The organism is Prevotella merdae (assembly GCF_900290275.1).
GTDB lineage: Bacteria > Bacteroidota > Bacteroidia > Bacteroidales > Bacteroidaceae > Prevotella > Prevotella merdae.
The window spans coordinates 1364332-1422002 of sequence record NZ_LT985323.1; the positions used below are offsets into that span (position 1 = coordinate 1364332).

44 protein-coding genes and 1 pseudogene (2 of these 45 only partly in view) are annotated in these 57671 nt (G+C 44.0%); 12 read left to right on the top strand and 33 right to left on the bottom strand.

Features of this window, described 5'->3' with window-relative positions; genetic code table 11:
- The 8 genes and pseudogenes from C9991_RS05460 to rbr form a co-directional block, all read right to left on the bottom strand.
- Positions 1 to 2431 carry the 5' portion of a Z1 domain-containing protein gene (locus tag C9991_RS05460; protein WP_106811551.1) on the bottom strand. It extends 443 nt beyond the left edge of the window, so only the first 2431 of its 2874 coding nucleotides appear in the window; its start codon is at positions 2429 to 2431; its stop codon lies beyond the left edge, outside the window.
- 2 nt (positions 2432 to 2433) lie between these two features.
- Positions 2434 to 3936 carry an ATP-binding protein gene (locus C9991_RS05465; RefSeq protein ID WP_106811552.1) on the bottom strand — a complete coding sequence of 501 codons (1503 nt, stop codon included), beginning with the start codon at positions 3934 to 3936 and terminating at the stop codon, positions 2434 to 2436.
- Positions 3923 to 5008 (bottom strand): DNA cytosine methyltransferase, encoded by a 1086-nt coding sequence (locus C9991_RS05470; RefSeq protein ID WP_106811553.1) that lies wholly within the window; start codon positions 5006 to 5008, stop codon positions 3923 to 3925. Before C9991_RS05470 ends, C9991_RS05465 begins: the two co-directional genes overlap by 14 nt.
- A 394-nt stretch (positions 5009 to 5402) precedes the next feature.
- Complete coding sequence (locus tag C9991_RS05475) at positions 5403 to 5675, bottom strand: hypothetical protein (RefSeq protein WP_106811554.1); 273 nt, start codon at positions 5673 to 5675, stop codon at positions 5403 to 5405.
- Between the two features lie 203 nt (positions 5676 to 5878).
- A pseudogene (locus tag C9991_RS17355) lies at positions 5879 to 5974 on the bottom strand (DUF6140 family protein); the annotation flags it as partial.
- A 148-nt stretch (positions 5975 to 6122) separates the two neighbouring features.
- On the bottom strand, positions 6123 to 6611 hold the full coding sequence (locus tag C9991_RS05480; RefSeq protein ID WP_106811555.1) for a 3'-5' exonuclease: 489 nt from the start codon (positions 6609 to 6611) through the stop codon (positions 6123 to 6125).
- Positions 6612 to 6697: 86 nt separating this feature from the next.
- Positions 6698 to 6862, bottom strand: coding sequence for a rubredoxin (locus C9991_RS05485; protein WP_106811556.1), 165 nt, complete (start codon positions 6860 to 6862; stop codon positions 6698 to 6700).
- Between the two features lie 29 nt (positions 6863 to 6891).
- Entirely contained in the window at positions 6892 to 7431 is a 540-nt protein-coding gene (gene rbr / locus C9991_RS05490; RefSeq protein ID WP_106811557.1) for a rubrerythrin, read from the bottom strand.
- 183 nt (positions 7432 to 7614) lie between these two features.
- On the opposite strand from rbr, the gene C9991_RS05495 reads away from it, so the two are divergent.
- From C9991_RS05495 to ltrA, 4 genes are all read left to right on the top strand, one after another.
- Positions 7615 to 8505 carry an AraC family transcriptional regulator gene (locus C9991_RS05495; RefSeq protein WP_106811558.1) on the top strand — a complete coding sequence of 297 codons (891 nt, stop codon included), beginning with the start codon at positions 7615 to 7617 and terminating at the stop codon, positions 8503 to 8505.
- Between the two features lie 217 nt (positions 8506 to 8722).
- Positions 8723 to 9433, top strand: coding sequence for a UMP kinase (gene pyrH / locus C9991_RS05500; protein ID WP_106811559.1), 711 nt, complete (start codon positions 8723 to 8725; stop codon positions 9431 to 9433).
- A 74-nt stretch (positions 9434 to 9507) separates the two neighbouring features.
- Positions 9508 to 10509: an HNH endonuclease signature motif containing protein gene (locus C9991_RS05505; RefSeq protein ID WP_106811761.1), complete on the top strand. Its 1002-nt coding sequence runs from the start codon at positions 9508 to 9510 to the stop codon at positions 10507 to 10509.
- Positions 10510 to 10993: 484 nt separating this feature from the next.
- Complete coding sequence (gene ltrA / locus C9991_RS05510; RefSeq protein WP_106810824.1) at positions 10994 to 12400, top strand: group II intron reverse transcriptase/maturase; 1407 nt, start codon at positions 10994 to 10996, stop codon at positions 12398 to 12400.
- A gap of 105 nt (positions 12401 to 12505) precedes the next feature.
- Here the strand turns inward: ltrA and C9991_RS05515 are convergent, their stop codons facing one another.
- From C9991_RS05515 to C9991_RS05555, 9 genes are all read right to left on the bottom strand, one after another.
- Positions 12506 to 12931, bottom strand: coding sequence for an FMN-binding protein (locus C9991_RS05515; RefSeq protein WP_106811560.1), 426 nt, complete (start codon positions 12929 to 12931; stop codon positions 12506 to 12508).
- A gap of 22 nt (positions 12932 to 12953) precedes the next feature.
- Positions 12954 to 15782: a M16 family metallopeptidase gene (locus tag C9991_RS05520; protein WP_106811561.1), complete on the bottom strand. Its 2829-nt coding sequence runs from the start codon at positions 15780 to 15782 to the stop codon at positions 12954 to 12956.
- A gap of 58 nt (positions 15783 to 15840) precedes the next feature.
- Positions 15841 to 17208 carry a hypothetical protein gene (locus C9991_RS05525; protein ID WP_157949370.1) on the bottom strand — a complete coding sequence of 456 codons (1368 nt, stop codon included), beginning with the start codon at positions 17206 to 17208 and terminating at the stop codon, positions 15841 to 15843.
- A gap of 22 nt (positions 17209 to 17230) precedes the next feature.
- Positions 17231 to 18706 (bottom strand): DUF6850 family outer membrane beta-barrel protein, encoded by a 1476-nt coding sequence (locus C9991_RS05530; protein WP_157949371.1) that lies wholly within the window; start codon positions 18704 to 18706, stop codon positions 17231 to 17233.
- On the bottom strand, positions 18678 to 19904 hold the full coding sequence (locus C9991_RS05535; RefSeq protein WP_106811564.1) for a DUF4876 domain-containing protein: 1227 nt from the start codon (positions 19902 to 19904) through the stop codon (positions 18678 to 18680). Before C9991_RS05535 ends, C9991_RS05530 begins: the two co-directional genes overlap by 29 nt.
- A gap of 49 nt (positions 19905 to 19953) precedes the next feature.
- The gene (locus C9991_RS05540; RefSeq protein WP_232823242.1) at positions 19954 to 22875 is read right to left on the bottom strand and encodes a TonB-dependent receptor; all 2922 of its coding nucleotides are present in this window, start codon (positions 22873 to 22875) and stop codon (positions 19954 to 19956) included.
- Between the two features lie 311 nt (positions 22876 to 23186).
- Positions 23187 to 23558 (bottom strand): DUF4834 family protein, encoded by a 372-nt coding sequence (locus C9991_RS05545; RefSeq protein ID WP_106811566.1) that lies wholly within the window; start codon positions 23556 to 23558, stop codon positions 23187 to 23189.
- Between the two features lie 80 nt (positions 23559 to 23638).
- Positions 23639 to 24364, bottom strand: a complete 726-nt coding sequence (gene pssA / locus C9991_RS05550; RefSeq protein ID WP_106811567.1) for a CDP-diacylglycerol--serine O-phosphatidyltransferase — start codon at positions 24362 to 24364, stop codon at positions 23639 to 23641.
- A 56-nt stretch (positions 24365 to 24420) separates the two neighbouring features.
- Complete coding sequence (locus tag C9991_RS05555) at positions 24421 to 25113, bottom strand: phosphatidylserine decarboxylase family protein (RefSeq protein WP_106811568.1); 693 nt, start codon at positions 25111 to 25113, stop codon at positions 24421 to 24423.
- Between the two features lie 269 nt (positions 25114 to 25382).
- On the opposite strand from C9991_RS05555, the gene dnaE reads away from it, so the two are divergent.
- The 3 genes from dnaE to C9991_RS05570 all read left to right on the top strand — a co-directional run bounded on the left by dnaE (position 25383) and on the right by C9991_RS05570 (position 31796).
- Positions 25383 to 29123: a DNA polymerase III subunit alpha gene (gene dnaE, locus C9991_RS05560; RefSeq protein WP_106811569.1), complete on the top strand. Its 3741-nt coding sequence runs from the start codon at positions 25383 to 25385 to the stop codon at positions 29121 to 29123.
- Between the two features lie 129 nt (positions 29124 to 29252).
- On the top strand, positions 29253 to 29567 hold the full coding sequence (gene trxA, locus C9991_RS05565) for a thioredoxin (protein ID WP_106811570.1): 315 nt from the start codon (positions 29253 to 29255) through the stop codon (positions 29565 to 29567).
- Between the two features lie 957 nt (positions 29568 to 30524).
- Positions 30525 to 31796 carry a dicarboxylate/amino acid:cation symporter gene (locus tag C9991_RS05570; RefSeq protein WP_106811571.1) on the top strand — a complete coding sequence of 424 codons (1272 nt, stop codon included), beginning with the start codon at positions 30525 to 30527 and terminating at the stop codon, positions 31794 to 31796.
- A gap of 56 nt (positions 31797 to 31852) precedes the next feature.
- Here the strand turns inward: C9991_RS05570 and hutI are convergent, their stop codons facing one another.
- The 9 genes from hutI to C9991_RS05615 form a co-directional block, all read right to left on the bottom strand.
- Positions 31853 to 33088 carry an imidazolonepropionase gene (gene hutI, locus C9991_RS05575; protein ID WP_106811572.1) on the bottom strand — a complete coding sequence of 412 codons (1236 nt, stop codon included), beginning with the start codon at positions 33086 to 33088 and terminating at the stop codon, positions 31853 to 31855.
- Positions 33089 to 33092: 4 nt separating this feature from the next.
- Positions 33093 to 34571, bottom strand: coding sequence for a histidine ammonia-lyase (gene hutH, locus C9991_RS05580; protein WP_106811573.1), 1479 nt, complete (start codon positions 34569 to 34571; stop codon positions 33093 to 33095).
- A gap of 39 nt (positions 34572 to 34610) precedes the next feature.
- Positions 34611 to 36620 (bottom strand): urocanate hydratase, encoded by a 2010-nt coding sequence (gene hutU / locus C9991_RS05585; RefSeq protein WP_106811574.1) that lies wholly within the window; start codon positions 36618 to 36620, stop codon positions 34611 to 34613.
- Between the two features lie 28 nt (positions 36621 to 36648).
- Positions 36649 to 38355, bottom strand: a complete 1707-nt coding sequence (ftcD, locus tag C9991_RS05590) for a glutamate formimidoyltransferase (protein WP_106811575.1) — start codon at positions 38353 to 38355, stop codon at positions 36649 to 36651.
- A gap of 71 nt (positions 38356 to 38426) precedes the next feature.
- The gene (locus tag C9991_RS05595; RefSeq protein ID WP_106811576.1) at positions 38427 to 40631 is read right to left on the bottom strand and encodes a sodium-translocating pyrophosphatase; all 2205 of its coding nucleotides are present in this window, start codon (positions 40629 to 40631) and stop codon (positions 38427 to 38429) included.
- 280 nt (positions 40632 to 40911) lie between these two features.
- On the bottom strand, positions 40912 to 41826 hold the full coding sequence (locus tag C9991_RS05600; protein WP_106811577.1) for a glutaminase: 915 nt from the start codon (positions 41824 to 41826) through the stop codon (positions 40912 to 40914).
- Positions 41827 to 41900: 74 nt separating this feature from the next.
- Positions 41901 to 42893, bottom strand: a complete 993-nt coding sequence (locus C9991_RS05605) for a virulence RhuM family protein (protein WP_106811578.1) — start codon at positions 42891 to 42893, stop codon at positions 41901 to 41903.
- A complete protein-coding gene (locus tag C9991_RS05610) occupies positions 42886 to 44019 on the bottom strand; it encodes a PDDEXK nuclease domain-containing protein (RefSeq protein ID WP_106811579.1) in 1134 nt (377 codons plus the stop codon). The genes C9991_RS05605 and C9991_RS05610 overlap by 8 nt, the downstream gene beginning before the upstream one ends.
- 4 nt (positions 44020 to 44023) lie before the next feature.
- Positions 44024 to 44479: a type I restriction endonuclease gene (locus C9991_RS05615; RefSeq protein ID WP_106811580.1), complete on the bottom strand. Its 456-nt coding sequence runs from the start codon at positions 44477 to 44479 to the stop codon at positions 44024 to 44026.
- Between the two features lie 384 nt (positions 44480 to 44863).
- Between C9991_RS05615 and C9991_RS05620 the strand changes: the two genes are divergently transcribed.
- The 5 genes from C9991_RS05620 to mobV all read left to right on the top strand — a co-directional run bounded on the left by C9991_RS05620 (position 44864) and on the right by mobV (position 50782).
- A complete protein-coding gene (locus C9991_RS05620) occupies positions 44864 to 46402 on the top strand; it encodes a site-specific integrase (RefSeq protein WP_106811581.1) in 1539 nt (512 codons plus the stop codon).
- 249 nt (positions 46403 to 46651) lie between these two features.
- Positions 46652 to 46945, top strand: coding sequence for a helix-turn-helix transcriptional regulator (locus C9991_RS05625; RefSeq protein ID WP_106811582.1), 294 nt, complete (start codon positions 46652 to 46654; stop codon positions 46943 to 46945).
- Positions 46942 to 48252 (top strand): DUF3987 domain-containing protein, encoded by a 1311-nt coding sequence (locus C9991_RS05630; RefSeq protein WP_106811583.1) that lies wholly within the window; start codon positions 46942 to 46944, stop codon positions 48250 to 48252. Before C9991_RS05625 ends, C9991_RS05630 begins: the two co-directional genes overlap by 4 nt.
- Positions 48253 to 48284: 32 nt before the next feature.
- The gene (locus C9991_RS05635) at positions 48285 to 49169 is read left to right on the top strand and encodes a BT4734/BF3469 family protein (protein ID WP_106811584.1); all 885 of its coding nucleotides are present in this window, start codon (positions 48285 to 48287) and stop codon (positions 49167 to 49169) included.
- A 161-nt stretch (positions 49170 to 49330) separates the two neighbouring features.
- Positions 49331 to 50782: a MobV family relaxase gene (gene mobV, locus C9991_RS05640; RefSeq protein ID WP_106811585.1), complete on the top strand. Its 1452-nt coding sequence runs from the start codon at positions 49331 to 49333 to the stop codon at positions 50780 to 50782.
- A gap of 99 nt (positions 50783 to 50881) precedes the next feature.
- On the opposite strand, the gene C9991_RS05645 is transcribed toward mobV, so the two are convergent.
- The 7 genes from C9991_RS05645 to C9991_RS05680 form a co-directional block, all read right to left on the bottom strand.
- Positions 50882 to 51355 carry a hypothetical protein gene (locus C9991_RS05645; protein WP_106811586.1) on the bottom strand — a complete coding sequence of 158 codons (474 nt, stop codon included), beginning with the start codon at positions 51353 to 51355 and terminating at the stop codon, positions 50882 to 50884.
- A gap of 1 nt (position 51356) precedes the next feature.
- Positions 51357 to 51620, bottom strand: coding sequence for a hypothetical protein (locus tag C9991_RS05650; protein WP_106811587.1), 264 nt, complete (start codon positions 51618 to 51620; stop codon positions 51357 to 51359).
- A gap of 30 nt (positions 51621 to 51650) precedes the next feature.
- Entirely contained in the window at positions 51651 to 52790 is a 1140-nt protein-coding gene (locus tag C9991_RS05655; protein WP_106811588.1) for an AbiH family protein, read from the bottom strand.
- A gap of 457 nt (positions 52791 to 53247) precedes the next feature.
- Complete coding sequence (locus tag C9991_RS05665) at positions 53248 to 54222, bottom strand: hypothetical protein (protein WP_106811590.1); 975 nt, start codon at positions 54220 to 54222, stop codon at positions 53248 to 53250.
- Positions 54223 to 54236: 14 nt separating this feature from the next.
- The gene (locus tag C9991_RS05670; RefSeq protein ID WP_106811591.1) at positions 54237 to 55157 is read right to left on the bottom strand and encodes a hypothetical protein; all 921 of its coding nucleotides are present in this window, start codon (positions 55155 to 55157) and stop codon (positions 54237 to 54239) included.
- A gap of 11 nt (positions 55158 to 55168) precedes the next feature.
- Complete coding sequence (locus tag C9991_RS05675; protein WP_106811592.1) at positions 55169 to 56350, bottom strand: restriction endonuclease subunit S; 1182 nt, start codon at positions 56348 to 56350, stop codon at positions 55169 to 55171.
- A 5-nt stretch (positions 56351 to 56355) separates the two neighbouring features.
- Positions 56356 to 57671 carry the 3' portion of an ATP-binding protein gene (locus C9991_RS05680; protein WP_106811593.1) on the bottom strand. It continues 76 nt past the right edge of the window, so only the last 1316 of its 1392 coding nucleotides appear in the window; its start codon lies beyond the right edge, outside the window — the gene reads right to left on this strand; it ends in the stop codon at positions 56356 to 56358.

Here is a 57671-nt window from a genome sequence, read left to right on the forward strand (position 1 = left end):
TCATGCACCTTATAGCTTTTAACCCATCGAAAGAAACATGCTCTTGGCTTTCACCACCTTCTATCACTATATCCCATAGTTCTATTCCTGTATTGTTTGGATCGGATAAGAACTCCAAAATGTTAGGAATGTGGAAATTACCGTTTGCCATTGAACATTTTATGTTTTTAAGAAATGAAATTACTAAATCCTTTGGTACATTCTCGAAGAATCTTGAAGTTCCATCGGATGCATCACACACGTCTTTATTTGACTTTTTAACCAAATCCGTGTATCTGAGAGTGTATCCTCCAGCAAACAATCTGGCTATCAAATCACCTGTTTGTTTAAGGTTATTTCTGTTATGCTCGATGTTAAAACTCACATAAGGTGTATCATAGATATTTCCATAGAATGAATAGCGAACATCTAAGCCAAGAGCATTACGCATCTTATTGGATGCTGTTATCTGTAACTCCACGGAATTGTCTCGAACCTTAATACCAAAATCTTTTGGTGTAAGGCGTTGGTCGTACATATCTTTAATATTGTCTTTCAATTCTTGAGAAGATCTCGCTACTTCTGCATACCATTCTGCACTATTCTTGCTTGTCCAAATTTGGAATATATCATCATAACCAGCACGATAGCCAAACCAACGTCCCATCTGCATTAACACATCAAAAGTTGAAGTGTTACGATAAAAGTAACTTACAAGAAGTCCTTCCAAAGTAAGCCCACGGGACAGGGCAAGTCCACCCACTGCAATGACACGTAAAAATTTATTGTTACGATAGTCAAGAGCACTGCTCTGTTTAGAGCCATTGACTACCATAATTTTAATTTTATCTATAGCATTTAGTATGGCCTGTTTCTGTATGATGCGCTCAAAAGTTATGTCATGAACATGTACAAAATGCTTATTCCAAATAGTTTCAAACCTTTTGTATAAAGGCAAGGACTTATTGCTCTCCGAATCGTCACTAAAGTTGAATCGGATGTCATCTACTATTTTTTCGTGCAATGTTTCAATATGTTCAGCAATATACTTTTGTACTTTTATAAAACGGCTCATATTAACTAACATACTGCGTGGAGAGGAATGGTTTCCTCGTAAATCACGTATTGTATTAGCTAAATAGAAACAATAGACAGCTTCATCCAATGATTTTGGTAGTTGCCCATTCCATTCTTTTTTATGACGGTAATAAAATGTACCTGAATTTAATGTCTCGGCATCATTCTCTACCATATCATGATATTCTTCTGATGTGTAATCAGGTTCTTCTATATCGGTTATGTAGCGAAGATTCCTGTAATAAGGACCATCCTCATAGAATATTTTTTGAGCACCCACATAATTAGATGGTGGCTCTAAAGCATAAATAAAATGTTCAGGAAACAGATCTGCATTTCTCATGCTGTCAACGGAGTCTGGATCTATGAAAACATTTGCGAATGGCGTTGCTGTAAACCCTACATAAGTTGTATCTTTGAATAAGCAACATACTTGGCGTATGAGCTTATTTGTTTTTGTGGGATCCGTTTCGTCTTTCTTGGTGTTTACGGATGCATTGTCTGCTTCATCGTCAATAAGTAACATTGGTATATCAATGTAACCCTTTACTGTATCAACATTTTGATCATATAACCATTTATAAAGTTTGTTTAATACAGATACATTCTTCTTAACGACAAAAACTATAAGTGAGTTTTGTGAATTTAAAGACATGGCAATTTTATCATGGTTGCCAACAAAATCACTTACACATGATGTAAAAGACGTAGCTCTAAGTTGCTTGTTGTCTTTTCCAACACCAATTTTGTTGCTAACCACTTGTTTGCCAACTTTTTTATACGTTATGCCGACAATACTTTCGTCTATACGTTCTTGCGTTTGCTGTCGAAGGCTTTCTGTTATACCAGCAAGGAGTATTACAACTTTATATCCAGCATCAGCAGCTTTGCAAATAAGACCTGAGTATGTGGCTGTTTTACCGGATTGGACATCACCAATTACAAGTCCTTTTCTAAATCTCTTACCCCCAAACAGCTCTTTTGGATTTCCAAGACAATTCATGATGTTAGGCAAAGTTTCTTCATCCAAAAGATTTATACTCTTAATGTTAAAAGAGGGATTTGCCAAGAGAAGACTTTTGTATCTATTCCAAAAGTAAGGATCTTCTATTTTGTCATTGCTGTACCATTCGTTAGCATTGTCGTAATCGTCAAATATAACATGCCCTTTAGCGTGAGTTATCTGGAACTGGTATTCAATATCAGTAAAAAGACGTTTTTTGGCTTTGTCATCACATGAGACTGGAAACAAAGATACAGCTCTATCTATATAAGAACTAATGTTCTCATATTTTACCTCTTTACCAGCGCTTTTGTCAGCGTTGATAAATCCATATGTAATTTGCTTTAATGATAAGTATAAATCGTCCGTCATATTTAACTCTTAAAGTTTTCAATAAGTTTAACTCTTATTTTCGGATACTTACAAAAAGGCTCAGATTTCATCAAGCCATTTATAATATCCTCATACGATTGATTACCTGTAGATTTTAATGTCGCGATCATAGTTACTGCAATCTGAAAGACATCATCGAATCTACTATCTGTTTCTTCACCAGAAATTACTTCATTAGATTTGTCTATATACATTTGTTGTATTGGAATATTCCTTTCTATTTCAGTTAGTAATATTTCCAAATAACTATAATCGGAATCAGACATCTTTTCTCTGACAAATTTGTAAAGTTTACTTTCCCGATTTATCTGATAGAAAAAAGTATTATTACGTCCTTCTTTTCTATCCCAAATATAATCGGTATCATCATCAATCTTTACAGTTCGTCCTCTATAAGTTTGCTGATTCACCGAAATGTTCAACGCTTCAACAACAGTTCTCTTTAACTGATGAAGAATTCTCTTTGGTATGCTGGCATTCTGTTTCTTTATGTCAATACCCCATATGTCATCAAGAGAATTTGGAATGTCTACACGAATACGAGCATTCTTTGTTAGTTCAGCACGTGGTTTCATACCAAACCAAGTTCCCCATATAATCAAACGATTATTGCGGTAAATATAAAAACCTTGTTTAGTTCTAAGGTTTTCTATTCCACCAATAAGTTTCTTATCGCTTTCACTCATGTCTGTAGCAAACGGCAAGACAAAAGGCTTGATATAAATAAGACGCTCCTTGCCTTCACTATCATTTATGGCAATGGTACGCTCCTTTTTATAGGTTGTCTTGGGATGATGCTCTAAAAAAGGATCAAGTGGTTTAACAGACTGTTTGTTGATGTATATCTTTAATTTTGAAGTTGTGGTTTGGGACAAGAATCTATGATAGATCAATGCCAATGTCTTTTCAAGAGATTTTCGCAAATCAATAAGTGTTTCATATACTTGTCCATCACTTGATTTGGATATAACATCGAAATCCTGCCAAAGCACAAGTGTTCCTTTCTTATTTTCTATCAATGAGTTTATATACGGAAGTTTACTTATTTCATTTTCTGTAAGTTCTTGTACAATCCAGTCCTGTTTCTTCTGAATATAAATATAATCCCATGTATAAGCGTTGAGATTTGAATTCGTGTCAAAACTAACGACAGTTAGATTTCGGCATTGGGAAAGAGAAGCTGCTTTCATTCCCAAACCAAAGCGACCTAAATCATCCTGTTTACGTTCTATTTCTGAAGCCATGCAACCATAACGCATAGCTTCAAATAGTTCATTATCTGTCATACCGTCACCATTGTCCATAATGCCAACAGCTATTGAGTCGAGAGGATTAGTAGGAAATAATATTTTAATGATTGAAGCATGAGCACTGATACTATTATCAATAACATCAGCAACCGCAGACTCAAAGGTGTAACCAATAGAACGCAAAGAGCCCATTAGAGTTGATGCCTTCGGTACATTGATTTTATCTTTGCTCATATTTCTTGTAATTTTTAGAAATTTTTACAATTTGAGAAAAAACTGCTTTTGCAAGCAATGGCGGAACTGCATTTCCTATTTGTTGTTGTATGTGAGATATCGGGCCTTCAAAGATAAAGTTGTCTGGGAAACTTTGTAAACGGGCTGCTTCTCTTACGGAAAGTCCTCTATCCTGATATGGGTGAATCAACATACTTTTACGATAGTTTGATATTACAACAGAAGGTTTGTTTGCAACAAGTCTTTTGTAAATTCCACTATGACAACGCCTCTTGTCCGCATAATTTTTCATCAAATAATCAGGAATGTTGCGCCAATTTCCACCTTGTGGAATATGCCGATACCTTTCTATAACAAGTTCATTGTTGCGTGACACATAGTTCTGTGTAGCAACATCTGATTTCTTGCGCATTTGTTGTGCATAATCACTGGACTGCTCAAAAGGTATCATGTAAGGTGCTTCTGCAAGCATTTGTCCATTAGCAAGTATTGGTAAATCTGCTATAGCTTCTTCAACAGTGACTTCATAATCAAATGGTTTTGGAAATTCGAATTCTATTCCATTCTTATTCCCAACCATAAAAAAACGGTTCCTTTTTTGTGGTACTCCATAGTCAGAAGCCCACAGGACTTCAGATTTCACTTTGTATCCTAATTCTTGGAAACAATTTTCAATCATGGTCTTTGTTTGGCCTTCATTGATGTTGGTAAGCCCCCACACGTTTTCTAAGACGAACCATGTAGGTTTAATTTCTTTAACTAATCTTACAAATTCTAAGAATAAAAAATTATTCTTATTCTCCATATTCCTTGTCCGTGTATTGGAAAGGGAAAAGCCTTGGCATGGAGGCCCTCCCATAATTACAAACACAGGATGATTTTTGGAGATAAGATCAGATGATTTTATATCCTTAATATCACCTTGGTGTACTTCTGCCCCCTTGTGATTTCGCAAGAAGGTTTTAGCTGCACTTGGATTAATTTCTACAGCATGACTGATTTTTATTCCAACCATTTCTGCACCAAGACTTAGACCTCCTGCACCAGAAAAAATATCTATTCCGTACAGCATTGTTTTTTGTTACTCTTTATTCATTTATTATAATTCAGAATTTGTTTTAACAACATTCTATTATGTTCATTACAAGTGACAGATTATCTTTTAAAAGAATTGTCAATTATTGACTACAAAAGTAAGAAATCTTATTCAGACGAAAAAATAAATAATTGGAAATCTTTACTTCTAGCATCACATTCCTGTAATTTGAGGCGATTTGTAGCGTTACCACAAATCGCCTCAAATTGTCATTATCTGGATAAACCTTGTGACTTCTTTTTTGGTTAAGCTCCTAACCCCAACTTCTGTGTTCCGTCCCAATTCGTAAGTTGGTCAGCACAACCATTGGAGCCACCGAGTGAAACGTATGTATCTCTCCGATAGTTGCCACAACCATTCCAATACATGCTCACGAGAAATCTTTCAACTGCAAATTTTGCTCCTTGTGGAGAGCGAAGCGCAATGTTGGATTTTGTGGCAGTAGCCATAATACCATAATAGATTGCTTTGCTTCTTTCTCATAGAAATCTATACTGTCAGTAAGAGCGAAACTTCTTAGGCTATCTTTGCCATTAGTGACAAGACTATCGAGCACTGATTGTCGTCTGTTTTCTCTTGCTTGCTCTTCACGCTTCGCCTCTTCCGAAAGACGAGTTTCTTCTTCCTTTCGAGCATTGACCATCTTTGCAGCATCGTTATACTCAGGTTCGTTCCATATTTCGTTCCACTTGTAGGAGAGTTTTTAGGATAAAAAAAACTTGACCATGACTCTTGTTAAAATCATAAAACAAGAAATCATGGTCAAGCTCTAATAGAGACTTCATGGGTCTCTTTCAAGTAAACGTGAGCTACTTAATAGTGCGTCACGTTTCTTACTGAAAACAATCAACTAAGTTTAATAAACTCGAAATCATACTTGCTGCAGTTGCTCTTTTTGTAGTCAAACTTGTACATGCGCATATACTGCTCTTGTATTTCTTTCGCTCCATTATAGAAATGGTCTGATGTGTACTAAATAGCCTTTGGGGTGTCTAAATTTGAGGACAAAGATAGTGAATCGGTATGAAACAATCAAGTCCATAATGGTTCATAAGGAAAAATACTTGGTTCTTGCGGCCAGATAACAATGTTATAGTATTCGCAATGCAATTGCCGCGCATGCCTCTGCATCCGCCAAAGCATGATGATGATTGGTTAAATCGTATCCGCAACGTGCGGCAATAATATCAAGGTTGTGATGTCCTTTGGGCCATACTCGGCGTGATGCTATGCAAGTGCAGTAGAACTCGTAATCGGGATAATCCATTTGATAGACACGGAATACGGCTTTTAGGCAACTCTCGTCAAAGGATTTGTTGTGGGCTACGAGCGGAAGGCCAGCTATCTTGGGTTCTATCTGCTTCCATACTTCAGGGAATATTGGAGCTTTGTAGGTATCAGAAGCACAAAGGCCATGAACCTTACTACACCAATAGTTGTAATACTCAGGCTCAGGCTTTATTAGCGAGTAGAACTTGTCCACTATCTTGCCATCACGAACTATAACTATGCCAACAGAGCATACCGAACTGCGCTCGTTGTTGGCTGTCTCGAAATCTATTGCTGCAAAGTCCTGCATGTAAGATGTATTTATTTATATTGTACGAAAAAAACAACCCATAACACTTTGGGAGTATTATGGGTTGTGGATATGTTTTTATTAACTTAATCCTCTACAGGAGAGAACTCGTCCTTTCCTACTGAGCAAAGAGGACACTCGAAATCATCGGGAAGTTCCTCAAATGGTGTACCTGCTGGTATTCCAGCCTCTGGCACTCCTACAGCTGGGTCGTATACCCAACCGCATACGTCGCATACATACTTCTTCATAGCTTGTTGTTTTTTAGGGGTTTGTATAATTAGAAATTATCTACATGTAGCTCAAAGTAAGACTTTGGATGTGAGCAGGTAGGGCAGATTTCAGGAGCCTCGGTTCCTACTACAATATGTCCGCAGTTGCGGCATTCCCATACCTTAACCTCGCTCTTCTTGAACACTTCCTGAGCCTCAATGTTGTGCAGTAGAGCACGATAACGCTCTTCATGACGCTTCTCGATAGCAGCAACAAGGCGGAACTTCTGTGCCAATTCATTGAAGCCTTCCTCTTCGGCAGTCTTGGCAAAGTTTTCATACATATCTGTCCATTCATAGTTCTCGCCTTCAGCAGCAGCTGCAAGATTCTCGGCAGTATTGCCAATGCCACTAAGCTCCTTAAACCACATCTTGGCGTGTTCCTTCTCGTTGTCGGCAGTTTGCTGGAAGATAGAAGCTATCTGCTCAAATCCGTCCTTCTTTGCACGTGATGCGAAATATGTATACTTATTGCGAGCCTGTGATTCGCCTGCGAAAGCAGCAGCGAGATTCTTCTCTGTCTGTGTGCCTGAATATTTGTTTGCCATAGTCGTATTTTTTTAATGTTATTGTTTTCTTTATCTGATGCAAATTTACTGATAATCATTAGATTAGCAAAATAAATATCGGCAAATAGATAGTAAATTTCGGTACTACGACATATTTGTACGCTTATTTTGCTGAAATTTACCATTTGTTTTGTAATTTTATACCCAAATAACAGATATAATATGACAGCAGAAGAACTTAACAATAAATATTCCACCGTGTGCAACATGTCACGCGGCAATGGATTTAGGGTAGAACGTATGCCCGACTTCTTTGAGACAAGTGAGGTAGACGATTGTATGGCGCATGTACATTCGTTCTATGAGATACTATGGTTTCAGGAAGGAACGGGCGTTCATACTGTCGACTTTAATGATTATGAAGTGAAGCCAGGCACTATATTCTTTCTTGCGCCTGGTCAGGTGCATCATTTTGACAGGAAAGAAGGCTATAAGGGTGTGGCAATTAAGATGTGTACCGATATGATGAAGGACAATGTGTCAGGAGGCAATGCCGACAGTCTTTTTCTGAAATATAACTCATTCCATACTTACGATTCTACACCTTATTATATTATAGATGATACAACCGCGCGTATGTTAATGCCATTGGTGGATGATATGGAGGAAGAGTCAAGGCATTACGGCGAAGTGGGTAATGTGGACATACTGAAATCTTTGCTCTGCATATTCCTTGTAAAGATACAGAGATATGGCTTGCATGAGGCAGGCAAAAATCTTGACATGCTAAAACCGTCGCATCGACTGTTTATACAATTTCGCCACATGGTGGAGGAAGAGTATAATAGTCTGCATACCGTTCAAGAATATGCCGACCGCCTAAATGTGGCAGTACGCACACTAAACAAGAGTGTGAATGAATGTTCGGGTAAGTCGCCACTTGCATTCATCAATGAGCGCATCATTCTTGAGGCAAAACGAATGGCTAAATACACTAACATGATGATAAAGGAGATAGCTGCCAGTTTGGGATACGACGACCCCTCGTATTTTGTAAAGCTATTCAAGCGTCAGACAGGTTATCTTCCTTCTGAGTTCCGCGACTTGCAGTAATTTCAACAAAAGGCTACTTTTTGTAAACGAATAGGCGGGTGGATTACGTAAGTGTTAGAATATTGATACGGCAGCCAAATAATCTCTCAACATATTTCTTACTATAAGAAATTTGCTGTACCTTTGTCTTTACATTGGATATATGTGCTTTAAATGCCAAACAATGTGTTGACCTACAGTAAAACAATAATATAACTATAATAAAAACATAACAACAATGAGCAAGTTTAATAGAATTCTTCTCAAGCTCAGCGGTGAGAGCCTTATGGGCAAGCAGAGCTTTGGTATTGATCCAGTTCGCTTGGGCGAGTATGCACAGCAGATAAAGGAAGTGCACGATATGGGTGTGCAGATAGGCATCGTTATAGGTGGCGGCAATATCTTCCGTGGACTTAGCGGAGCATCTAAGGGTTTCGACCGTGTTAAGGGCGACCAAATGGGTATGTGTGCAACAGTGATCAACTCGCTTGCTCTTAGCTCTGCCCTCGGTGCCATTGGCGTTAAGACCAAGGTGCTTACTGCTATTCGTATGGAGCCTATTGGCGAGTTCTATTCTAAGTGGAAGGCTATTGAGGCTATGGAGGCAGGATATGTCTGCATATTCTCGGCAGGTACTGGTTCGCCTTACTTCACAACCGATACTGGTTCGTCATTGCGCGGTATAGAGATCGAGGCTGACGTTATGCTTAAGGGTACACGTGTTGACGGTATCTATACAGCCGACCCAGAGAAGGACCCAACAGCAACCAAGTTTACCGACATAACATACGACGAGATTTATACTCGTGGCCTTAAGGTTATGGACCTCACAGCAACAACAATGTGCAAGGAGAACAACTTGCCTATCTACGTGTTCAACATGGACATTGTGGGCAACCTTAAGAAGGTTATGGATGGTGAGCCTATCGGTACATTGGTGCACAACTAATTATAAATAAAAAAAACATGGCAGTACGGCTTTGTGCCGTGCTGTTTATGTATAATGATATATTGTTCTTGATAATGAAACATTCTTTACGCAGTATTTCTTTAACATTGGCTTTCTTTGCCTTCAGCTCTGCATTTGCACAGGGACCAAATGGTAGCGGTACTTATTATAAGGCTGCTGACGGCAAGAAGGGAAAAGCGCTTAAGACAGCGTTGTTTAATATCATAAAGAGTCCTCATGTGGTTTCGTACAACAGTCTGCAAAACCAATATAAGAAGACGGACCGCCGCGAAGACGGCAAGGTATGGGATATGTATTCGTGTACAACCAACTATAACTTTAGCCAGTGTACAGGTAGTTATAAGAAAGAGGGCGACATGTTCAACCGTGAGCACTCGTTCCCTAAGAGTTGGTTTGGCGGTAAGGTGTCGCCAATGTATTCGGATATTGTACACGTTGTACCATGTGATGGATATGTAAACAATCGTCGTGGACACGAGCCTTTTGGTGAGACTGATGGTGATAAATACAAGTCGAATAAGGGTTTTAGTAAACTTGGTGCCTCGAAGACTCCTGGCTATAATGGTACAGTATTCGAGCCTAATGATGTTTACAAGGGCGACTTTGCACGTATCTACCTATATATGGCAACGTGCTATGAGGATAAGGTTTCCAATTGGAGTTGTCCGATGCTTGCAGGCAATAAGTATCCGGCATATAAGGAATGGGCAATAACAATGCTGCTGAAATGGGCTGCCAACGACCCCGTTAGCGAGAAGGAGATAAACCGCAACAATGCTGTTTATGGTATACAGAAGAACCGCAACCCCTTTGTCGACTATCCGGGACTGGAGCAGTATATCTGGGGCGACAAGCAGGACGTGCCTTTCAGCTACGACAATTACGACAAGCCCACCGGCATATACGACATTCCTACTGTTGAGGCTCCGCGTATTGTGCGTGTCTATACTATAAGTGGCACCATGGTTCGTACTGCCGACAGCGAGGCTAATGCTCTCGACGGCCTTGCCAAGGGTATGTATATTGTCAATGGCAAGAAGTATGTAGTGAACTAATAAAACTTTAGTAATAAAAGAAAAGCGTGCAACTCCAATGAGTTGCACGCTTTTCTTTGTAGTACGCTCGGCATGAGCATTGTCTAACGGGTGAAAGTCCCGAGCAAGCCCTAATAGCGGGAATTGCATAGTCAAAGGCAAGGGTGTTCATCGCGAGATGAAATCTGAAGGAAGCCCAAGACAAACATCTGACCTAACGGACAGAAACTTCATATAAGGCATGTGACCGTGGGTGAGGTTGCTATTCAAACCAAAGCCCAATAGCTATTCGGAACGGTCGGTGTAAATGAAGTAGGTATAAGATGGAAAGACAACGCCCTTATCCGAGGAGGTCTCACGGACGCTTCAAATAGTTGTTTTTACGAAAGAAGTGGAGTAAAGCTTGCCGTGAGAAGTCAGCAGACGTCATAGTAGTGCAACAATCGATAACGTTGCACGAAGGGCTGAACCTAACAATTAAACGATAGTAATTGAAACATACCTTATGAAGGAAAGAATGCAGAAAACATTATCCCAAGTTAATGGCTGCCCCCAAAGAAATAGGTCGGAAACCGAATGGTATGGGGGAGTGCAGACCTTCATGTGGATGTGTGAAGACAACATCGTGGAAGTACCATTCGACAAGGAACACCTTTTCGAGCAAATTCTTAGTCCCACAAATCTCAATCGAGCATACAAAGCAGTTATGAGAAACAAGGGCTGTGGTGGTATCGACAAGATGTCGTGCGAGCAATTGTTCCCATGGCTCCTGACCAATAAGGATGAACTCACCCGTTCCTTGATGGACGGTTCTTACCGTCCGAACCCAGTAAAAAGGGTAGAAATACCCAAGGACAATGGCAAGATGCGCCTGTTGGGAATACCTACAGTAGTAGACCGTCTGGTGCAACAAGCCATCAACCAAGTATTGACTCCCATCTATGAGAACCAATTCTCCAAGACGAGCTACGGCTTCCGTCCGAGAAGAGGATGCCATGACGCACTACGAGGAGCGCGAAGGATAGTCAACGAAGGCTACATATATGTAGTCGACCTTGACCTTGAACGCTTCTTCGACACGGTGAGCCATAGCAAACTCATAGAAATCCTCAGCCGTACGATAAAAGACGGCAGAGTGGTCAGTCTTATACACAAATATCTCCGAAGTGGTGTAATGAACAAAGGTTTGTTTGAAGCGAGCGAGGAAGGAACTCCCCAAGGCGGTCCGCTAAGTCCATTGTTGAGTAACATAATGCTCAACGAATTGGACAAGGAACTTGAACGCAGAGAACTCCCCTTTGTGCGCTATGCCGATGACTCGATGATATTCTGCAAGTCCAAAAGGGCTGCAATGCGAGTGAAGGAGTCTATAACCCGATTTATAGAGAATACTCTATATCTCAAAGTCAACAAGGAAAAGACCGTAGTGTCGTATGTGCGCGGAGTGAAATACCTCGGCTACTCCTTTTATGTGATGAAAGGCGAATGCCAACTCACGGTGCACCCAAAGTCCAAAGCCAAGATGAAGTCAAGGTTGAAAGAACTGACAAACCGCAGCAATGGATGGGGATATGCCAAGAGAAAGCAGAAGCTGAAAGAATACATACGAGGTTGGGTCGGCTATTATCACTTTGCCAATATGAAGCGTCTCTTGCTTGTAACAGACGAATGGTTAAGACGTAGAATACGCATGTGTATATGGAAAGCTTGGAAGAAAGTCAAGACAAAAGTGGCAAACCTCATTAGATGCGGTATCAATAAATACCAAGCATACGAATGGGGTAACACTCGCAAGGGCTATTGGCGAATAGCTGACAGCCCTGTTCTAAAAAGGGCGATAGATAACAATAAACTACGCTCCGCAGGGTATGCTACTTTAATGGAGGCGTATCTCGAATGGTATCCAAAATAGGAACCGCCGTATGCGGAACCGCACGTACGGTGGTGTGAGAGGTCGGAAAACGAAAGTAGGAAGAAAACTGCTTCGTTTTCCTCCTACTCGATCTTGTTCTTCATTTTACTTGTTCTTCTCGTAATATCCAATGGCAGCCTTTATGTTCTTCTGCACTGCTTTTGTGCTGAATGTGGCGCCTGTGCAACCATCTACCTCGGTGCGCTCGGCAAGTTTCTTAGCCTTTGATATCTTGAGGTTGTTGTATAGTGGCAGCAGAAACTGCTTGACACGGGCGAAGTAAGGCACAGTTTCTTCGTTCTTAAGAGCTACCACTTTTAGTATCTTTCCGTTCTTGATGTGCACCTCTACAGGTGTGCCCTTGCGATAGCCGCGAGCCTTGCATATAGTGTTGGTGCGAACAATGTAGGTGCCGTCGGCATGTCGTGTCATCACGTTGTCGGCATGTACGGCGATGGTTGCGAGGAGCAGCAATAGTGTTGCCGCCCCTCTTGATATGTACTTATGTATTGAAAAGATATTCTTTGTCATTCTTTTACTTTGTTTTTTAGGATTATTTCATAGTTACCTGTATACGGTTGCCCGGTGCTGTAAGCAGCTTGCAGAAATTGCGTATGTCATTAGTGGTAAGGCTGTCCACCTTCTTAAGATAGTCTTTGTCGAAGTCGATGCCTTCTCGTAGCTCGTGATAGCGCACATATTCCCACCATCCGTTTGTTAGTATGGCGCGGTTATAGTTCTTGCGCTCATACTCCTTAATCGTCTCTAATTGTTCCTCGGTAGGACCCTCTGCAGCCATCAGTTGCAGCTGTTGGTCGATAATAGGCAGCAGCTCGTCGTACTTGTTAGGGTCGCAACGGAAGCTTATCGTCATCGAACATCCGTCTGTAGGATACTTCCAGAACTGTCCATCCACGCTCACACCATATGTTCCGCCCTTCTCCTCGCGCACCTTTTCTGTGTACACACTACGCATTATCTGCGCCAGAACGTCGAGCTTAAGGTCGGTGTCGGCAGTGTAGGCTATCGGTGCAGAGTATACTATGTTGGTCTGTGCCGATGGTGTAGCCTTCTGTTTGCTGAACACCTTGGTCATCTGTCCGGGCTGAATGTCGAGAATGTGGGGTCCAGGCTTGCAGTCGAGGTTGGTGCTCTTCTTGCCTGGCAAGCTTGCCACGTACTGGCATAGCAGATCTTCGAAGTCGTCCTCACGAATGTCGCCCGTAACTATTAGATTCATACCAGCAAGATTGCTGAAGCGCTCGTGGTAGATTTGGTATATGCGGTCAAAGTCTACCTCGTTCAAGCGGTCGGCAGTCAGAGGTTGAGTGCGCTTGCGTTGTCCATATATTGCTACACGCAACGAGTCGTTGTAGGTAACGTTAGGGCTTGCATTACGGTTGCGCAACATCGACTGCTGCTTGGCAATCATATTCTGGAATATAGCCTTGTCCTTTCGCGGATTGGTGAGGTAGAGGTACATTATCTGCAACCATGTCTTAAAGTCGGATGCTACGCACACACCCTTTACACCCTCTTCTTCGGCGTCGATGTACGGCACCACACGCAACGCCTTGCCACGGCGCTTCTTTTCGAGAGTAAGGAAGTCGAAGTCGGCAGCACCGCTCTCCTTGACCACACTGCCAAGAAATTGCAGGGTAGGAGCGTCAGAATCGGGATAGAGCGAGCGTCCGCCCAAACGGAACATGTTTATGGTAAGGCGGTTAGGCTCGATGTCCGACTGTCGTGCGCTCACCTTGATGCCGTTTGACAGTACATATTCGGTGTAACCATTGGCAGCAACATGCTTCGACAGAATCTTACCCTTCTTTGGCAGCTTCTTCATGAATGTAGGGTCAACCTGCTTTGCAGAGTTGTCGTTGGTGTATTGCTGCTGCTGAGCGTGCTCTATCCATGCCTTAAACTCGTTGGCAGATGGCATGGTGTATGGCTTGTCGTCGTACTGTGTAGGACCGAAGACGATGCACACCTGATTCTGGTTGTCCACCATCTCTCTCATCGTTTGGTTGATGTCGTCGAGTGTAACGGTAGCGGAGAATTCAGCCTCAAGTGCCGCCTCGTATTCTATGTTCATGCAAGGCTCGTCACTGCAGAAGTTGGACACCATATTCTTGGCATATTCAGCGTTGCGTGTCTTGTTCTTGTTGTCCAAGCGGTGCTCTATGCTTACGGTGTGCTGAACCTTGGCATGTTCCAGCTCAGCCTCGGTAAATCCGTAGCGTCTTGCCTTCTCCACTATCTCTATGGCAGCGTCGATGCCAGCCTGCGGATTGTTGGGCATCAGTCCTATGTTAAGGGCAAAAGCATCCTTCTCGGTTGTAACGTAGTAGCTTCCTGCTCGACAACTTGCCGACATAACCCTTGGCTGTGCCTCGTGTGATAGCTGTGCCAAGCGCTGGCGCAGTATGAACATGGCAAGCTTCGACTTGTAGCTGCCAAGAAAAGCCTCTCGTGTTGCTCTCGTTTCTCTTGGTTCGGCGTCGTGCTTCATATAGAGCGAGAGGTTAAGTGTGGGCTGCTCCTTATCGGCTTGGGTGTATACTATCATCTCCTTGTTGTCGGGCACGCTGTAGTAGGTGCGCTGTGGCGCATTAGCTGGTACTGTGTCGGCACCGAAGAGATTCTTGATTTTAGCTTCAATGTCGTCAACATTGATGTCGCCCACAACTATGATGCCCTGTAGGTCGGGACGATACCACTTGTGGTAATAGTCGCGTAGAGTGTCGTAATGGAATGTATCTACCACTTGAATATTTCCCATAGGCAGACAGTCGGCATACTTTGAACCAGCGTATATCACGGGCATTGCATTCTCCATCATGCGCTGCGCCGCCATACGCGAGCGTCGTGTGCGCCACTCCTCGCGTATTACGCCACGCTCTTGGTCTATCTCGTTGTCTTTAAGCAATAGCGAGCCTGCCCAGTCGTGCAGTATAATGAGGCAGGTGTCTGTTACACCATCCTTGCTCACAGGAGCGTTGGATATATTGTATACCGTTTGGTCGATGGAGGTGTAGGCATTGAGGTCGGCACCAAACTTGATGCCGTTGCGCTCGCACCAGTTGCGTACTGAGCGCTCGCCGCCATTGCCGTCAGGAAAATTGCGTGTACCGTTGAACGCCATGTGCTCAAGGAAGTGAGCCAGTCCGCGCTGCTCGGGTTGCTCGAGTATGGAGCCTACACGCTGTGCAATGTAGAAGTCGGCTTGCCCAGGAGTTTGGTCGTTGTGGCGTATATAGTAGGTAAGCCCGTTGGCGAGCTTACCTTTGCGTATGCAACTGTCGAGAGGCAACGTCTGTGCCGATACAGCCATGCAGCTGCCAAGGCACATCAGAAGAGAGAAGATTCGTCTTTGTTTCATATATATATATTAAATGTTATGGTTGGGAAATTGATATTTATTTCTCAACAGTATTATATTACTCGGCTATCTCAATGCCACTGACAGTGTACTTCTTGTTGTTCTTTACAATAACAATCTGTCCGTTTCTCAAGAATACGCCATTGGATGTATTGCCGCTGTTGACATTAGTGTTGCTTATGCCTGTTTCTGTGGAAGGGTCGAGAGGCAGCGCCTTAAGACCGGCATCAATAATGTTGCCCTCGCCAAGAGCGATGGTGGTGTTGCCGCGAAGGTTGCCAATAAACTCGGTAGTGCCAGTTGATGTAACCTCGCCATTGTTGGTGCACGATTCTACAGACACCAGTCCCTCGGCACGTGCCGAGTTGGCTGCGATGCCGGCAACGTACAGGTCTTGTCCGCTAACCGAGCCCTGGTTGCGACAATTCTTTATAACAGTGGCAGCCTCGTCGCCCCTCATCACGTTGCCAACGATGCCGCCAACATTCTTCACACCGCTTGTCGAGCCTCTGTTGGTACAGCCTTCGATGTCTACAGCATAGCTGGCGCAGCTTACGATGCCTGCTGTGTACTGCTTCGACTTGGATGTTCCCTTTGTGTCGTCTACATTACCGTTGTTGGTGCAATACTTTATGGCACCCGAGTAGGAACCCGCAATACCTGCCGAGCCTAAGCCGTTGGTTGTAGATATCTTGCCGCTGTTGGCGCTACTCTCTATAAGATAGTTGTAGGTGGTGATGGTCTTGCCCGACTGCGATCCACCGCAGATGCCCGACGCATAGGTCATAGCCTTAACGTTGCCGTAGTTATGACAGTCTTTTATTGTGCCATAGCCGTTGACCATAAATCCGCATATACCGCCGGCGGCAAAGTTGGTGGCTGTGATGTTGGCATTGTTGGTGCAGTCTTGTATAGTACCCATATTGAGTGAGGCTATAGTGCCAACATAGTTGTAGCTTGTGATGTGGTTGTTCTCGTCGAAGACGATGTTTCTAACGACACCGTTCTTGTCGATACAACCAAACAGGGCGTTGTACTTGCCTGCTGCATTGTTGCTGCTCTCGGTGTGGTAGATGCCGCTGATGGTATGGCCGTAGCCGTCGAAAGTGCCGTCGAAGCCGTAGGCTATCTTGGTAATTTGGGCGTTGCCGTCCTTGCCTATGGCAGGCAGCTGAACGGGGTTGTCTGCCGAACCGCCGAAGTCTATGTCGTTAGTCATCTTGAAGTACTCGCCGGTTCCTTTGTGGTTGGCGTTGCAATTCTTAGCCATTGCTTCGAAATCGGCTGCTGTGCTGATGATGTAAGGGTCGCCTTGTGTACCCGAACCTTTAAGTCCCCAGCTGTTAGATACTGTAGAGCCATCGCTCTGTGCCATAACTGTCATCGTTGCTACGCAAGCGAAGATGAGTGTAAAGATTTTCTTCATATTCTTATTTTTATAGTTGTTTTTAGAATGTTGCCGCTGCCGTTATGGATAGCGTGTTGCGTGTCTGTCCTTTGTTGTCGCCGTTGGTGGCTTGGCGGAAGTTGTACCTCAGAGATAAGGACGGACGTATGGACGTGCCTCTTACGGGCATCTCGTAGGTAATGGCAGCGTGGGCTGCCGCTTGTCTGTAGCTGCCCATTGTGGCTGTGCCTCCTGCCTCTGCCGACCATAACGATCCGCCTCGTGTGGCAAGGCTGCGCCTGGCGCTGACAAACGGGGCTATGATGTGGTGCGAGGCGGTGTATATATCTGGGTATACGTAGGCAGTTTGGCGGCGTGTCCAGTAGTAGGTGCCTCCCGTGATGTGCCACAGGTATATATTGCCCGATGGCTTCCAGTAGGCGTTGAGCGCCGCCGAGCCGTATGTCTGAGCCTTGTCTGCCATCTTTGTAGGCTCGAAGTATTCGTAGTATATGGCAGATGTGCCGTTGGTGGCTGTTGTACGTCGATAGTTCTCGCGTTCGGATGTAAGACGCTCTGTGGTCATGCTTAGGTCAATCCATACCAGACGCTCAGCCCTTTGTATAATGTCGTAGCGCAGATGCAATGCGAGGTTGTCGCCATGGTGCTGCTCGTGCGATGCGCTGTATTGCGACTTACGTCCATAGTAGCCGTTGAGGTGGGTATATGCTATGTCGGCAAAGATGCGGTTGCATTTTGCTTGGGCGCTAACGCCAATGTGTTCGGACAGCAGCGGCAACTTGTTCTTGCTGTCTGTGAATCCCTCTGTGCCGAAGGTCTCGCGTTCGCCATGATTGTTGGCATAGTCAATAAGCGTGTAGTATATCTGGTCGGTGGTGCCGTAGGTCTTAAACATCATCGACTCTGTGCGGCGGCTGTACACCATCCCTATGCCAATGCCACTGTTGTGTGGCAGTGACATGAAGGCATTCAGACTTGTGTGCATATCCATAAGCGTGTTGCTGTGGCGTAGGTCTCGTTGCTTGGCGTATGTTCCGGCTGTGTAGTCGATATGTGCACCAATCGCCAGATTGCGCCATATATTCCAACCTACAGCTCCATCAATGCCGAATGTCTCCATACTCTTATCACCGGCATTGCTGTATGTGTCTTCTACGAGGTCGAACGGCATAAGCTTAAGTGTTGGCATAAGCATACTTCCGGCTGCGCCCGACATATAACGCCTGTTGTATGTGGCGCTGCCATAAGCCACGACCTTGGCAGACAGTCTATAGTACGAGCGCACATCGGCACTGTAGGCATCCTCTCTCTTGCCCTCCGACATGGTATGCAACTTGCCTCCGTCGTGCCGATAGGCGAGGGTGGCTTGCGATATGGTGCTGTCGCCGAAGGTAGTAAGTGCAGCGGCATTGCCGGATGCAAGCCATACGTTGCGCTGCTCGGTAAGCTTGAAGTCGCGTTGTGCCATAGCCGGTAGGCATAGCATACTAACGAAGAGAACAATAATTGGCCTCATAAAAATCGTTCGTTGAATTGTTAGTGTCTTGATATATGGCATGCCCGTCAACGGTCTTTTCCACCTTTCTTATTAAAGAGTGGCCGTAGCCTCCGGTTAGGGTGGCATAGCCGGTATCAAGATCGGACGTTATGCGTTTCTTGCAGTTGGCAAGAGCAGTGGCGTTGTACACCTCCACTGCATCTATAACCCAACTGCGCGGCATCTTAAGACAGGCATACACGATGTTGCCCTCCTTGCCCGTTGGGTATATAATGTTGTCTGGGTTCTCGCCGAATTGCTTTGGAGTGACGCCTTCGGTGCGGAACATTATCACTGCTGGAGAAGTCTGACTCATAGCCCAAGCATTGCCCTTGCCATACTTCACCGCCTTGAGATAGTGTTCTGTGGAGATAACGTCGGCTGGCGATGGATAATACAGGGTGTTGTTGTACTTGCCACCATCGCTGCTTGTAGCCTCAACGTCGTACATACAGTAGTAGGCTGCGTTGGCATAGTTTATGGAGTTGCTGTAGGTAGTTGTGTTGTCAATGGCGCCATGCACGTTTACCACAAGCTCGGTGTAGGGTGCGATAGTGCAACCTTGCTGGAAATACCAGATGCCGTTGAGTGCTGGAATCCAGTTGCTGTCGGCATAGTCGAGCTTGCCTCCATTGAGGAATGAGTGGGTGTTGGCCTCGGCATTGTATGGCTCGACTATACCGAAGCCAACGTTGTCGAGCGATACAGTCTCGGACGAGTTGTTGTACAATATGATGCACTTGTCTATGGCAAACTTGCCGGAGCCGTCGTCCTTCTGACAACCTCCGTTATACAGTTCTTTTATAAGGATAGGGTTGGCCTTCTGCAAAGTGGTGACGCTTACAAGTAGCTCAATAGAGGTGTTGGTGCTGCCTATGGTTACATCGGACACCGCACCGTTGCACACATGGCGGAAGTATTCGTCGTCGCTTACCTTCGACGCGCTTATGCTATATATGCCTGCCGGCAGCGTGAAGCGAGCTATGCCATCGGCATCGGTCGATGCCTCGAAGGTACTGCCAATGCCATTGGTAATCTTCACCGCAACATCGTCAACGCTTTGGCTAAGCCGCACCTCTACGTTGTAGGTGTCTATATGCTCGTCGTAGCTGCATGATGCCAAGAGGGTTAGCACCATAAGCAGAAGTACGAATGGATATTTTATTGTATTGTTCATATTATCATTATATTAAACAGATAAATTCTGAATCATTATCTACAGCAGCCTACAGCTTCACTCTTACCGACGCTCCGTAGTAGAACCTTGGAATGTATCCGCTGTCGAACAGCGACGTCTTTAGTCCGGTTTGCGAATTGCGTACGGATGCCATATTGTTGAGGAAGTTGTTGGCATAGAACGACAGACTAACCCAGCGGCCAATCTCCTTGGTTACAGAGAAGTTGGCAGAGTAGTATGCCGACACATCCTGCGGGTTGAAGTAGTAGGCTGTATTGCTTCTTACTATCAAGTTGCTCAGTTGGCGGTACAGGTTTGGGTCGCTGTCTTTGGCTGCCATCAGAGCCTCGGCAAACGGTATACGTTCCGACGGATTGTCCCATGTAGAGTAGTACTCGGGATACACAGCCACATAATGGTCGGTCTGCCCCGTGTATTTTGTACCGGTAATGTCGCCAGCCTCATTAAGGGCAATGGTTGTGCGGTTGCTCGACAGGTTGCGTCGGTAGTTTAGCAAGGTAGCCTCAAGTCGCATAGTCATTATTAGTCGCAGTCGTGGTATGCGAGCAGTAAGGGTGGTGTTGAGGCTGCATCCCTTGTCCAGTATGCCATTGCTTACTGAAGGTGTGCTTGCTGTGGATGCTGATGTAACGTTGCTGCCAACGTAATAGCCTATCAGTGGTTGTACATTCGAGCCTTCGGCTTGGTCGCCGATGCCGTTGGGACTGCCTGCTATAAGCGTGTTGTCTATGCCGCGGTAGTGGTAGTATTTGCCGTCAAGGCGCAGCGACAGTCCAAAAGTGTGTCTGTTGCTTATGATAGGCATCTCTGCTACCCATTCCAATCCGTATCGTGTCACAGGCGATCCGTTTACATACTGTCGGTTTGCGGTGTACGTATGACGGGTGGAATAGGGCAGAGTAACGGTATTGCCGTTGGTGGCTGACGTTACGCTTACCACTCCAGTTATAGGGTTGACGTTATATATGCGGTCGGCGACGGCAATACCACATCCCTCAAGAGCCGATTGCGACGTTTGGTTGTAGGCAAAAGGAGTATACACGTTCAAAGTTTGGTATGGATTGTACGTGCGGCTCCAGAATGCCGAAACGCTTAATCGTGTCTTGCCGATGCTTGCATCCAAGCCTGCCTCAACCTGATTGGAGTGTTGCCACTTAAGGCGGTCATTGTATATGGCACGTTGCACATTGGTGTAGTAGGCGTAGTATGCCTTGCCGTCGGCAGTGGAGCCAGGGGTAAACACAAGTCGGTCGGTATATGTGTCGGCTGGATAAAGCACCTGGAACGAAGGCAGCTTGACGCTTTTGCCATATCCAGCATGTGCCGTGAGCGACGCCTTTCTACCTTTTATTATATTATAGCGTATGTTGAACCGTGGCGACAGGCTCGCTGCGGTGCCGTATGAGGAGCCGCTTATCATTGTGATGTCGTCGCGCAGTCCACCAACAATCATCAGTGGACCTACCGTAAGCCGTTCCTCAAGAAATACAGCAAGGTTGTGCATTGTGGGAAGGGAGCTGTAGTCGTAAGGTCGCCATGTGGGAGCCAGGCGCATATCGTCGTAATATGTACCTTGTCCGTTATTGCGGGTTGAGTTGAACTCGGCTCCCAATGTAAGCTTGTTTGCCGCTCCAAATATGCGCCGTGTCCACTCGCCTTTAAGCTTAAGTTGCAGGGTCTGCGGCTTTTGGTCGTTGAAGGAGCGCACATACCAATAGCCAGTCGGACCAAGTATTATGCTGCCCGTGCCCATGCCGTCGGCATAGTCCTTGGCTATGGCATAGCCGTCGCTAAGGGTATGTAGGTAGGCTTGGGTAGAAGAGGATGATGTGTTGGTATAGTTTTCTGAGCGTCTGTCTGCAGTTGAGAAGGCAGCCTGTAGAGCCACATTGAATATTCCTGAGCGTCGGGTGTTGCACTGCCAGTCTATTTGTATATTGGCACGTAGCTGATTGTCGCGTTGGCGCTGGTAGGTGTCGCGGAAAGCGTCGGGGTCTGCCTTTGAGTTGTAGCCACCGATGTTGCCCGTAATCCCTGCGGTAAGGTTAAGGCTCGAGCCTTTTAGCCTGAATACCTTATTGTAGGTAGCCGACATGATGTTGCGGCTATAAGCGGTATGTGGCGATGTAATATCGGTGAAGGAGCGTGCGTGCTCAACCGAGAAGTTCAGCGTTCCTGCGTTGTGTCCCAATGCCAAGCCCTTGCTAAGCGCCACCTGACGTGTGTACGGATTAGTGACTGCCTCCACAATCCATGGTGTATGTCCGCGGCGGGTATTGACCTTAACCACGCCGTTGCTAATGTCGCCATACTCAACACCGGGTATTCCGGCTATCACCTCAATGCTTTCGATGTTGGATGTGGATATGTTGCGGGTTGAAGCCGACTGTGTCTCGCTCATGCTTGCGTTGTTGTTAAGGCGCACCCCATCTATCTCGATAGCTGTGCCGAATGCAGCGTTGCCTCTTTCGCCCGAATTTGAGCGCAGTGCCATACGCGAGTCGTCCATAAGTGTTGAATTTACGGTCTGTCCGCCAGGCAACAGCGACATAATGTCGTTAAGCGATAGGGCCTGCGAGTGGTCGAGTGTTGTACGGTCGATAGAATAGGTTGTGGTTCCTATTGTCGATCTCTTGCGTGCTGTAACCTCTACGCCTGGAATACTAAGATTCTCTTCTTTAAGTCGGATATTCTTAAGGTCGGTGTTGTGGTTAAGGTTGAATTGTAAGGTTCTGGTGATATATCCCAAAGTCCTTACCTCAATAGCGGTTGGTCCTTGGGGCACATTCTCAATGCAGAATATGCCGTTGGCATCGGTTGTTGCCCACAGCTCAAGATTTAATACCTTAACAATGGCGTACGAAAGTGGTTGCGTAGTGTGGTCGTCGAGTACACGTCCTGATACTCTGAATCGTCCGTCGTTGGCCGTTGCTGCTGCCGATATTATCAAAAAAAGTAATAATGTTATTGCATTCCTCATTGCTTGACAACTTGTCGGTTTAACAATATAACTCGTTGTATTTCAATGAACAAAGGTATCATAGTTTTGTGCTTTTCGCAATACCGAAATGTAGGTATTTTGTTGTAGATACATATCCGTAAAACCATAAATTGTACGACCCCAAGGAATAAAAAAAAAAGGTTGCAAATGAAGCGCTATATACAGCCTCATTTGCAACCCTGCAATCATTTATATATATATCAGCACACATTACAACGCTTTCTTGATAAAGGTTGCAGATGGCAGATAAAAATAAACAATTAAACCTCTTCAAAGTCTACATAGTCGCCCTCGTCCTTGCCGAATATCTTGCGGTTTGCCTGTTGTGTAGGGCGCTCGTCGTAGAGTTCTTCATAGACGTCGGATGTTTGCGAACTGTCTGTTGTAGTTCTTGAACTGCTGTTTGTACGGCTGTTGTTGGTTGATGATGAATTGCTCCATGCCGAACCATTGCCAGCAGATGTCGTACGTCTGCCAGCCGAAGCCCCGTTGGCAGCTTTGCCTTGTGCCGTAAAGTGGCGAGCCATTTGCTTGACGCGCATATACATATATACCATTACGCCAATGATGAATACTGCCACGAGCAGAGCTACGAGGAATATTGATTTTAAGAGTAGTCCGAATATAGCCATAACATATTTTGCCTTAGTTGTTTCTTTAAATGGTTGATAATTGCTTGCTATGTTTATATGGACAAACACTATGCCATTTTTTATTTTTTCTTGCTTGCGACAATCAAGTCGTCAATGCAAGAGATGATGAAATACCAAGCTATGATTACCCAAAAACTCTCAAGTAACCCCAGCCATACTATCATTAGTACAGAGAACATGATGAACGAGTAGCGTAGCTCGTTGCCCTTCCATCCCCATTGCTTAAACTTTAGGGCGAACATCGGAATCTCTGATACCATAAGCCAACTGCTGATGCAAACCATAACCAATAAGGCTGGGATCATTAGCGGAGACGATTCAATAAAATCGCTCTGCGATACAAGCAGCGAACCCCAAAAGAGTGCGTTGGCAGGAGTAGGCAGTCCAATGAACGAGGTAGTCTGTCTGGTGTCAAGGTTAAACTTGGCAAGGCGTATTGCCGAGAATGCCGCCATTACGAAGGCAAAGTAGGGCACATATGCGCTTACGGGTGCAAGTACCGATGGATACTCTAATATGGATAGTTGGTTGAAAACAATTGCTGCCGGCGCAACACCAAAGGTTACGTCGTCGGCAAGAGAGTCAAGCTCCTTACCGATAGGCGAGCTAACACTAAAGAGACGTGCGCTCATGCCGTCGAAGAAGTCGAATACGGCGCCCATAACAATCCATAATAGTGCAAGCTTTGTGTCTCCGCAAAGTGCAAAGACTGTTGCTATGCATCCTGATATGAGATTGCAACAGGTGAGGGTGTTTGGTATGTTGCGAGTTATTAAGTTTGCCATAATTCGAATTTCGTGTTATTTGTTACAATATATTATTACTGTTTCGGCTGTGTCTTTTACTTAAGCTTTGCTATAACAGTCTGGTCGCCAGTGGTGGCTTGACCCATTTTTACGCATATCTCAGTGCCTAATGGCAGGTACACGTCTACACGTGAGCCGAACTTGATAAATCCGAGATGCTCGTCGATATAACATTCTTCACCTTCCTTGGCATATGTTACAATGCGTCGTGCCACAGCACCTGCTATCTGTCTGCATAGAATGTCTGTGCCTTCGGGTGTTGTTATTATCACGTCGGCATGTTCGTTCTCCTCGCTTGCCTTTGGCAACCAAGCCTTGTGGAAGTTTCCGTTGTGGTGTGCCACCAACTTAACCTTTCCGTCAACTGGGAACCAATTGGCGTGTACGTTGAATAGGCTCATGAAGATGCTCACCATAATACGGCGCTCGTGGAAGTAAGTATCCTCGTCCACTTCCTCAATTACTACAACTCGTCCATCGGCAGGTGCAACAACAATCTTGTCGGTGTCTTCTTGCGGAAAGTAGCGGATAGGGCAGCGGAAGAAGTTGATAACAATGCAGTAGACAGTACCCATAACGGCAGTAAAGCACCAGAAAGGAGCCTTGTTGTCCAAAAAGCGCCAAAGCAGTAAGGCTATGGCAGCAATTGCGATGAAGCCATATACGAGAGTGTCTGTGCCTTCACGGTGAAGACGTATTTTCTTTAGTTTCTTAATTCTTTTGATCATTTGTTGATTTAGTGGGGTTAGGCTTGTTTTGATTTTCGTATTAATTCTTTAATTATGTGTCGTGGTAACAAGTTTATTTTTTACTTGTGTTGCATAGACACGGGATATCTGTGCAAAGATAGCTGTTTTTTATGGAAATGACAAATTTTTTAATGTTTCTTCACTGCTACGCACAATATTCATATCTTGTAACTTATAAATTGTTAGATATTTCAATAACTTTCTGTATCTTTGTACTTCAAAACAAAAAAAAGAAGTTTTCGCACTACATGGAAGATTTTATTCATCTACACGTTCACACCTACTATTCCATTCTTGACGGACAATCGCCCGTGCAGAAGATTGTAGACAAGGCTGTGGCCAACGGCATGCGCGGTATGGCCATTACCGATCACGGCAACATGTTTGGCGTAAAAGAGCTGTACAACTACTGCAATAAGATTAACGGCAAGCTGAAGGATGAGGGCAAAGAACCTTTCAAGCCTATCTTTGGATGCGAGATGTACGTGGCACACCGCCGCAAGTCAGACCGCGTTAAGGAGAAGGGCGACATGGGTGGCTATCACCTCATAGTTCTTGCCAAGAACTATAAAGGCTACAAGAATCTTATCAAGCTTGTTTCGCGTGCTTGGGTAGACGGCTATTATATGCGACCACGTACCGACCGTGAGGACTTGGAGAAGTATCATGAAGACCTTATTGTATGCTCGGCTTGTATTGCAGGCGAGGTTCCCTCAAAGATATTAAAGGGCGATATGGCTGGAGCACGCGAGGCTTTGGAGTGGTATAAGCGTGTATTTGGCGACGATTATTATCTGGAGCTTCAACGACATGAGGTGAAAGACCCTCATCAGCGTGCCAACCGCGAAACCTTCCCTTTGCAGCAGCGAGCCAATAAGGAACTTATCAGTCTTGCGCATGAGTACGGCATAAAGCTTGTATGTACCAACGACTGCCACTTTGTTGACCAGGAAAATGCTGAGGCTCACGACCATCTTCTATGTCTTGCTACTGGTAAGGATCTTGACGATCCTAACCGTATGCTATACTCAAAGCAAGAGTGGTTTAAGACACGTGAGGAGATGAACGCTATCTTCTCTGATGTGCCCGAAGCCTTGAGCAACACTCTTGAGATATTGGACAAGGTGGAATTTTATTCCATCGACCATGCACCTATCATGCCGTTCTTCCCCATTCCTGAGGAGTTTGGCACCGAGGAAGAAACCCGTAAGCGCATATCTCCAGAGCAATTGTTCCGCGAGTTTACTACCGACGAGAATGGCAACGAGATTATGTCGCACGAGGATGCCGAGAAGAAAATAAAGAAGCTTGGCGGACTTGACAAGCTGTATAGAATAAAGTTCGAGGCCGACTATCTTGCCAAACTTGCCTACGATGGAGCAAAGAAACTTTATGGCGACCCGCTTACCGACGAGGTGCACGAGCGTATAAAGTTTGAGTTGCATATTATGAAGACCATGGGTTTCCCAGGCTACTTCCTTATTGTGCAAGACTTTATCAACTCGGCACGTGATGAACTTGGCGTTATGGTAGGACCTGGACGTGGTTCGGCTGCCGGTTCGGTAGTGGCTTATTGTCTTGGTATTACAAAGATAGACCCTATTAAGTACGACTTGCTGTTCGAACGTTTCCTTAACCCAGACCGTATCTCCCTTCCTGATATTGATACCGACTTCGACGATGATGGACGTGGCAAGGTGCTGGAATGGGTAGAGGATAAGTACGGACACGATAAGGTGGCACACATTATTACTTATGGTACCATGGCTACAAAGAACTCCATTAAGGACGTAGCCCGTGTGGAGAAGTTGCCGCTTGATATCAGTAACCGTTTGTGTAAGGCAATCCCCGACAAACTACCTGATGGTCTGAAGATGAATCTTCCTAATGCCATCAAGTGTGTACCCGAATTGCGCGATGCCGAGGCAAGTGCCAACCCGTTGTTGGCAAATACTATTAAATATGCCAAGATGCTTGAGGGTACCGTGCGTGGTACGGGTATCCATGCGTGTGGTACTATTATTTGCCGCGATGCAATAAGCGAGTGGGTGCCTGTATCTACAGCCGAGGACAAGAGCGACCCAGGACACAAGTTGCTTGCAACTCAGTACGACGGACATGTTATCGAGGAGACTGGTCTTATCAAGATGGACTTCCTCGGACTGTCTACTCTCTCTATCATGAAAGAGACTGTAGAGAACATCCGTCTGACACAAGGCTTCACATTAGACCTTGACACGATTCCTATCGACGACGAACTTACATACAAGCTGTATCAGGAGGGACGTACAATAGGTACATTCCAGTTTGAGTCGGCTGGTATGCAGAAGTATCTGCGCGAACTAAGGCCTACTGTCTTCGAGGACCTTATAGCCATGAACGCCCTTTATCGTCCGGGACCTATGGATTACATCCCCTCGTTCATTGCCCGTAAGAATGGCAAGGAAGAGATTAAGTACGACATCCCTTGCATGGAGAAATACCTCAAGGACACCTATGGCATTACTGTGTACCAGGAGCAGGTGATGCTTCTGTCGCGACAACTTGCCAACTTCACCCGAGGCGAGTCGGATGCTTTGCGTAAGGCTATGGGTAAGAAGAAGAAGGCCATTGTTGATGCAATGAAGCCAAAATTCATTGAGGGTGGAAAGAAGAATGGACACGACCCGAAAATACTTGAGAAGATATGGGCCGACTGGGAGAAGTTTGCTTCGTACGCTTTCAACAAGTCGCACGCCACATGCTATTCGTGGGTGGCATACCAGACAGCCTATCTCAAGGCACATTATCCTGCCGAATTCATGGCGGGCAATATGAGCCGATGCATTAGCGACATAACGAAGATTACAAAGCTAATGTCTGAGTGCCAGTCTATGGGTATTCCGTGTCTTGGACCCGATGTCAACGAGAGTCAGCGCAAGTTCTCGGCCAACAAGAAGGGTGAGGTGCGATTCGGCCTATCTGCTATCAAAGGCATGGGCGATGCTGCTGCTGTCAACATTATAGCCGAGCGCGAGAAGAATGGACCTTATAAAGACATCTTCGACTTTGTTCAGCGTGTCAACCTTTCAGCCGTTAACCGTAAGGCAATGGAGTCGTTAGCCCTTAGTGGTGGATTCGATTCGTTTGGCATACGCCGCGAGCAATACTTCGGCCTTAATGCCAAGGGCGACACATTTGTAGAAACTCTTCTAAGATACGGACAGGTATATCAGTCGGAACAGTCGTCTATGCAGAACTCGCTATTTGGCGATATGGGGGGCGTGGAGATAACAACTCCGCCAATACCAACAGTTGAGCCTTGGAGCACAATGGAACTGCTTAAGAAGGAACGCGAACTTGTAGGCATCTATCTTTCAGCGCATCCGCTTGACGATTATGCCGTAGTGCTTAACCATATGTGCAACCTTAAGTGTACGCAAATAGGGCGCGAGATGGACAAAAAAGAACTGTCTAAGTTTGAGGAACTATCGTTTGGCGGCATCGTTACATCCGTGTCGTCGCGTTGGACCAAGACCAATAAACCCTTCGGTATTGTCACTATCGAAGACTTTGAAGGCGCTGGCGAGATAGCTCTATTTGGTGAGGAGTGGACAAAATGGCAGAGTATGTTGCAAGAGGAATATCCCGTCTACATCACAGCAAAATGTCAGCAACGCTTCCGCAACAACCCCGACGCCTATGATTTGGTGATAAAGAAGATAGAGTTCTTAAGCGATGTAAAGGACAAGTCGATAGACAAGTTTACCATATACATCGACTCTACCTTGTTTGCCGACTCGTGCATGACCGACCTCGAGACGATGTTGCGCAGCAATACGGGGCAGGTGCCGCTTTACTTTAACATTCACGATATCGAGCACAACACCAATATCGAGATGTTCTGTCGCAATGTTGCGGTGGATGTCAACAAGAAACTACTGACATTCCTTGACGAGATGGACAAGCAAGTAGGCGAGCACCAAAGTGTGCGCTATGCAATTAACTAACAGCAGGAGGCGCTGTTGCAAGTATTTGGCACAGACTTTGATATTAAAAAATTATCAGCTTTGCATTATTGATAAATCATTAGCGATATATATAACAATAAATAATAAACCCAATAAAATTTAGGAAAAATGGAAGTAACAATCACAAACGAGAACATCGAGCAGTATAAGAATGGCTCTCTGCCATTGGTGGTAGACCTTTGGGCAACATGGTGTGGTCCTTGTCGCATGATAGCTCCTATCGTGTCGAAACTTGCCGAGGAATACGACGGCAAGATAGTTGTAGGTAAGTGCGACGTTGAGGAGAACGACGATGTAGCTGCAGAGTATCGTGTACGCAATATCCCTACATTGCTCTTCTTTAAGGGTGGCGAACTCGTAGGCAAGCATGTAGGTGCCATTACAGAGGGCGACCTCAAGGCAAAGTTCGACGAACTGCTGTAAGCTGACACCTTATAATATAATAAGTGGCGCAAACCATTAGGCTGCATATCAGCATAAAGGTTTGCGCCATTATTGTTTTTGGGTTCATCCGATATTTGGAGTGATACAAGCTGGAGTTTATCGTGGAGGTTGGTATCTTGATGTTGGTGTAATGGACGTATAAATTATAGCTCGTATAATGAACGTATAATTTTACTTGTAGTTCTTTTGTATGTAGTTCCCACAGAATGCACAGACCACACAGAAGCCTAGGGGCTTAAGCTTTTCGAATCCACAGAATGGCCTACGCTTCGCGATGCAAGAATCCACAGAAATGATTGCTTGCGCCACCATAGGCAGCGAACCATGCTTAACCTCGGCGACGCTACACAAGCAATCAATTCTGTGCCTTCTGTCGTATGACGCGCAGCGTCTATACGCTCTGTGGATTCCAAAACTTTAAGCCCGTAGGCTTCTGTGTGGTCTGTGCGTTCTGTGGGAACTACAAGCAAAGGAGATACAAGTACAAGAGCCTCTCCCCGATAAACTGCAATTTACAATTCTATCACTCCAAATTCTGGATGAACCTGTTTTGGTTGGTGCCAGATATCGAATGTGGTGCAATAGAAGGCTATATACGGGATGTACTTTGTTTATATTTCTATCCCAATTAGCCCAGTACCGTTTTTAGTACCATATAACTGGTACTGCAGTTTCATATAACTGGTACTGGAGTTTTATATAACTGGTACTGCAGTTTATATTGACTGGTACTGGGGTTTATATTAATATACAAGCAGCTTGCATCTATATGCCTGCATTTTTTCGAATATTTTGTCACCTAATTCAGTATGTTTCATTGTTTTTAAAGAAAAAGTCGCTATCTTTGTAGCTCTTCGCATTGAAGTACAGAATATTTATAACAATTACGCCTGAAAACGTATATATTACGCTCAAAAACGTATAAACCAAAAAGATATGGATAACAATACAGTAAACAATGTTGACAACCTGGAGGTAAAACCCCACTCATGTGCCGACTCGCAGAACTTTTGGCTGTGGCTCGGAGCGCTTGTCATTGGTGGCGTGCTTGGTATGCTCGGCATCGAATGGATAAATACGGCTGCCAACTTTATAGCCACAGTCTTTACACGCTTGTTCCAGTTCATAGCCGTGCCTACTATTGCTTTGGCCGTAACTATTACGCTTGCAACATTCGGAACACGTAAGGACACGGGCCGAATATTCCGCCGTACCATTACCTATACTCTGCTTACAACGATAGCTGCTTCGGCTGTGGGCATGTTGCTCTATCGTATTATCAGTCCTGGCAACTTGCCTACCGAACTTGTGCATAGCAGCAAGGCTGCCGACGCTATACCGCATGAGGTACAGGGTGCCGCGTCTTATTACGAATATGTGTTGGGCATTGTGCCCGACAACATTATGCGACCCTTCTTCGAGGGCAACGTTCTCTCCGTGCTTCTTATTGCCGTTGCCGTGGGCATAGCGCTTGCCAAGATGCCCGATACCGACAACAAACGCACGCTGATGAGCGGACTATCTGGTCTGCAGGACCTTGTGTCAAAGCTCATCCATTGGCTTATCCACGCCTTGCCATTAGGCATTCTTGCCTTTGCAGCACAATTGTCGGCTGAGGTTTCAACAGGAGTAGTGGTGTCGTCTATAGGCAAGTATGTAGCCGTGATATTGGGTGGCAATGTGTTGCAGTTCTTTGTTGTGCTGCCATTGTTCTTGGTGGCTCGTGGATTAAATCCAATAAAGGTTATGCGCGCAATGACGCCAGCTGTGCTTATGGCTTTGTTTACCAAGAGCTCGGCAGCTACATTGCCGGTAACAATACAAAGTGCTGAGGAACGACTGGGCGTAGATTCAAAGGTGGCGCGATTTGTGCTTCCTATCTGTACTACCATAAATATGAATGGCTGTGCAGCCTTCATCTTCGTAACCTCATTGTTTGTTATGCAGAATGGGGGAGTGGATTTATCGCTTTCCACAATGATAGTATGGCTCTTTATATCCGTAATTGCTGCTATAGGCAATGCCGGTGTGCCAATGGGCTGCTATTTCCTTACACTATCTCTGATGTCGGGTATTGGTGCCCCGATAGCAATATTAGGAATCATCCTACCCGTTTTCTCTGTGCTTGACATGATAGAAACAGCCGAAAATGTATGGTCCGACTCGTGTGTTGCGGCAATGACCGACCACGACCTTAAGAGAGGATAATAAAAGAGAGGGAGTCAAAATGGAAGTTAAAGGAAGTTTTGGCCCCCTCCTTTTAATTATAACACCTTTCCGCCCAATACCACCTTATTGACTATAGGTGTGGTGTAGGCGTAAGGAATGTAGTAGACCGACGGTAGTGGGGTAGTAATAAAGAAGTTTGCCACTTTACCTTTGGCTATGCTACCATAATTCTTGCTTTCGCCCATAGCGAATGCGCCGTTGATTGTTGCGGCATTAAGAGCCTCGTTGGGCAGCAATCTCATCTTTATACAAGCCAATGAAACCACAAACTTCATATCTCCCGAAGGTGTAGAGCCAGGGTTATAGTCGCTGGCAATTGCTACTCCCAATCCAGCGTCTATCATCTTGCGACCCTTGCCATAAGGCATGTTAAGGAAGAATGAAGTACCTGGCAATAGGGTAGGCATAGTATTGCTGTCGCGCAGAATGTCAATTTCCTCCACCGTCATACTTTCGAGATGGTCTACCGACAAAGCATTATGTTTAACCCCAATCTCTACACCACCCGACGATGCAAGTTCGTCTGCATGAATTTTTGGCCGCATTCCCCACGTGGCAGCAGCTTCAAGAATACGGGCAGTATCCTTGGTTGTAAAGAATCCGCGGTCGCAAAACACGTCCACAAAATCGGCAAGGCGTTGACGTCCCACCTCAGGTATCATCTCGTTGATGATAAGCTCCACATACTCGTCTTGCGACATGCCTCGAGCTACGGCGTGCGCTCCAAGGAATGTAGACACAATCTTAGCTGGCGAACTCTCCTTCATACGTTGTATAACGCGTAGCATCTTAAGCTCGTCTTCAAGGTTAAGGCCGTAACCGCTCTTTATCTCTATACATCCGGTGCCCTTCCTTATTACCTCGTCCAGACGTGTCATTGCCTGACGATACAAATCGTCCTCCGAAGTGTTGTGCAAGAGATCAGCCGAATTGAGTATACCACCACCACGTTTAGCTATCTCTTCATAGCTAAGTCCGTTGATTTTGTCAACAAACTCTCTCTCCCTACTTCCTGCATAAACGATATGCGTGTGCGAGTCGCACCATGATGGCAACACCATTCCGCCTTCTGCGTCTATGGTGTTGTCTATATCCGATATATGTGGCATGCCGTCTGCCATACTGCCAAACTGGGCAATGCGTCCGTCTTCTATAAGTAGCCAGGCATTGTCAATGGTGTTGAATGTAGCCATCTCCTTGCCTTGCAGACGTGGTTTGGGTTTGTATTCAATACCGGTAAGGCAACTTATGTTCTTTACAAGTTGTTTCATAGTATTACTTCCTCAAGAAATCAATAGAGTGTGCAATATGTGGATACATTACCTCGTCGTCAACTATGAATGGCACAACCTTGCGGTAGTTGTTGTGTATAGTCTCTATTATTTCAGACGACCTTAACGGGCGACGGAAGTCGAGTGCCTGTGCCGCGTTAAACAACTCAATGGCAAGCACACGCTCTGTATTTAGCACAACCTTGTACAGTTTTATGGCAGCGTTGGCACCCATACTTACATGGTCTTCCTGACCTTGGCTTGACGGAATGCTATCTACAGACGATGGTGTAGCCAACGATTTGTTGAGGCTTACTATAGAAGCAGCTGTATACTGAGGTATCATAAAGCCACTGTTAACACCTGGATTGGCTACAAGGAAACTGGGCAAGCCACGTGTGCCACTAACCAACTTGTATATACGACGTTCGGATATATTGGCAAGCTCGCACATGGCAATAGCAAGAAAGTCCATAGGCATGGCTATTGGTTCGCCGTGGAAGTTGCCTGCTGATATTATAATATCTTCGTCTGGACAAACAGTAGGATTGTCGGTAGCCGAGTTTACCTCCACGTCAACCACCGACCTTACATATTCTATAGTGTCCTTCACCGTGCCGTGTACTTGCGGAATACATCTGAACGAATAGGGGTCTTGCACGTATGTCTTGGGTTTCTCAATAATCTGACTGCCCTCAAGAAGTTCTCTCATACGAGCTGCCGTAACAATCTGTCCCTTGTGTGGACGCACTTGGTGTACTGCATCTGTAAAGGGAGCTGTAAGTCCGTAGTAGGCATCCAACGACATTGCGGCAATCTTGTCGGCCCAATCGCTAAGGCGTATAGACTGCAACAATGCCCATACAGCAAAGGCTCCCATATTCTGCGTACCATTGAGCAAGGCAAGACCTTCTTTTGAGGCAAGTTTTATAGGTTGCCAGTCGAACTTCTGTAGAACTTCAGCTCCCGACATAACCATGCCTTTGTGCTCTACCTCACCCAATCCTACCAAAGGTAGGCTGAGATGGGCAAGTGGAACTAAATCGCCAGAAGCGCCAAGTGACCCTTGCATATAGACTACAGGATATATCTCATTGTTGAAGAAGTCGATAAGGCGGTTGACAGTAACAAGCTGACATCCCGAGAAACCATAGCTCAACGACTGTATCTTGAGCAATAGCATAATCTTTACAATATCGTTAGGCACACGGTCGCCAGTACCACAGGCATGCGACATCATAAGGTTGATTTGTAGTTGAGCCAAATAGTCGGAGCCGATACTAACGTTGCAAAGCGAGCCAAATCCGGTAGTGACACCATATATAGGTGTGGTAGATTCGGCTATCTTGCGGTCAAGATACTCGCGGCAGTCAACGATACGCTTGTGTGCATCATCGCTTAATTCTATTTTGTATCCACCATATACTATCTCGCCAATACGCTCGATAGAGAGGTGTTCGGCTGAAATCTTGTGAATCTTCATAAACTTAGGCTTTAGGATTGTTGGTTGTAATAGGATTTTTTAGTTGGCGTATTTGTTGATGATGTCGTCGTCCACAATGTTAGGCATTGTTACCTGCAAGCCATGCGAACGCATCATCTCGCGCTCAATACTGTGTATAGAGCCTTCGTTGCGTGCCCATGCACGGCGGGCAATACCATTGTTTACATCCCAGAAAAGCATCTCTTTGATGTGGCGATCGCTGTCTTTGCTTCCGTCTATCACCATACCGAAGCCACCATTGACAACCTCGCCCCAGCCTACACCTCCGCCATTATGCAACGATACCCATGTGGCACCGCGGAAGGAGTCGCCTATAACGTTCTGTACAGCCATATCGGCACAGAATTGTGAGCCATCGTAAATGTTGCTTGTTTCGCGGAAAGGCGAGTCGGTACCTGATACATCATGATGATCGCGCCCAAGTACTACGGGACGTGAGATTTCGCCCTTGCGTATTGCCTCGTTGAATGCCAGGGCTATCTTAGAACGTCCTTCGGCATCGGCATAAAGGATACGCGCCTGCGAACCTACAACAAGATGGTTGCGGCTTGCCTCACATATCCAGTGTATATTATCAGCCATCTGTTCCTTTATCTCGTCTGGCGCGCTCTGCATAATCTCTTGCATAACACGTGCAGCTATCTCATCGGTCTTGGCAAGGTCGGCTGGGTTGCCCGATGTGCATACCCATCTGAATGGACCGAATCCATAATCGAAGAACATCGGACCCATTATATCTTGCACGTACGACGGATATCTGAACTTGCCATCCTCATTACATATGTCGGCTCCAGCTCGTTTCGACTGCAAAAGGAAGGCGTTGCCATAGTCGAAGAAATACATGCCGTTTGCCGACAGACGGTTAATTGCAGCCACTTGTCTACGCAATGAAGCTTGTACGTGTTCGCGGAACTCGTCGGGGTTATCAGCCATCATTTTCTTCGATTCTTCTAATGTAAGGTCGGCAGGATAGTATCCTCCTGCCCATGGATTGTGCAGAGAAGTTTGGTCGCTGCCTATATCCACGTGTATGCCCTCATCGGCAAGACGCTCCCAAAGGTCAACCACATTACCCACGTATGCCATAGACACCGTACGTCTGTCGGCTACACTCTTGCGTATAGCCGGTATCAATTCGTCAAGATTGTCGTGAAGCTCGTCCACCCAACCTTGGTCGTAGCGCTTCTTTGCTGCAAGTGGGTTTATCTCTGCCACTACGCTTACCACGCCGGCTATATTGCCTGCTTTAGGCTGTGCACCCGACATACCTCCAAGGCCAGACGATACAAACAGCATTCCGTGTATGTCATGCGCCGCGCCTTTGGCTTTTATCTGCTTGCGGCAAGCATTTAGTACGGTTATGGTGGTGCCGTGTACAATGCCCTGCGGACCTATATACATATACGATCCAGCAGTCATTTGTCCGTACTGGCTTACACCAAGAGCGTTCATGCGCTCCCAATCGTCTGGCTTCGAGTAATTGGGTATAACCATGCCGTTGGTTACTACCACTCTCGGTGCATTTTGATGTGATGGGAACAGGCCAAGCGGATGTCCTGAGTACATAACTAAGGTTTGTTCGTCGGTCATCTCGCTAAGATATTTCATCACCAGGCGATATTGAGCCCAGTTTTGAAAAATAGCTCCGTTGCCTCCATACACAATGAGTTCGTGCGGATGCTGTGCTACCTCAGGGTTGAGATTGTTCTGAATCATCAGCATTATTGCAGCTGCCTGCTCGGAACGATGTGGATACTCGTCTATCGAACGGGCATACATCTCGTAACGAGGACGATAGCGGTACATGTATATACGGCCATACTTGTTGAGTTCGTCGATAAACTCGGGGGCCAAATCGGCATGTAGATGCTTGGGAAAGTAGCGTAGTGCATTGCGCAGAGCAAGCTGTCGCTCCTCGTGTGTTAGTATTTCCTTGCGTTTAGGCGCATGGTTTATGGTGTTGTCGTATGGCATTGGCTCGGGTAGAAAGTCGGGTATGCCAAGCTTAATTTCTTCTGAAAAGGTCATAGATTAAAATTTTATGGAAGTCCAATACTTATAACTTACTCTCCACTAATGCCGTAATCTCCGCCTCCACCTTATTAGCCTTAGCTATAAGTTCGTTAGCCTCGCCAATAAGAGCCTCAGCCTTAGCGCGGTCTTTCAGCGATCCTGCATTAATCTTTACGTTCATGCCAGCTCCAAGTACAGCGGCACGTGCAGCCAATGCACCTACACCCGCATCCGATACGCTGTTAGGATTGCCTGTCTCTACCATCTTACGGCAAACATCAAACACCTCGAACGAGGTCTTCATAGTATCAAGCGGCACCTCTGCAGCAAACAATGTAGCCGTTTGTATAGCTTCCGATCGGGCCGCCTTCTCTTCAGGAGTGTTCTTAGGCATGCCGAATGCAGCCATAATACGGTTGAAAGCTTCGGTGTCCTCGTCTACAAGATGCAGCAAACGCTCTTGCAGAGCCATACCCTCTTCGGCTACATTGGCAAACTGTTGCCATTGCTCGTCCCAACCAGGTTTATGACTTGACAGATTGGCAACCATTGTGGCCAACGATGCACCTAATGCGCCCATATATGCCGATACAGAACCACCGCCAGGAGCCGGACTCTCGCGTGAAGTCTCCTCGGCAAATCCCTTGACAGTAAGGTCAACCAATAGATTATGCTTTTCGTCATCGGCTGCCATTACATATTCTATAATCTTCTCTTCAGGCTTAAACTCCTTAAGGTCAGATAGTCCTAACGACTTGATAGCAATGTCGAGAACGTCCTTTTTGGGTATGCCGGCAGAACGCTGCTGCTTGGCAAGGAAGTAACGTCCAGCTTCGATGAGCGTGCGTTCGGGAACAAGACCTACAATCTCGGTTCCTGTAACCCTTAAACCTCTGTTTTGTGCACAGCGACAAACTTCGTCGAAAGCCTTGTGCAGCGGAGTGACATTGATGTTGGTTATATTCATCGACACTTGCGCAATGCCATACTCGTCGATGTACCAGCCAATGGCCTTGGTACACTTCAAGGTGCCAGGCTTCATGATAGGAGTACCGTCGGCATAGAGAAGTTTTTTGCCTGTAATAGGATTACCCTCTCGCATAGGTCTGCCTTTTTCTCTCACGTCAAATGCAATGGCGTTGGCTCGACGGGTGGAGGTAGTGTTAAGGTTGAAGTTGACTGCAATAAGGAAGTCTCTTGCTCCTACAACAGTACAACCAGTGCGAGCCACTTGCTCGTCGTAAGGACGTCGTCCAAAGTCGGGAGCTTCGGCATCATTGTCAATACGCTCGGCTATACCCTCGTATTCTCCTTTTCGACAAATAGCAAGGTTTTGGCGTTCTGGGGTAAAGGCGGCAGCCTCGTAGCAATAGCAAGGTATGTTAAGCTCGTTGGCAATACGCTTGGCAAGGTTGCGCGAAATCTCAGCACACTCTTCAAGTGTAATTCCACTTACTGGTACAATAGGCAGCACATCTGTAGCGCCTATACGTGGGTGGGCACCGTGATGCTGGCGCATATCTATTAGTTGTGCGGCTTTGGCTACAGCCTTAAAGGCAGCCTCGACAACGTTGTCGGGTTCGCCTACAAAGGTAACTACGGTTCGGTTGGTGGCTTCTCCAGGGTCTACGTCAAGCAGTTTTACACCCTTAACGCTCTCCACTTCATCCGTTATCTGACGGATAATGTTCAAGTCACGGCCTTCGCTGAAGTTAGGCACACACTCTACAATCTGCTTCATTTTTGCCATAGTGTAAGGTATTTTGTTAGTAGTAAATATGTTTTGTACATAGGTATTGTCAACGCTGTGTAGTCAAAGTCTTAGAGAAATGCTATTGTCAGTCCAGCCATAACAATGCTAACCATCGACATAAGCTTGATGAGGATATTGAGCGAAGGACCAGAGGTGTCCTTGAATGGGTCGCCAACGGTGTCGCCAACGATAGTAGCCTTGTGGTTTTCGCTGCCCTTGCCCTCGAAATGACCCTCTTCAATCATCTTCTTGGCATTATCCCATGCACCACCAGAGTTTGACATGAATACCGCGAGAGTGAAACCTGCTGCAAGGCCGCCAGTAAGCAGACCGAGCACACCTGCTACGCCAAGCACCAAGCCTACAACGATAGGGATGACGATGGCAAGAAGCGAAGGAATTATCATTTCGCGTTGTGCGCTACGGGTGCTTATCTCTACACAGCGACCATAGTTAGGTGTAGCCTTGCCTTCAAGTATTCCCTTTATCTCGCGGAACTGTCGGCGTACCTCTTGAACCATTGATTCTGCAGCACGACCTACTGCTCCCATGGTCAAGCCACAGAATAGAAATGCTGCCATTGCTCCGAGGAATGCTCCCACCAAAACCTTAGGATTGATGAGGTTTACCTGGAAGAAGTTGATGAAATCTATTGTTGTTGCATTCGTTGGGTCGAAGATGTTGCCTGCAGCATCCACATACTGCTTGCCATTCTCTACCGCACGAATCATCGCAATCTTTATTTCCTCTATATACGAAGCCAAAAGTGCCAGAGCCGTCAAGGCTGCAGAGCCAATGGCAAAGCCTTTGCCTGTGGCAGCTGTAGTATTGCCAAGAGCATCCAGAGCGTCTGTGCGCTCACGCACTTCTTCACCCAGTCCGCTCATCTCTGCATTTCCTCCTGCGTTGTCGGCAATAGGACCGTAAGCATCTGTAGCAAGGGTGATGCCTAAGGTTGACAGCATACCTACGGCTGCAATACCGATACCATAAAGACCGGTGCTTATCGACTTTGCCGAAAGCGACATGTCGAAACCATTAGCGCAGAGATAGCTCAACATGATGGCTACCGAAATGGTGACAACAGGAATCATTGTAGAAATCATTCCCGTGCCTATACCTTTTATAATAACGGTAGCAGGACCTGTTTGCGAAGCCTCTGCTATCTTCTGTGTTGGCTTATAGCTATGCGAGGTATAATATTCTGTAGCCTGACCAATCACCACTCCTGCTACCAAACCGCTGATTACAGAGAACGATAATCCAAGCCAATTCTCGATGCCCAACAGATATAATATAATAAATGTGGCAACGGCAATGAGTCCGGCACTTACATTGGTGCCAAGACCGAGAGATTTTAATAGCTCCTTCATCGTTGCGCCCTCCTTGGTGCGAACCAAGAAGATACCTATTAACGAAAGGAAGATGCCTATGGCTGCGATAATCATTGGTGCAATGACAGCACGTAGCTGCATGTCGCCATTCATAGCAAAGGCTGTAGCTCCTAAGGCTGCTGTCGACAATATCGAACCGCAATAGCTCTCGTATAGGTCGGCACCCATACCGGCAACGTCGCCCACATTGTCGCCCACATTATCGGCAATAGTAGCAGGATTGCGTGGGTCGTCCTCTGGAATGTTAGCCTCTACCTTGCCTACAAGGTCGGCTCCCACATCGGCAGCCTTGGTGTATATACCACCACCTACACGAGCAAAGAGAGCCTGAGTAGAGGCACCCATGCCAAACGTAAGCATAGTGGTGGTTATAGTGACTAAGGCTGTTGCCTCGCCATCATAAACAGCATTAAGAACAACAAACCAAATGGCAATATCAAGCAATCCAAGACCTACCACAACCAAGCCCATAACGGCACCGCTGCGGAAAGCAATCTTCAATCCCTTGTCAAGACTTGAGCGTGCTCCGTTGGCTGTACGAGCTGAAGCATAAGTGGCAGTCTTCATACCGAAGAATCCAGCCAATCCTGAGAATAAACCACCAGTAAGGAATGCGAATGGTACCCATGGGTTTTGCACCTGTAGCACATAAGCCATGAACGCAAAGATGATAGCGAGCACAATGAAGACAATGGCTACAACCTTGTACTGCTGCTTGAGGTAAGCCATGGCACCCTTGCGTACGTGTGCCGCAATTTCCTTCATTCTGTCGGTGCCTTCCTCCTCTTTCATCATCGAGCGGAAGAAGAACCATGCCATTGCCAAGGCTACAACGCTGGCAATGGGGATTAGCCAAAATACTAATGGGATGTTGTTCATAATTATGTATTAATTAGGTTTGTAATAGATTCGATAGGTCGTTGTGATGAAACGATTTTGCAAATATATGAAATAAATCAATACGATGGGGGAAAGATGAAATATTTTTATTAAATAAACTTCAGTTTTGTATCATTCTTTAATGCTGATTGTTAATAGCAGTGAGACACTGCAAGCAAGTTTTTTTACTTTTCCTCGTGCTTATGGCAATAGGTAGGGATAGTACCGCATAGGCATGCTGAAGCCAGAATCTATGTTTCATAAATTTGGTTTTTGAATTTTAGAAAATAGACTCCTCTGTTTCGGATGTGAATAGTTCCAAGGCTTTCATACCCATAATAGAGTTGCCCTTTTTGTTGAGTCGTGGGCTCCATACTGCTATAGAGTAGCGCGAAGGATAAAGGGCAACGATGCCACCGCCTACACCGCTTTTGCCAGGCAGACCAACAAGGAAAGCAAAGTCGCCAGCTTCGTCGTAGAAGCCACAAGTTTGCATTATGGCATTAATACGTTTTACTCTCGATATGGTAAGGTTGACACCAGCATGCGAGAAAGGCTCATTGCTCTTGGCAAAAGCCATAAATGCGTGCGACAAATCCTCGCAACTCATCTCCAAAGAGCATATTGTGCAGTAGAACTGCAATACGTCATTAACATCATTGTGCAAGTTGCCATGATGCTTCAGTAGATATGCAATAGAAGCATTGAGATAGCAACTGTCCAACTCCGACTGCATAACCTCTTCTGAGTAGTTTATGTCTTGATTGCCTGCTATGGTGCGTACAAATTCGAGAAAGAACTCCTTTGGATTTTCAAGATGCGACAGCAGCACGTCGGCTGTTACCAATGCGCCTGCATTGATAAACGGATTGCGAGGTTTGCCATGCTCGTACTCCAACTGTACAAGAGAGTTGAAAGCCGACCCCGAAGGTTCCTTGCCTATACGAGTCCACAAGTCTTTGCCAAGCAAACTCAAGGCTATAGCAAGTGAGAACACCTTGGCAATGCTCTGTATGGAGAACTTAACGTTAGAATCGCCAAGTTGATAGGTTCTGCCGTCAAGCATACTGAGACATATTCCAAACTGGTCGGGGTTGACATTAGCCAATGCAGGAATGTAGTCGGCCTGCTTTCCATCCTTGGCGTATATCTCTATCTCGCGTCTAATTTTCTCTAATAAAGGTTGGTAATCCATTGTTTCTTTTTGTTTAGTAGTTTATATTTGTATAAATATGTGTGCATAAAATGCAAAGATCGTGATTTGCCGACTTACTCATTATTCAGTAATCCCCTCACTTCCTTATCGAAGTCAGAGTCAATACGTTGTGTCTTATTGAAAATGTCATATTCTTCTTCCGCTTTCTTCTTGGCTTGCGCTGCCGAAATTTTGCCTTTGTCGGGCAATATCTGGTATTTGCGGAATGTTAAGAATTCATTGACACTTGTAGAGAACTGTGCCATGTTGAACGTGTTTTCACGCTCAATGAGGTCTTCTATATAATCAAAGAAACCAGTAACAGCACGCTCCAATTGTCGGATTTCCTTTTCTTGCAGGTAGTTCTTAGCAATAGATACGTCCGATTTTAAGACACGACCATCTGGTGCATACTTCCATGTAGTCAGTCCCATGTTTTCTTTTGTGTGGTCTGCCTTAGAAAAGATAATCTCAGCAGCAGTCTGTCCTGTAATGGCATAGTGGAAGCGGTTTTGTATCATTGCGTAGAAATCGTGTGTGGTCGGAGAGTTACGGTCATAGTCGGTGCTACACTCTGCATATATGTCCGTAATCTGTTGCCAAATGCGACGCTCACTCGTACGGATAGAACGCACACGTTCAAGCAATTCACGGAAGTAATCCTTGCCGAATACTGCCGTTCCTTGTTTCAAACGCTCATCGTCCATGGCAAAGCCTTTCTTGATATACTCATTGAGAATCTTTGTTGCCCATTGGCGGAAACGAGTGGCTTTCAATGAAGACACACGATAGCCTACGGCAATGATCGCATCAAGAGAATAATATGTCGTTTTGTAGTTCTTGCCGTCAGTGGCAGTTGTTTCCATTTTGGAAATAACTGAATCCGCTACAAGTTCATCCTCTTCAAAGATGTTCTTTAGATGCTTACTAATAGCAGGAACACCAACTCCAAAGAGTTGCGCCATAGCCTTTTGTGTACACCAAAGTGTTTCACCCCGTATGACTACTTGCACCTTGCCGTCGGCATCCGGCATATTGTAAAGAAGAAACTGTATTTCGTTACTCATTATCTAAATCCAAGTCATCAAGTTTATTTTCTATTTCCTCAATCTGCGGCAAAGCCGATGCAACATCAGCGAAGAGCTTTTCCGTTTCGTATTGCGCTATACCCATTGGTTGTGTAATGCCACGAAGCGAAAACTCGGCTTTCTTGTTGCTCTTAGTCCGACAAAGGAGCAAACCAATGGTAGGCTTGTCTTCTGTGGATTTTACCAAGTCGTCAACAGCAGAAATATAGAAATTCAGTTTGCTAACGAACTCAGGCTTGAACTCTACGGCTTTTAGTTCCACTACAACATAACAATGTAATTTTAGATGGTACATTAGCAAGTCTATATAGTAGTCATCACCATCAACCGATATGTGGTATTGTCTGCCTATGTATGCAAAGCCACGCCCCATTTCAAGCAGAAAATCAGTAATCTTGCTTGTCAATGACTTTTCTATATCCAATTCGTTTTGCAATGCAATCGTTCCGATGAACGAGAAATTGTAAGGGTCTTTGAATATGTAGCGAGCCAAGTCGGACTGAAGAGGCGGCAAGGTCTGTTCAAAGTTGTTGATTGCATGTCCTTTTGCATGGATATATCCATTGTCAATCTGAAGGAGCATCACATCACGACTCCACCCATTCTGTGCTGTTTCTGTTATATAGTAGGCACGTTCTGCTTCGTCTTTCACCTTGGGCAGCAATGAAATATGATGATACCAAGATATTTGTGCAAGCGGTACTTGCACAAAATCCTTACCTTCACTCTCTAATTTTGCAAGTGTCGCTTGCAAAATTGGCAGTTCTCTTAATTTTGCAAGTGGCACTTGCAAAAATGGAAAATCTGGATATTGCATGGCAAAACTCTTCATATAGCCAAGGTTGCGTTTGGAATAGCCTCGGTCATCTGGATAACGAGAGATTAAATCCTTCGACAGCTGCTCTATAACCTGTTTGCCCCAACCTTCCTGCTCCTGTTTATGTAATATACTTTTACCTATGTTCCAATATAGGGTCAAAGTCCCCACATTCACATTAAGAGCCGTATGAAGTTTGGCTGTATCAATTAGGTGTTCAATATCTTTACGCCATTGGGCATAACCATTTGGCAATAACGAGTTGCTTCCCTTGATTATTTCGTTCATAGTGCTATTCCTTATCGATATTATTAAACGATATACTACGCAATTGGGCAAGTATCTCCTTCTCCAAACGGTGACTCTCTTCAAATTGTTGTGTCAGTGTGGCTTCATATTCACTCATCCGCCTGTTGAACTCCTCTTCCGTAATATCAACATAGTCAATCTTGATGTCGAAGTATTGACCAGCAGAGAGGCTGTACCCCTTCTCCTTGATATCATTGTAGCTGACGTCATTAGCCAATTCTTGCCTTATGGCACGCAAGGTCTGCTCAAACTCACCCTTTGCAGATGGGTTTAAGTGCTCAAACTGCTGTTTGAAAACATCTGTAAGTATGTTCGTGTCTGGATCGTAAGCGATACCCGCCATTTCTTCATTTATTTTTCCGAAGTAGGAATATCCTAATCGCGTCAAATGTACCATGGCTGGCATTTGAACCCTTGTTGCTTCATTGAACTTGCTCATAACTTATTTGCCTAATATCAAGGAATTTGTTGCTTAATATGGTGTTGTTAACGCAAAGATAGTGATTTGCCAGATAAAAACATACGCTTGGTGCAAATCTTTAACATGTAATAACTGACTTGTAAAAACAAAAAATCCTAACTGCTCATTTCTAAGCAGTTAGGATTCTATATGGTGCGCCTGATAGGCACATTTTAGTAATATCTATTGAAATTTTCTGAAATTCTAAAATAACTGATTATCAAATAAATACGCAATGGTGTTATTTCACTCAATAGCGAGTAATATCATTAAATTACAGAAAACTCGGCAAAAACTCGGCAAAAATATTGCAAGTAGAAAATATTACCATTACCTTTGCAAACAAATAAAAATAGAGGTATTATGGCGAATATTGATTTGAAATTATCCTCAAAAGAGGACAAAATAACTCATCGCAGTGAAATACTGATAAGGTTTTATCAAGGTCAGAAGATTGACTTTAGAGTCAAGACTGGATTATTCATACAACCTCGTCATTTCAGATATTTTGTAAATAGGGCTGCAACCAAGAAGCAGGGAGTAGATATTCCAGACAAGATTACTTCTGTCTGCAAAGACGAAGCAAAGGCAAAAGGATATGTCGTTACAACAAGAGGTGAGGTTGTTATTACCGATAGGCTTATTACTCCAGATGTACTATATGACAAAGAACAAGCCCGATTGTTGGTGGATTTACAGACAATTATAATGGATGCCTTTGTCAAGGTAGATAAAGAAAATATTCCAGATGATTGGCTTGATAAAATCGTGCGCAAATTTCATCAACATGGTAATGTCGTTAATCCGAAAAAAAAGCGTGGAGTCAAGAAAATTTCCATATATGATTTGGCGGAAGAATACTTGGACAAAAAGCGTTTCTCCTATGACCATACAAAAGCCTTTAGGGTTCTTGTGCGTGACTTGGCCCGCTATGAAGCTTTCAAGAATAAGGTTCTCAGAGAAAAGTTTGCATGGAACATCGACAAGATAACCCGAAAGGACATAGAGGACTTTGAGAATTATTTGCGTAACGAGAAAACATTGTCCGAGAAATACCCAAAACAGTTTGAATCAATATTGGAGCAATACCCAGTTGAAATCAATGTAGTGCATACTTTCACCAAATTACAGAACCGTGGAGAGAATACCATAGTAAAGCTAAAAAAGAAATTCAAGGCTTTCATGCAGTGGCTCTACGAAACCGAGAGAACCTCCAACCGACCTTTCGATGGCATAAAGATTGGTACGGAGAAGTATGGCGTTCCTTTTTATCTGACAAAAGAGGAGCGCAATCTTTTGGCTGAAGCAGACATTCCTGCGTTATGGAAGGGACTGGAGGATGAGGACAAGAAACTCTGCTCAAAAATGCCATTGAAGACATTGGAGGTGCAGCGAGACATTTTTGTGTTTCAATGTCTGGTTGGTTGCCGTGTGGGAGATTTATGCACACTGACTTCAAAGAATATCACAGATGGTATATTGGAGTATGTGCCAAGCAAGACGTCTGATGAAGATGCACCAGTAAAGCCACGTATACCACTAAACCCATGTGCGCTGAAGTTGGTGGCTAAATATAATGGAGTGGATAAAGACGGAAGATTGTTTCCTTTTATCAGTCCACAGAAATACAACGATGCGATAAAGGCTATACTCATGATATGTGGCATAACAAGAATAGTTCCGGTGCGCAATTCAACTACAGGCGAAACAGAAATGAGACGTATCTGTGATGTTGCCAGTTCGCACATGGCTCGCAGAACTTTCGTAGGTGCTGCCTATAAAGCCGTGCGCGATCCAAATATTGTTGGCAAGATGAGCGGTCACGTTGAAGGCAGCCGAGCATTTAACCGCTATCGCCAGATAGATGATGACATATTGAAGCAAACGATAAGCGAGATTTAATCTCGTAGGACATAAAATTCGACATAAGCCAAGGGCATACCAAGGGTCACATTGACCAAAGGTATGCCCTTATTCTTTGGTTCTATATTGCCTTCTCGTTAGAACCAAATCTACTATTTGCCCATTAAATCAGTTGTTATTCATACGTTTTTTCTTCCTTTCGCTATTGTGCGTAATAATTTTGCTTGTGAATTCTCGAGAACACAAGTGAAATTTACAAGATGTATAACATTAAAAATTCAGAATACAATGGATATTAAAGAACTTTCAAACAACGCACAAATACAGGTTGTTTTGAACATTGCCGACCTGAAGGAACTTTTCCTTGAATGGAAGGATGACAATAACAGAAATGCCAACATAGCTGATGAGTATATGACAGCTGATGAGGTCGCCATCAAGTATCATGTCTCAAAGACTACACTTTGGCGTAACGTGAAGAACGGTGTATGGCCTGCTCCTATAAAGGTAGGAAGAAAAGCCCTTTACCGTAAATCGGACATAGATGCAGTGTTTAATCCTTCAAAGCAGCTGCCGTTATGATAAACATAACCTCACATTCCCTTGAAGCACCACCACACGAGATACCCATTTGGGGATTGCGCTTGGAGGTGCAGCGCATCATCAATCACTATTCTGAGGTCTTTGAGTGCTCCCGTGATTTCATCACAGCAGCCGTGTATGCCATCGTCAGCACAGTATGTGGAAAACATATAGAGATTTTCGATGGAAAATATAACAACAATCCCAATCATTGGCTCTGTGTGGTCGCTCCAAGCGGTTCGAACAAAAGTTCTCCAATAAAAGAAATGCTGAAGCCTATCTTTAAAGAAGAGGAGTTGCGCATCAAGAAGTTTAAGGAAGTTTATCGTGAATACAAGAAAAATGGCGGTGAAGAACCTGTAAGAGACCGACTGATTGTCTCGGATGTTACTCCAGAAGGACTGTATCAAGTTCTTGCCGACAAAAGCTACGCCAAGTCAGGATTGTTACTGTATCGTGACGAGATTAAAGGCTTTCTTGATGACATGAACCGCTATAATTCAAGTGGTGAAATTAGTAACTATCTGTCTATCTATGATGGAACACCATTCCCAGTAGACCGAAAAACGTTGGAGCCTCAATGGATTTCCAATCCTTACCTATGTATCTTGGGTGGAATACAACCTCGTGCCATTGCCAATGCCTTTAAACCATCATGGGCTGATGAGGGCTTTGTGCAGCGGTGGCTGTATGTTTACCCACAGGTACTTCCTGAAAAAGAATACAAGGACAATGTACTCGATGAAATGTACAAAACTGCATGGTGTGAGATTATAAACAAACTAAATGCAATCGGCGACATGAAGTTGGTGTTGAGCGTGGAAGCCAAAGCCCTCCTCGATGCGTTTAACAAGGAGACGACAAGAAAAGAAAAAGACGTAGACCCTTGGGTGTCAGCGGTTCTTTCCAAAATCAGAATTCAAGTAGAGAAATGGTGTGCCATCACTCACATTCTTTCTTGTGGAGAAAGTGCTGGTACAGGACAATACTTTGCCTTGCCGACATCAACGATAATTTCGGCGGAAGAAATGCAGTATAGCATAGAGTGTATGTACTACTTTGAAGACTGTGCTTATAGGATGTTGGCGCAAATGAAAAGAAAAGCCTCAAATGAGATTACAAAGGCACAATTGATTGCTGAACTTGTAAAACGCACAGAGCGACATAAACTCAACATCCAGAAATTGGCTGATGCGATAGGTGTGTCACGGCAATATGTAAGTAAAATCGTAAATCAAACCTCCGAGTTGCGGGGTTGCACTTGCGATACGTCTCAACTAACTGATAATGAGAATGTAAACTCATAACGCAACCGCAACCTGTAAACCAAAGAAAGACTATGGACATTTTTCAAACTCATGTATCCGTTTATAACGGAGTGACTGACAATACAGGGACAATAATGCCTTTAGGGACATTCCTTTTCTGTAAGGAATATAAGGATGATATACTAAGGTTGAGAGCTGTCTTTGACAAGGAGAAGCGTAATGCCTTAAAACGAGGTCTGCCACAGGCTACTATAAGTGGTGTATTCTCTCCAACAAGAGCAAAGAACAATCTTTTCCAACATTCAGGACTAATATGTGTGGATATTGACGCTAAGGACAATCCCGATATTTTGGATTGGGAAACATTGAAACAAGACTTGTCGGTACTTCCACAAATAGCATATTGTGCATTAAGTGTAAGTGGCAAAGGATTGTTCTTGGTCATCCCATTACGCTATCCCGAAAAGCATTTGCAGCAATTCCGCCAACTCCAGATTGATTTCCGAAAGATGGGGATAATGATAGATTCGGCATGCAGCGACATCACACGATTGCGTTGTTTGTCGTATGACGAGCATCCTATCATAAATGAAAACGCCACATTGTATGAAGGAGTTTATGTGGAAAAACCCAAACATAAATCCTTGCCGATTTGCTTTATATATGAAGGTGAGAACACATTTGCAGAGGTGGCTGTTTGCTGTCGAAAAATACAACAATGCGGCATAGATATTACAGCCTCTTATGATGATTGGTTGAAGGTAGGGTGTGCCTTGGCAACCCTTGGCGAGAGTGGAAGATCGCTATTCCATATTTGCAGCCGGCAAAACGCAAAGTACAATGCTGCTAAGGCGGACAAGATGTTTACCGACCTCCTTCGGAGGAACTATCAACAGGTTAATATCGGCACGTTCTTTTGGATGTGCAAACAATATGGCATAACAACAAAAGAATAAAGAAAAGAGCTTGCTCTTGCTGTAGAAAGAACACTTAGCAGACAAACGATTTATAAATCGCATAGCCTAATATGCGTTAACTTTCGTTTACGCTTTAGGCTAACCCCTCATAGAGGTTCCTTCGGGGAGCAAGCTCGGTTAGAATTTAATTGAAAATAGATATGGCAGAAAGAAAACAAGTGATGGATATACACGCCAATAGCAGTGGCATCACACAAGCAGAAAGCAACGAGCAACAGCGTAACTGGAATGACAAAGTGTGGAGTGTGAAGGCTTCCGACAGTCTCTCAAATTATGACCCTACAAGAAAGCATCTTAATTTTGAAGTGGCGAAAGGTGGTATTATACAGCCTATCGACACATCAAAATCAATAGCACAGAAGATGGCTGAGAGTCTTGCATCAAGAGGCATCAAAGACCCGAACGACCGTCCGAATGTCAGACGTAGGCAAAACACTCTCGCCCAGTTTGTCTTTGGTGGCAGCCGTGAACGAATGCTCAATTTGGCTTTCGGCAGTCAGAACGTAAGTCTTGAAAAAGGAGCGGACAATTCTCATCTTTGCAGGACAAAGGATATAGAGGATTGGGCAAAGGATGTTTATGATTTTGTGGCGAAGCGTTTTGGCGAAGACAACATAGTAGGCTTCTACGTCCACCTTGATGAGACAAATCCACATATTCATTGTTCTGTTATCCCAATGGACAATGAGCGTGGCAGAATATCGTGGCGTGCAGTGTTTGGAAAAGACAAATATCAAATGGCTGCCATCTTCCGCAAGCTCCATGATGATCTGGAAAATGAGGTCAGTCAAAAGTGGGGATTGGAGCGTGGCAATGACATTGCCACCACAAAAGCCCGACATCGCTCTATTTCAGAATACAGGTATGACTTAATTTCTGAGGTTACACGTTTGCAAACAACCAAAGAAGATTTGCTGAAGCAGATACATCGTGCCGAGATAAAACTGAAAGGCATCTCAACTATGATTGCAAACTTACATACTCGTAAAGAGGAGGTGCAAGAGCAGATAGACCTCATAGCCCGACAGTTCGGGCAAGACGGTGTTGATAATGCAGACTTGGCAATACAAATGTCCAAACTACGCAAGGAGTTGGATGGTATAGACGAGAAACTTGCTCTTCGACAGAAGATGCTTGACGATGCCAACGCTACGATTACAGAAGCCAAACAGAGGCTTGCAGAAATGAAATACGAGCACAGCAGAATGCAAGGAGTCCTTGGTGAAGACCGGGACCTACAGTCAATTCAACTTCAAAGAAATATGCTTGCCACTTTCAACAGTATGCTTGTTTCTTCCTTAGAGCCTCTTACCTTTACGTTCACCGACCGTCAGCAGGAAATCGTAAACGAGTCAGGCTATACAGACTTGACTCGAAACTGCAACCAAATCATCAACTGCGCCATGCTTCTTTCGCTTGGCTATATCCGTGAAGCTACAACCTATGCAGAATCATGTGGCGGTGGCGGTTCACCTGGCTCTGGTTGGGGTAGGGACAAAGATGAGGATGATGAGCATTGGTGGCGAAGGTGCATTGCAGTATCGGCTGCAATGATGCGACCTGCGAAGTATCGGCTGCGACGTGGCAGATAGTATGAAACAACCATAATGACAGATAAGTGTGAGAAATTTTGTTATTTCACACTTATCTGCTTGGCTATATTAAAACATGGAAAGTGAATTACGTATATCCTAAAATGGAACTGTCAGTGAAACAGATCTATTATTTTGATACTCATCATTCCATGTTATTTTCAGGCGAATAGTGTCATTGTGACCTTCACAAAGAGACATTATTTCCTCTCTATATGATTGAGGATTGATGACATCATAAGGCCCAAAAGAGCCATGAAGGTAGATGCCAGACATTTCTTCTTCGGATGAAAGGATATCGATTCTTACGTGTTTAGCATCATTCTTTCCTGCATTGACAAATCTAATTCTTGCGGTTCCCCCATGATAGTGGATAATATTGGCTTTCATTTCGGCCATTTTCTCCTTAGCCTCTTCTTTCTCGAACTGCTTAATTTGCAACTCATTTAGTCTTAGTTCTTGTTCTTTTATTTTTCTATCATGTCGCAAGTAAGCACAAAATCCTCCACTAATTCCTAACGAAGACAGAAGTAGGGCGCCCCATTCTTTGATAAAAGACAAAAGACATTCCATTTTATTTGAACTTTATAAATTTATTCCCTTTGAACCCTTTTCTTAATACATCTTGGAGATGTTTAGTTACATCATTTTGAATTTCCTTTTTTGTATCATCAAAGGCATCGCGATTAAGCTCTTTTAATTCTTCAATGCCACCTATGTACTCTCTATTACAGAAAGTGCATTTCACGTATGATTTATCGTTATTATACTCAAAGTGGTCTTCACAACCACATGTAGCACAACGTAGTTTTATTGTGTATTCTTTGTTTATACCCATATCCTTAATTTATTATATTTTTCTCTCTTGCTACATAGTTTGACATTGTTCCTTATTTACGACCCTATCTCTGAACAGCTTCATGTTAGTAAAGTTTCGAGATATGTTTTGGACCAGTTCAAGATAATTGTCTGTTCCATCTTGACATTTATGATAGTATGGCTTGATTGAAATACAATTTTCATGTTCAAAGATTGTGTTGAGTAATGTCCTGTCAGAATTGCCACAAGAATGTCCCATTATCAAGACTTGAAATGGCGCGGAAATAAGAAACTCTAACAAGTCGTGATAATGCCTTGTCTCCAAATATTTCACCGATTTTACATTTCTGAGCAACTCATTATCATTCTTGTCCAGAATCTCTTGATAACCTTTATCCAGTTCATCACCATAGCCAAAGATGATATTTTCGGGGTGATCCAATCTACCATGAATATAATTGTAGATTGTGTTATCCTCTTTGTACTTCTCGGCAGTGGCTGTATAGTTGAAACTCAATAGCATTGTGCGTTCGGGAAAGAGTTTGTTAAACTTCCTGGGATTACGCCTAATAGTCGCAAGGTCTGCAATGTTAATCCCTATATTGTCTAAGGCCTTGCTCTTACCTTCTGTAGAGAAATCATCAGGATTCAGCCTGTCTTTAATTGCACCTTGGAGGTCGTTTCTGAATACATCTGTTTCTATGGTTTGTAGATATCCTACAAGTTTTGTCTGAAGAAATGCCAATTGCATGTTCAATTCAGAGACAGTCTCATTACTGTCTACATTAGTTGCGCAGTCTTTAAGAAGCTGATAATAGTCATTCTCAATATCTACCCATCCCTTGGTTTCTATTGATCGCAGAATATTTTCAAATAATGGGCAGTACTTAATAGAAAACACTTCTGGATGTTTCTGTATCTCTTGGATAATTTCAAATCCAGAGTATCTTTCTTTATGGTATATGTCCTTAAAGAAAAATGAGTTTTGAAATGAAAAGAGATGCCAACTGCTAAGTTCTTCCTTGTTCTTTATAACTAAACTGCAAAGACAATCTTCTGACGTGTCTGTATGGTTGGTTAAAAGAGAATTGACACGCTGGTCCCAATACCAGTTGATGAAATCCATATAACTGGTTTTAAGACCATGTGCCATGTCAAATCCATTTCCTATGATAACAAGTCTATTCATATGCTAATGGTTTATATCCTTTGAAGTTTCTTAAATCATTGTATCTTGCTTGTATTGTATATAAAGTTTACGAACTTGACATATAGTTATAGTCAAGACAAATATAGACAAAGTTCCAACTAAATACAATGCACTACGTTGGTATTCTTGTGGCAAGAATCGAAAAGAGAGCCAACTTAATGTACAGTTAAACAGAGATACACATAAGATGGCAAATACCCATTTGTTTATAGACACCATTTTTTTGATTACTTTTACCGTAATTTGGTGCCGTCTTCTCATTAGTGGATCTGAATGTCCCAATTTTGCCTGTTCTGCATAAACTTCAAGTTCGGAACGTTTTCCTAAAATCACAGAATAAAGCAGTGTGATTATTGAAATTAAGATTCCACAAAATGTCATATATACAGTCCAGGCATCATTGAGCAGCGTTGAATAGAATTCGTTCGTTTCCATATTACTCATATCCACTTATGTAGTTTGAAATTATTGCTTCCATTTTCTCTTTCATGAAATCGATGTTATGCACTTTCTCTTCGAGTTCTTGCTGAGTGATGGCTGATTGGGCATTGAAGATTTTCTCTGCTGTCTCTTTCAGTTCTTCACCAGCTTCGGATATTAACTGCTTGGCAATTTTGTACTCACGTTTTCCGTGATGTATTAATGTCTCTTTTTTCTGATAGTTGCCATCCTCAGAAGTATCCGTTATCAACTGTTTCATAGTTTCGAATGGCATGTTCTTGAAATTACGGAATTCTTCTTTCTTAAGTTTTGTACTATCAAGATAGCTGGCATATTTGACATCAATGTTATTCTCTGCCTCTGTGAGACTAAAGTATCTGATGCTTAATTCTGGAATATCCCCAATGGATTTGAGCTCTTTAAGGATCATTTCCAATTTGATGTTTTGTACAGGAACATTCAGAATCTTGTTTGCTACAATCTTTGCAAGGCGACTTACTTCTCCTGCATCCTTAGTTGGGTCTTCATATGCCAACATCAAGAAGTAGCAGGTATAATGTCCTTCTTGCAGTCCAATTATGCGAGGATAGAACAGCACAAAGTTGGAATCACTTCCGATTTTGTTGTCTTTGGAAAAGGCAATTTTTTCAGAAGCTTCAAAATATCCATCATACAGATTTGTATTGAAGGCATTTATCTGTAAAAGTAAGGACGGAACATCCCCAATAACAACGTCTATCGGTGTAATTTTATTGATGACCATCTTCTTTGTCTTGTTTCGATTATCCGTTGAAATTGGAGAAGAGAAAGATTTCAATCTTTCCTTCAGTAGAGAAATCATATCTTGGTAGGTTACCCTACCAAACAAGCCTTCTTCTTGTTCCATCATAGATGTCGTATATACTGGCATCTTGATGTTGTATGTTTTGGGAGCCTTTTGCGTCTCCTGTTTGTGTCTTCTTTCTGCCATTCTGAATATAATTATTACATTTCACCTTTTAAATATTCCGACAAGTCATAATCTGTTTCTTGTAACTTTACGGCACTTTCTATAACAAAGTTTATACAAATATTACACAAGTCTTCTGAAATATTTACTCTTTCGGATAGAGACTCTTCACTTTCTATATCATCTTCCCCTATGAATCTGATGATATGAGGAGTAACGGCTTTGAATAGGGCATACTTTTTGAAATCAATGCCCAATGCTGTGATTTTTGCCACATCCCTCAATTCATTTGTCGTTTCGGAAATTTCCTTGAACCACACCATGTTGTTATTGGCATTTTTCAAAGAGGCATTCTTAACAAAGTCTTTGTATTTGTTACCTTGTTTTTTGCCGATTTCCAAAATGCTGTGATACCAATGCACTTTAGTTCCTTCATAATCCTCCAACAAATTGTCAAAAGCTATGCGTGTTTGTACCATTGAATCATACAGTTTGCCATTATTCATATTTGTAACAGCAGTAGACAGAGGGCTTCTTACTGATTCATATGAAACCAAGTCAACTAATGAGATGGTGTCGAAATCTATGCCAAATTGGATCTTGACATTCTCTTGCAAGAATGTTCCTACGTTGATACGGCATTCCACCACATCGTCATGCGAAGGAAACGAACCCTGATGCTTCAAGCTGACCCTTCTTTGCTTCATGGTGTTCATTGCATCACGCATAGTCAAAGACTCAATCTCTGTCCAATATTGCATAAAAGACCACTTGGTATAGTCTTTCTTGCCTAAATTTTCAGCAACCAGAAGAAGAAACATTTCTATACAGTCATGGAACTGCATAAGAGCAAAGCCTGCAATGACTTCTGGCAACTTTGATTGCTCAACCCCTTGTTGATAGAGATACTTTATGTAAGTGAGCCTCTTGGTTATGATAGTCTTATCTAATGCCATATATCCTACTTTTATGAGATTAAGCGTATCTTACCAGTAAGTAACTGTTGCATCATGCCTTGCTTTATTGCCTCGTATTTAGCTTTCTTTGTTTCGAGAGCGGTGATTTCGTTATCCATCTTGTTGAGGATGGTAGCAATGGCACGTTGTTCAGCCAAAGATTGTGGGGCAAAAAGCACAACATTTGCTACTTTCTCTTTATTCAAGTTCTTTACACTACTTCCAGCTGCCATAGCTATATATTGTTCAAATATAGCATTAGAACTTAAAATGTAATAGAGAAAGTCCATGTCATAAGTGTTGGGATAATCTTTTATGACCAGCCATCCATCATGTATGCACCCATCAATGTCGAGAATATATGGTCTGCCAAAACTCATGGAGTTTGACAGAATGAAATCTCCCTTGTATACTTGTCGTGAGTGAGATACACCCTCTGGGATTATTTTCTCTGCTGTATGTCTTATAAACTTGTCATTTGGGCGAACATCGCCGATTTTAATCCAATTAATACCATTCCGACTTGTTGTAAGATATGCTTCTATAGGTCTTGGCGAACCTCCACGTTGAATGGTAGCGTTTTCTCCCAACTTTCTTTTTACCCACGGCTCACTAAACCCTTTGAGGCGAGTCTTCCCAGTAAGAAGTTGCTGCATTGCACCTTGCTTGATGTTCTTCTTTTTCTCAATTAGTTTATCAAGAGAAGAAATCAAATTGTCAATACTTGTAAGGGCAGAGGCTATGCGATGTTGCTCGTGAAGAGAAGGTAATGGCAAAACAAAACTTTCTACAACTTTTCTATCAAGTCTTGGCACACTTGCGGTTCTTACAAACTTCTTGATTTCAAATTGCCGATGTGTCAACTCGTAGTATAAGAAAACCTTATCAAGTGTATTGCTTTTCTCGAAATAGGCGCAATCATCAGCAGCCCAAAATCTTTCCTTACTTAAACCTATTTGTCCAGCGGAACCACCCACAATGACAAACGGGGTGTTGGCATCCACATTGTAGTTATCAAAATAGCCCATAGGGTAATTGGTGTTTTGATAGACAGGATACCTTCCTTCGTCTGTTAATTGCTCTTTCGTTACACGTACTCCTCGTCTTACATTACACACCTTTCCGATAGGTATAACCTCCCAATCCTTAGGAATCTCTCCTATCTCCGTATTTTTGAATTTCGTTTCTTTCATACCTCTCAATCTTTATTTTGGGTATTTTCAAGCACCACCCACACACCTGCATTAACCTTGCCTTCATGCCGAATGATGCCAGCTTTCTGCATTGCCGCCAAATCGCGTTCTACTGTACGCTGTGTCACCGATAAAGTTTCCGACATTTCTTTTCCTGTGATTAACGGATTTTTCTTGATAGAAGACAAGATAAATCGTTGACGTTCAGTAAGGTTCGTTTCCGACATGTTTCCGACATTTGTTTCCGACATGTTTCCGACATTATTAGTGTTATTAGTGCCATTTACACCGACATTACGATAAATGGTAATCAGCGTTCCGCTGACATGATTCTCAATTTTAGGCTCAGGAAGTCCCATATTTTTCAAGCCTTGACGTATCTTGTTGATGCCACGCCCCCATGTCTCGATAAAGCCAGCCTTGTAGAAGACATTGGCTATGTTGCGGTTGCGAGGTTGTGAAGCATGTTCCGCGAACAATTTCTCTTGATCGATGCCTTCGGGCAGTTTGCCATCGTTCCAAAGCATAATACAGTCATCGTACACTTTCATTTGTGTATGTACCCCCATATAGTCACGATGAACAATGGCGTTGCAAATAGCCTCACGCAACACATCCTCGGGTATTTCCAATTGCTCTATACGTGTTATCCCTTCGTAGTGAATGGGGGACAAAAGGTACTTGGAACGCAGCAATTCAATGATGCGGTTTACCATTTGCAGGATATTTCCTTCTACAACGTCCTGTGTGATCAAGTCGCTCTCGTCATTACGGAAACGACCGATACGGAAATCGCAAGACACAAAGAATCTCTTGGGATTCTTGCCAAAGAGCAATAGGGCAGCTTGCTTGAGCTGTCCTTCCTCTGTTATCAAGTTCAGACTTTTCAGTACAGCTTCAGTAGATGAAGTATAGGCATCACCCGAAATACGTCCCACTTCAATGCCTTTGCGCAAGAAGTAGTCAATAGCCTGATGATCAATGTCGTTTAGCGTGGCTCCAGCGACTGGCATATCATCCCATGACCACCCCATCTTTTTCAAGATAAAGTTCTGCAATGCCAGTCCTTTTAGTTCTTGCTTGGTAGAACCACTACGATAGTGGTAAACACCACGGTAAGCCACAGGCATACTGCTTGGCGTTACCACAATCTCTATGTATTCTTTTTCTCCTTCTGTAAGTAGGTTTACATCTTCCACGATGCCAAGGTAGTTGACAATCTTGTTAGGAATGTCTTCCATCTGTTTCTTGGCATCGGGCAGACCTATCACTTGCTTCTCATCATTCACTCCGATAAAAATGCGACCGCCCTGTGCGTTGG

Excerpts from the sequence above, each read along its gene's own strand:
- C9991_RS05465 (WP_106811552.1), bottom strand. The coding sequence starts at position 3,936 with ATGAGCAAAGATAAAATCAATGTACCGAAGGCATCAACTCTAATGGGC.
- C9991_RS05470 (WP_106811553.1), bottom strand. The coding sequence starts at position 5,008 with ATGCTGTACGGAATAGATATTTTTTCTGGTGCAGGAGGTCTAAGTCTT.
- C9991_RS05475 (WP_106811554.1), bottom strand. The coding sequence starts at position 5,675 with ATGGTCAATGCTCGAAAGGAAGAAGAAACTCGTCTTTCGGAAGAGGCG.
- C9991_RS05480 (WP_106811555.1), bottom strand. The coding sequence starts at position 6,611 with ATGCAGGACTTTGCAGCAATAGATTTCGAGACAGCCAACAACGAGCGC.
- C9991_RS05485 (WP_106811556.1), bottom strand. The coding sequence starts at position 6,862 with ATGAAGAAGTATGTATGCGACGTATGCGGTTGGGTATACGACCCAGCT.
- rbr (WP_106811557.1), bottom strand. The coding sequence starts at position 7,431 with ATGGCAAACAAATATTCAGGCACACAGACAGAGAAGAATCTCGCTGCT.
- C9991_RS05495 (WP_106811558.1), top strand. The coding sequence starts at position 7,615 with ATGACAGCAGAAGAACTTAACAATAAATATTCCACCGTGTGCAACATG.
- pyrH (WP_106811559.1), top strand. The coding sequence starts at position 8,723 with ATGAGCAAGTTTAATAGAATTCTTCTCAAGCTCAGCGGTGAGAGCCTT.
- C9991_RS05505 (WP_106811761.1), top strand. The coding sequence starts at position 9,508 with ATGAAACATTCTTTACGCAGTATTTCTTTAACATTGGCTTTCTTTGCC.
- ltrA (WP_106810824.1), top strand. The coding sequence starts at position 10,994 with ATGAAGGAAAGAATGCAGAAAACATTATCCCAAGTTAATGGCTGCCCC.
- C9991_RS05515 (WP_106811560.1), bottom strand. The coding sequence starts at position 12,931 with ATGACAAAGAATATCTTTTCAATACATAAGTACATATCAAGAGGGGCG.
- C9991_RS05520 (WP_106811561.1), bottom strand. The coding sequence starts at position 15,782 with ATGAAACAAAGACGAATCTTCTCTCTTCTGATGTGCCTTGGCAGCTGC.
- C9991_RS05525 (WP_157949370.1), bottom strand. The coding sequence starts at position 17,208 with ATGAAGAAAATCTTTACACTCATCTTCGCTTGCGTAGCAACGATGACA.
- C9991_RS05530 (WP_157949371.1), bottom strand. The coding sequence starts at position 18,706 with ATGAGGCCAATTATTGTTCTCTTCGTTAGTATGCTATGCCTACCGGCT.
- C9991_RS05535 (WP_106811564.1), bottom strand. The coding sequence starts at position 19,904 with ATGAACAATACAATAAAATATCCATTCGTACTTCTGCTTATGGTGCTA.
- C9991_RS05545 (WP_106811566.1), bottom strand. The coding sequence starts at position 23,558 with ATGGCTATATTCGGACTACTCTTAAAATCAATATTCCTCGTAGCTCTG.
- pssA (WP_106811567.1), bottom strand. The coding sequence starts at position 24,364 with ATGGCAAACTTAATAACTCGCAACATACCAAACACCCTCACCTGTTGC.
- C9991_RS05555 (WP_106811568.1), bottom strand. The coding sequence starts at position 25,113 with ATGATCAAAAGAATTAAGAAACTAAAGAAAATACGTCTTCACCGTGAA.
- dnaE (WP_106811569.1), top strand. The coding sequence starts at position 25,383 with ATGGAAGATTTTATTCATCTACACGTTCACACCTACTATTCCATTCTT.
- trxA (WP_106811570.1), top strand. The coding sequence starts at position 29,253 with ATGGAAGTAACAATCACAAACGAGAACATCGAGCAGTATAAGAATGGC.
- C9991_RS05570 (WP_106811571.1), top strand. The coding sequence starts at position 30,525 with ATGGATAACAATACAGTAAACAATGTTGACAACCTGGAGGTAAAACCC.
- hutI (WP_106811572.1), bottom strand. The coding sequence starts at position 33,088 with ATGAAACAACTTGTAAAGAACATAAGTTGCCTTACCGGTATTGAATAC.
- hutH (WP_106811573.1), bottom strand. The coding sequence starts at position 34,571 with ATGAAGATTCACAAGATTTCAGCCGAACACCTCTCTATCGAGCGTATT.
- hutU (WP_106811574.1), bottom strand. The coding sequence starts at position 36,620 with ATGACCTTTTCAGAAGAAATTAAGCTTGGCATACCCGACTTTCTACCC.
- ftcD (WP_106811575.1), bottom strand. The coding sequence starts at position 38,355 with ATGGCAAAAATGAAGCAGATTGTAGAGTGTGTGCCTAACTTCAGCGAA.
- C9991_RS05595 (WP_106811576.1), bottom strand. The coding sequence starts at position 40,631 with ATGAACAACATCCCATTAGTATTTTGGCTAATCCCCATTGCCAGCGTT.
- C9991_RS05600 (WP_106811577.1), bottom strand. The coding sequence starts at position 41,826 with ATGGATTACCAACCTTTATTAGAGAAAATTAGACGCGAGATAGAGATA.
- C9991_RS05605 (WP_106811578.1), bottom strand. The coding sequence starts at position 42,893 with ATGAGTAACGAAATACAGTTTCTTCTTTACAATATGCCGGATGCCGAC.
- C9991_RS05610 (WP_106811579.1), bottom strand. The coding sequence starts at position 44,019 with ATGAACGAAATAATCAAGGGAAGCAACTCGTTATTGCCAAATGGTTAT.
- C9991_RS05615 (WP_106811580.1), bottom strand. The coding sequence starts at position 44,479 with ATGAGCAAGTTCAATGAAGCAACAAGGGTTCAAATGCCAGCCATGGTA.
- C9991_RS05620 (WP_106811581.1), top strand. The coding sequence starts at position 44,864 with ATGGCGAATATTGATTTGAAATTATCCTCAAAAGAGGACAAAATAACT.
- C9991_RS05625 (WP_106811582.1), top strand. The coding sequence starts at position 46,652 with ATGGATATTAAAGAACTTTCAAACAACGCACAAATACAGGTTGTTTTG.
- C9991_RS05630 (WP_106811583.1), top strand. The coding sequence starts at position 46,942 with ATGATAAACATAACCTCACATTCCCTTGAAGCACCACCACACGAGATA.
- C9991_RS05635 (WP_106811584.1), top strand. The coding sequence starts at position 48,285 with ATGGACATTTTTCAAACTCATGTATCCGTTTATAACGGAGTGACTGAC.
- mobV (WP_106811585.1), top strand. The coding sequence starts at position 49,331 with ATGGCAGAAAGAAAACAAGTGATGGATATACACGCCAATAGCAGTGGC.
- C9991_RS05645 (WP_106811586.1), bottom strand. The coding sequence starts at position 51,355 with ATGGAATGTCTTTTGTCTTTTATCAAAGAATGGGGCGCCCTACTTCTG.
- C9991_RS05650 (WP_106811587.1), bottom strand. The coding sequence starts at position 51,620 with ATGGGTATAAACAAAGAATACACAATAAAACTACGTTGTGCTACATGT.
- C9991_RS05655 (WP_106811588.1), bottom strand. The coding sequence starts at position 52,790 with ATGAATAGACTTGTTATCATAGGAAATGGATTTGACATGGCACATGGT.
- C9991_RS05665 (WP_106811590.1), bottom strand. The coding sequence starts at position 54,222 with ATGGCAGAAAGAAGACACAAACAGGAGACGCAAAAGGCTCCCAAAACA.
- C9991_RS05670 (WP_106811591.1), bottom strand. The coding sequence starts at position 55,157 with ATGGCATTAGATAAGACTATCATAACCAAGAGGCTCACTTACATAAAG.
- C9991_RS05675 (WP_106811592.1), bottom strand. The coding sequence starts at position 56,350 with ATGAAAGAAACGAAATTCAAAAATACGGAGATAGGAGAGATTCCTAAG.